At 65.8% G+C, this 57,404-nt stretch carries 47 protein-coding genes (2 of these 47 only partly in view); 21 read left to right on the forward strand and 26 right to left on the reverse strand.

All coding sequences use genetic code 11. From position 1 onward, the window contains the following. The 4 genes from GJV26_RS27790 to GJV26_RS27805 form a co-directional block, all read left to right on the forward strand. Window positions 1-42: the 3' end of an ABC transporter permease gene (locus GJV26_RS27790; RefSeq protein WP_173346296.1), read on the forward strand. Its footprint begins 1,179 nt before the window's first position; the window shows 42 of its 1,221 coding nt (coding positions 1,180-1,221); the start codon falls outside the window, past its left edge; its stop codon occupies window positions 40-42. Between the two features lie 244 nt (window positions 43-286). Further along, window positions 287-4,306 carry a phosphoribosylformylglycinamidine synthase gene (gene purL, locus GJV26_RS27795; RefSeq protein WP_155711814.1) on the forward strand — a complete coding sequence of 1,340 codons (4,020 nt, stop codon included), beginning with the start codon at window positions 287-289 and terminating at the stop codon, window positions 4,304-4,306. Between the two features lie 139 nt (window positions 4,307-4,445). Beyond that, complete coding sequence (gene sodC / locus GJV26_RS27800; RefSeq protein ID WP_155711815.1) at window positions 4,446-5,000, forward strand: superoxide dismutase family protein; 555 nt, start codon at window positions 4,446-4,448, stop codon at window positions 4,998-5,000. Window positions 5,001-5,117: 117 nt separating this feature from the next. Next, window positions 5,118-5,459 (forward strand): alpha/beta fold hydrolase, encoded by a 342-nt coding sequence (locus tag GJV26_RS27805; RefSeq protein ID WP_189442038.1) that lies wholly within the window; start codon window positions 5,118-5,120, stop codon window positions 5,457-5,459. Window positions 5,460-5,537: 78 nt separating this feature from the next. On the opposite strand, the gene GJV26_RS30515 is transcribed toward GJV26_RS27805, so the two are convergent. Beyond that, window positions 5,538-5,663, reverse strand: coding sequence for a hypothetical protein (locus GJV26_RS30515; protein WP_260114813.1), 126 nt, complete (start codon window positions 5,661-5,663; stop codon window positions 5,538-5,540). Between the two features lie 128 nt (window positions 5,664-5,791). On the opposite strand from GJV26_RS30515, the gene GJV26_RS27810 reads away from it, so the two are divergent. After that, window positions 5,792-6,742: a LysR substrate-binding domain-containing protein gene (locus GJV26_RS27810; RefSeq protein WP_155711816.1), complete on the forward strand. Its 951-nt coding sequence runs from the start codon at window positions 5,792-5,794 to the stop codon at window positions 6,740-6,742. A gap of 330 nt (window positions 6,743-7,072) precedes the next feature. Further along, a complete protein-coding gene (locus GJV26_RS27815) occupies window positions 7,073-8,137 on the forward strand; it encodes a threonine ammonia-lyase (RefSeq protein WP_155711817.1) in 1,065 nt (354 codons plus the stop codon). A gap of 85 nt (window positions 8,138-8,222) precedes the next feature. Here the strand turns inward: GJV26_RS27815 and GJV26_RS27820 are convergent, their stop codons facing one another. The 6 genes from GJV26_RS27820 to GJV26_RS27845 all read right to left on the reverse strand — a co-directional run bounded on the left by GJV26_RS27820 (window position 8,223) and on the right by GJV26_RS27845 (window position 12,792). Beyond that, window positions 8,223-9,002 carry a peptidylprolyl isomerase gene (locus GJV26_RS27820; protein ID WP_155712776.1) on the reverse strand — a complete coding sequence of 260 codons (780 nt, stop codon included), beginning with the start codon at window positions 9,000-9,002 and terminating at the stop codon, window positions 8,223-8,225. 95 nt (window positions 9,003-9,097) lie between these two features. Further along, window positions 9,098-9,880 (reverse strand): peptidylprolyl isomerase, encoded by a 783-nt coding sequence (locus tag GJV26_RS27825; protein WP_155711818.1) that lies wholly within the window; start codon window positions 9,878-9,880, stop codon window positions 9,098-9,100. Between the two features lie 90 nt (window positions 9,881-9,970). Further along, window positions 9,971-10,243: a BolA family protein gene (locus GJV26_RS27830; protein ID WP_155711819.1), complete on the reverse strand. Its 273-nt coding sequence runs from the start codon at window positions 10,241-10,243 to the stop codon at window positions 9,971-9,973. Next, complete coding sequence (locus GJV26_RS27835; RefSeq protein ID WP_155712777.1) at window positions 10,240-10,869, reverse strand: septation protein A; 630 nt, start codon at window positions 10,867-10,869, stop codon at window positions 10,240-10,242. The genes GJV26_RS27830 and GJV26_RS27835 overlap by 4 nt, the downstream gene beginning before the upstream one ends. A gap of 8 nt (window positions 10,870-10,877) precedes the next feature. Continuing rightward, window positions 10,878-11,285 carry a peptide-methionine (R)-S-oxide reductase MsrB gene (msrB, locus tag GJV26_RS27840; protein WP_155711820.1) on the reverse strand — a complete coding sequence of 136 codons (408 nt, stop codon included), beginning with the start codon at window positions 11,283-11,285 and terminating at the stop codon, window positions 10,878-10,880. Between the two features lie 19 nt (window positions 11,286-11,304). Next, a complete protein-coding gene (locus GJV26_RS27845; RefSeq protein ID WP_189442047.1) occupies window positions 11,305-12,792 on the reverse strand; it encodes a protein adenylyltransferase SelO in 1,488 nt (495 codons plus the stop codon). Between the two features lie 117 nt (window positions 12,793-12,909). Here GJV26_RS27845 and GJV26_RS27850 point away from each other — a divergent pair, with 117 nt between their 5' ends. Continuing rightward, window positions 12,910-14,994, forward strand: coding sequence for a 3-hydroxyacyl-CoA dehydrogenase NAD-binding domain-containing protein (locus GJV26_RS27850; RefSeq protein ID WP_155711822.1), 2,085 nt, complete (start codon window positions 12,910-12,912; stop codon window positions 14,992-14,994). A 9-nt stretch (window positions 14,995-15,003) separates the two neighbouring features. Here the strand turns inward: GJV26_RS27850 and GJV26_RS27855 are convergent, their stop codons facing one another. Together GJV26_RS27855 and nadB are read right to left on the reverse strand one after the other, a co-directional pair. Then, entirely contained in the window at window positions 15,004-15,540 is a 537-nt protein-coding gene (locus GJV26_RS27855; RefSeq protein WP_155711823.1) for a GNAT family N-acetyltransferase, read from the reverse strand. 19 nt (window positions 15,541-15,559) lie between these two features. Continuing rightward, entirely contained in the window at window positions 15,560-17,173 is a 1,614-nt protein-coding gene (gene nadB, locus GJV26_RS27860) for an L-aspartate oxidase (protein ID WP_155711824.1), read from the reverse strand. Window positions 17,174-17,354: 181 nt separating this feature from the next. On the opposite strand from nadB, the gene GJV26_RS27865 reads away from it, so the two are divergent. From GJV26_RS27865 to prsR, 3 genes are read left to right on the forward strand one after another with little or no spacing between them, the layout of a single operon-like run. Next, window positions 17,355-18,734, forward strand: a complete 1,380-nt coding sequence (locus tag GJV26_RS27865; RefSeq protein ID WP_189442040.1) for a TIGR03013 family XrtA/PEP-CTERM system glycosyltransferase — start codon at window positions 17,355-17,357, stop codon at window positions 18,732-18,734. Then, window positions 18,734-20,809: an XrtA/PEP-CTERM system histidine kinase PrsK gene (gene prsK / locus GJV26_RS27870; RefSeq protein ID WP_155711825.1), complete on the forward strand. Its 2,076-nt coding sequence runs from the start codon at window positions 18,734-18,736 to the stop codon at window positions 20,807-20,809. The genes GJV26_RS27865 and prsK overlap by 1 nt, the downstream gene beginning before the upstream one ends. Before the next feature lie 16 nt (window positions 20,810-20,825). Continuing rightward, entirely contained in the window at window positions 20,826-22,178 is a 1,353-nt protein-coding gene (prsR, locus tag GJV26_RS27875; protein WP_155711826.1) for a PEP-CTERM-box response regulator transcription factor, read from the forward strand. Between the two features lie 30 nt (window positions 22,179-22,208). On the opposite strand, the gene GJV26_RS27880 is transcribed toward prsR, so the two are convergent. From GJV26_RS27880 to GJV26_RS27890, 3 genes are read right to left on the reverse strand one after another with little or no spacing between them, the layout of a single operon-like run. Next, window positions 22,209-22,826, reverse strand: coding sequence for an ABC transporter permease (locus GJV26_RS27880; RefSeq protein WP_155711827.1), 618 nt, complete (start codon window positions 22,824-22,826; stop codon window positions 22,209-22,211). Then, window positions 22,805-23,527 carry a GNAT family N-acetyltransferase gene (locus GJV26_RS27885; protein WP_155711828.1) on the reverse strand — a complete coding sequence of 241 codons (723 nt, stop codon included), beginning with the start codon at window positions 23,525-23,527 and terminating at the stop codon, window positions 22,805-22,807. The genes GJV26_RS27880 and GJV26_RS27885 overlap by 22 nt, the downstream gene beginning before the upstream one ends. Before the next feature lie 4 nt (window positions 23,528-23,531). Continuing rightward, on the reverse strand, window positions 23,532-24,866 hold the full coding sequence (locus GJV26_RS27890) for a putative O-glycosylation ligase, exosortase A system-associated (RefSeq protein WP_155711829.1): 1,335 nt from the start codon (window positions 24,864-24,866) through the stop codon (window positions 23,532-23,534). Between the two features lie 94 nt (window positions 24,867-24,960). On the opposite strand from GJV26_RS27890, the gene GJV26_RS27895 reads away from it, so the two are divergent. The 3 genes from GJV26_RS27895 to GJV26_RS27905 are packed head-to-tail and all read left to right on the forward strand — an operon-like array spanning window position 24,961 to window position 29,638. Further along, window positions 24,961-27,045: a glycosyltransferase gene (locus tag GJV26_RS27895; RefSeq protein ID WP_229419475.1), complete on the forward strand. Its 2,085-nt coding sequence runs from the start codon at window positions 24,961-24,963 to the stop codon at window positions 27,043-27,045. A gap of 1 nt (window position 27,046) precedes the next feature. Then, the gene (locus tag GJV26_RS27900) at window positions 27,047-28,483 is read left to right on the forward strand and encodes an oligosaccharide flippase family protein (RefSeq protein ID WP_155711830.1); all 1,437 of its coding nucleotides are present in this window, start codon (window positions 27,047-27,049) and stop codon (window positions 28,481-28,483) included. Window positions 28,484-28,498: 15 nt separating this feature from the next. Beyond that, window positions 28,499-29,638 (forward strand): glycosyltransferase, encoded by a 1,140-nt coding sequence (locus GJV26_RS27905; RefSeq protein ID WP_155711831.1) that lies wholly within the window; start codon window positions 28,499-28,501, stop codon window positions 29,636-29,638. A 373-nt stretch (window positions 29,639-30,011) separates the two neighbouring features. Here GJV26_RS27905 and GJV26_RS27910 read toward each other — a convergent pair whose 3' ends face one another. The 4 genes from GJV26_RS27910 to GJV26_RS27925 form a co-directional block, all read right to left on the reverse strand. Next, window positions 30,012-30,770, reverse strand: coding sequence for a class I SAM-dependent methyltransferase (locus GJV26_RS27910; protein WP_155711832.1), 759 nt, complete (start codon window positions 30,768-30,770; stop codon window positions 30,012-30,014). A gap of 2 nt (window positions 30,771-30,772) precedes the next feature. Further along, on the reverse strand, window positions 30,773-31,549 hold the full coding sequence (locus GJV26_RS27915) for an XrtA-associated tyrosine autokinase (protein ID WP_155711833.1): 777 nt from the start codon (window positions 31,547-31,549) through the stop codon (window positions 30,773-30,775). 12 nt (window positions 31,550-31,561) lie between these two features. Continuing rightward, window positions 31,562-33,091: an XrtA system polysaccharide chain length determinant gene (locus GJV26_RS27920; protein WP_155711834.1), complete on the reverse strand. Its 1,530-nt coding sequence runs from the start codon at window positions 33,089-33,091 to the stop codon at window positions 31,562-31,564. 173 nt (window positions 33,092-33,264) lie between these two features. Beyond that, window positions 33,265-34,173: an EDSAP-1 family PEP-CTERM protein gene (locus GJV26_RS27925; protein WP_155711835.1), complete on the reverse strand. Its 909-nt coding sequence runs from the start codon at window positions 34,171-34,173 to the stop codon at window positions 33,265-33,267. Between the two features lie 223 nt (window positions 34,174-34,396). On the opposite strand from GJV26_RS27925, the gene GJV26_RS27930 reads away from it, so the two are divergent. Continuing rightward, window positions 34,397-35,140 (forward strand): N-acyl amino acid synthase FeeM domain-containing protein, encoded by a 744-nt coding sequence (locus tag GJV26_RS27930; RefSeq protein WP_189442042.1) that lies wholly within the window; start codon window positions 34,397-34,399, stop codon window positions 35,138-35,140. Beyond that, window positions 35,140-36,768, forward strand: a complete 1,629-nt coding sequence (locus tag GJV26_RS27935; RefSeq protein WP_155711836.1) for an FAD-binding oxidoreductase — start codon at window positions 35,140-35,142, stop codon at window positions 36,766-36,768. Before GJV26_RS27930 ends, GJV26_RS27935 begins: the two co-directional genes overlap by 1 nt. Before the next feature lie 84 nt (window positions 36,769-36,852). Here the strand turns inward: GJV26_RS27935 and prsT are convergent, their stop codons facing one another. The 5 genes from prsT to GJV26_RS27960 form a co-directional block, all read right to left on the reverse strand. Then, the gene (gene prsT, locus GJV26_RS27940; RefSeq protein WP_173346297.1) at window positions 36,853-39,642 is read right to left on the reverse strand and encodes an XrtA/PEP-CTERM system TPR-repeat protein PrsT; all 2,790 of its coding nucleotides are present in this window, start codon (window positions 39,640-39,642) and stop codon (window positions 36,853-36,855) included. A 93-nt stretch (window positions 39,643-39,735) separates the two neighbouring features. After that, on the reverse strand, window positions 39,736-40,398 hold the full coding sequence (locus tag GJV26_RS27945) for a LuxR C-terminal-related transcriptional regulator (protein ID WP_229419476.1): 663 nt from the start codon (window positions 40,396-40,398) through the stop codon (window positions 39,736-39,738). Window positions 40,399-40,685: 287 nt separating this feature from the next. Beyond that, complete coding sequence (locus tag GJV26_RS30015) at window positions 40,686-41,300, reverse strand: SEL1-like repeat protein (RefSeq protein WP_189442044.1); 615 nt, start codon at window positions 41,298-41,300, stop codon at window positions 40,686-40,688. A 346-nt stretch (window positions 41,301-41,646) separates the two neighbouring features. Then, entirely contained in the window at window positions 41,647-42,045 is a 399-nt protein-coding gene (locus GJV26_RS27955; RefSeq protein WP_155711838.1) for an Hpt domain-containing protein, read from the reverse strand. Further along, window positions 42,042-43,346 (reverse strand): alpha/beta hydrolase, encoded by a 1,305-nt coding sequence (locus GJV26_RS27960; RefSeq protein ID WP_173346298.1) that lies wholly within the window; start codon window positions 43,344-43,346, stop codon window positions 42,042-42,044. Before GJV26_RS27960 ends, GJV26_RS27955 begins: the two co-directional genes overlap by 4 nt. 225 nt (window positions 43,347-43,571) lie before the next feature. On the opposite strand from GJV26_RS27960, the gene GJV26_RS27965 reads away from it, so the two are divergent. Together GJV26_RS27965 and GJV26_RS27970 are read left to right on the forward strand one after the other, a co-directional pair. Then, a complete protein-coding gene (locus GJV26_RS27965; RefSeq protein ID WP_155711840.1) occupies window positions 43,572-44,741 on the forward strand; it encodes a PepSY-associated TM helix domain-containing protein in 1,170 nt (389 codons plus the stop codon). Next, on the forward strand, window positions 44,738-44,914 hold the full coding sequence (locus GJV26_RS27970) for a hypothetical protein (RefSeq protein ID WP_155711841.1): 177 nt from the start codon (window positions 44,738-44,740) through the stop codon (window positions 44,912-44,914). The genes GJV26_RS27965 and GJV26_RS27970 overlap by 4 nt, the downstream gene beginning before the upstream one ends. 34 nt (window positions 44,915-44,948) lie before the next feature. On the opposite strand, the gene GJV26_RS27975 is transcribed toward GJV26_RS27970, so the two are convergent. From GJV26_RS27975 to GJV26_RS27985, 3 genes are read right to left on the reverse strand one after another with little or no spacing between them, the layout of a single operon-like run. Further along, entirely contained in the window at window positions 44,949-45,752 is an 804-nt protein-coding gene (locus tag GJV26_RS27975) for a transglutaminase family protein (RefSeq protein WP_155711842.1), read from the reverse strand. Window positions 45,753-45,761: 9 nt separating this feature from the next. Then, complete coding sequence (locus GJV26_RS27980) at window positions 45,762-46,697, reverse strand: alpha-E domain-containing protein (RefSeq protein WP_155711843.1); 936 nt, start codon at window positions 46,695-46,697, stop codon at window positions 45,762-45,764. Window positions 46,698-46,709: 12 nt separating this feature from the next. Next, window positions 46,710-48,098: a circularly permuted type 2 ATP-grasp protein gene (locus GJV26_RS27985; RefSeq protein ID WP_155712782.1), complete on the reverse strand. Its 1,389-nt coding sequence runs from the start codon at window positions 48,096-48,098 to the stop codon at window positions 46,710-46,712. A gap of 179 nt (window positions 48,099-48,277) precedes the next feature. On the opposite strand from GJV26_RS27985, the gene GJV26_RS27990 reads away from it, so the two are divergent. The 3 genes from GJV26_RS27990 (at window position 48,278) to GJV26_RS28000 (ending at window position 51,415) form a co-directional block, all read left to right on the forward strand. Continuing rightward, window positions 48,278-48,793, forward strand: coding sequence for a chemotaxis protein CheD (locus tag GJV26_RS27990; protein WP_155711844.1), 516 nt, complete (start codon window positions 48,278-48,280; stop codon window positions 48,791-48,793). A gap of 72 nt (window positions 48,794-48,865) precedes the next feature. After that, on the forward strand, window positions 48,866-50,638 hold the full coding sequence (locus tag GJV26_RS27995; protein ID WP_155711845.1) for a YbhB/YbcL family Raf kinase inhibitor-like protein: 1,773 nt from the start codon (window positions 48,866-48,868) through the stop codon (window positions 50,636-50,638). Between the two features lie 60 nt (window positions 50,639-50,698). Then, on the forward strand, window positions 50,699-51,415 hold the full coding sequence (locus tag GJV26_RS28000) for an SDR family oxidoreductase (RefSeq protein ID WP_155711846.1): 717 nt from the start codon (window positions 50,699-50,701) through the stop codon (window positions 51,413-51,415). Between the two features lie 15 nt (window positions 51,416-51,430). Here the strand turns inward: GJV26_RS28000 and GJV26_RS28005 are convergent, their stop codons facing one another. Beyond that, window positions 51,431-52,462, reverse strand: a complete 1,032-nt coding sequence (locus tag GJV26_RS28005) for a pentapeptide repeat-containing protein (RefSeq protein WP_155711847.1) — start codon at window positions 52,460-52,462, stop codon at window positions 51,431-51,433. A 157-nt stretch (window positions 52,463-52,619) separates the two neighbouring features. Continuing rightward, a complete protein-coding gene (locus GJV26_RS28010; protein WP_155711848.1) occupies window positions 52,620-54,740 on the reverse strand; it encodes a TonB-dependent receptor in 2,121 nt (706 codons plus the stop codon). Window positions 54,741-55,459: 719 nt separating this feature from the next. On the opposite strand from GJV26_RS28010, the gene GJV26_RS28015 reads away from it, so the two are divergent. Continuing rightward, a protein-coding gene (locus GJV26_RS28015; protein ID WP_229419477.1) for a TonB-dependent receptor crosses the window boundary here: on the forward strand, window positions 55,460-57,404 show its 5' portion. 671 nt of this gene lie beyond the right edge of the window; 1,945 of the gene's 2,616 nt are visible here — the first part of the coding sequence; the start codon lies at window positions 55,460-55,462; its stop codon lies off the right edge, out of view.

Raw genomic sequence — 57,404 nt, forward strand, 5'->3', positions numbered from 1 at the left:
GCCGCGCGGCTCGACCCGATCGAGGCGTTGCGCTACGAGTAAACGGGGGTGCCGGCCAGCGCTGCCGGCGCGTTTCTTGCACTACGGCTACTGCAATGGTCGTCCGTGCCGGCTTTCACCTATAAAGTACCCGTTGAAACAGGTATAATGCCGGCAAATCAACCAGCCCATTCAGCGCTGGTGCAATTCGAGAGGCCCTGGGGTCCATTGCTGTGACTATTACCGCATCATCTTCCGCTCCTTCTTCATTAATCCGCAGCCCTGCTGCACCGACTCGCTCCCAACCATGTTGATACTCCCGGGCTCCAACGCCCTGTCCGCATTCCGTAGTCAGCGTCTTCTCGCCCAGCTGCAAGCCGTGCTTCCCGCCGTGACGGCCGTCCAGGCCCGGTACGTCCACTTCGTCGACACCCCTTCGGACCTGTCCGACGAGGACCGCGTGCGCCTGGACGGCCTGCTGACCTACGGCGAACCGGCCCAGGCGGACGTGAACGACGGCGCCGTGGAAGCGTTCGTGGTGATCCCGCGCTTCGGCACGATCTCGCCATGGGCCTCGAAGGCCACGGACATTGTGCACAACTGCGGCATGACGCACATCCACCGCGTGGAGCGTGGCGTGGCGTATCGCGTGGTGCTCAAGGGCGGCATCCTGGGCACCAGCCTGGGCGCCGCCAAGGGCCTGAATGCGGAGCAGGCGCAGGCCGTGGCCGCGCTGCTGCACGACCGGATGACGGAATCGGTGCTGCGCGACGCCGCCCAGGCCGCCGGCCTGTTCAGCAGCCTGGAAGGCAAGGCGCTCGAATCGGTGGACGTGCTGGGCAACGGCCGTGATGCGCTGGTGCGCGCCAACACCGAGCTGGGCCTGGCGATGTCCGACGACGAGATCGATTACCTGAACGACGCGTTCACGAAGGCGCGGCGCAACCCGACCGACGTGGAACTGATGATGTTCGCGCAGGCGAACTCCGAGCACTGCCGCCACAAGATCTTCAATGCCGACTGGACCATCGACGGCGTGGCACAGGACCGCTCGCTGTTCAAGATGATCAAGAACACGCACGAGAAGCAGCCGAAGGGCACCATCGTCGCGTATTCCGACAATTCGTCGATCATGGAAGGCGCCACGGTCACGCGCTTCCACCCGCGCGGCGAAGGCCATGAATACGGCGCGTCTACCGAGCTGGTCCACACGCTGATGAAGGTGGAAACGCACAACCACCCGACCGCGATTTCGCCCTTCCCGGGCGCCTCGACCGGCGCCGGCGGCGAGATCCGCGACGAGGGCGCGACGGGCCGTGGCGCCAAGCCGAAGGCCGGCCTGGCGGGCTTCACGGTCTCGAACCTGATGCTGCCGGACGCCGTGCGGCCATGGGAAAACGCTTCGAACGTCACGGCGAAGGACAGCGCGACCGAAGCGGCCTACGGCAAGCCGGAACGCATCGCCTCGCCGCTGCAGATCATGATCGACGGCCCGCTGGGCGGCGCCGCGTTCTCGAACGAATTCGGCCGGCCGGTGCTCGGCGGTTACTTCCGTACCTACGAGCAGAACGCGGGCGACGCCGTGTACGGCTACCACAAGCCGATCATGATCGCCGGCGGCATTGGCAACATCTCGGCGCAGCACACGCACAAGAACGATATCCCGGTCGGCAGCCTGCTCGTACAGCTGGGCGGCCCCGGCATGCGCATCGGCATGGGCGGCTCGGCCGCCTCGTCGATGGCCACCGGCACCAACACGGCCGACCTGGACTTCGATTCGGTCCAGCGCGGCAACCCGGAAATGGAACGCCGCGCCCAGGAAGTCATCAACGGCTGCTGGCAGATGGGCGAACACAACCCGATCATCTCGATCCACGACGTGGGCGCGGGCGGGCTGTCCAATGCGTTCCCGGAAATCACCAACGATGCCAAGCGCGGCGCGATCTTCGACCTGCGCAAGGTGCCGCTGGAAGAATCGGGCATGGCGCCGAAGGAAATCTGGTCGAACGAATCCCAGGAACGCTACGTGCTGGCGATCGCGCCGGAAAGTCTCGCCACGTTCCGCGCACTGTGCGAGCGGGAGCGCGCGCCGTTCGCCGTGGTCGGCACGGCGACCGAGGAACGCCAGTTAAAGCTGATCGATCCGGAAAACGGCAACAATCCCGTCGACATGCCGATGGACGTGCTGCTGGGCAAGCCGCCGAAGATGCACCGCGACGTGCAGCACGTGGCGCGCGAGTACCCGGCACTCGACCTGACCGGCGTCGAGCTGGAGGAAGCGGCGCGGCGCGTGCTGCTGCAGCCGACCGTGGGCGACAAGAGCTTCCTGATCACCATCGGCGACCGCACCGTGGGCGGCATGTCGGTGCGCGACCAGATGGTGGGCCCGTGGCAGGTGCCGGTGGGCGATTGCGCCGTGACCACGCTGTCGTACGACGGCTACGTGGGCGAAGCGATGGCGATGGGCGAGCGCACGCCGCTGGCCGTGATCGACGCGCCGGCCTCGGGCCGCATGGCGGTCGGCGAGACGATCACCAACCTGGCCGCCGCGCCGGTCGAGGATATCGCATCGATCAAGCTGTCGGCCAACTGGATGGCGGCCTGCGGCCAGCCCGGCCAGGACGCGGCGCTGTTCGACACCGTGAAGGCGGTGGGCATGGAGCTGTGCCCGGCGCTGGGCATTTCGATCCCGGTGGGCAAAGATTCGCTGTCGATGCGCACCACGTGGTCGGAAAACGGCGAGCAGAAGGCTGTCGTGTCGCCGGTGTCGCTGATCGTGTCCGGTTTCGCGCCGGTGTACGACGTGCGCAAGTCGCTGACGCCGCAGATCCGCATCGACCTGGGCGAAACGGCGATCATCGTGATCGACCTGGGCCGCGGCAAGAACCGGATGGGCGCCTCGATCCTGGCGCAGGTGCTGGGCCAGCTTGGGAATGAAGCGCCGGACGTCGACAGTGCCGACGACCTGAAGGCGTTCTTCGGCGCGATCCAGCAACTGAACCGCGACGGCAAGCTGCTGGCCTACCACGACCGTTCCGACGGCGGCCTGTATGCCACGCTGGCGGAAATGGCGTTCGCCGGCCGCGCCGGCCTGTCGATCAACCTCGACATGCTGACGCTGGAAGGCGAGCACGCGGCCGATTGGGGCGATGCGAAGAACTGGACCAGCCAGGTGGGCGAGCGCCGCAACGAGCTGACCCTGCGCGCGCTGTTTTCCGAGGAACTGGGCGCCGTGATCCAGGTGCGCGCCGACGAGAAATCGGCCGTGATGGACGTGCTGCGTTCGTTCGGCCTGGGCGCCTGCAGCCACATCATCGGCAAGCCGAACGACCGCGGCGTGATCGAATTCACCCGCGATGCCAAGCTGGTGTATTCCAAGCCGCGCGCCGAGCTGCACCGCCTGTGGAGCGACACGAGCTGGCGCATCTCGCGCATGCGCGAGAATCCGGCCACGGCGGACCAGGAATACGACCGCCTGCTCGACGAGCAGGATCCCGGCATGACGCCGAAGGTCACGTTCGACCTGAACGAGAACGTGGCGGCGCCGTTCCTGGCCACGGGCGTGCGGCCTCGCGTCGCCATCCTGCGCGAGCAGGGCGTCAATTCGCATATCGAGACGGCGTGGGTGATGCACCAGGCGGGCTTCGCGGCGATCGACGTGCACATGAGCGACCTGATCGCCGGCCGCGCGAAGCTCGACGACTTCCAGGGCGTCATCGCCGTGGGCGGCTTCTCGTACGGCGACGTGCTGGGCGCGGGCGAGGGCTGGGCCAAGTCGATCCTGTTCAACCCGGCGCTGGCCGAGCAGTTCGCGCGTTTCTTCGGCCGCACCGACACGTTCGGCCTGGGCATCTGCAACGGCTGCCAGATGATGAGCAACCTGAAATCGATCATCCCCGGCGCGCAGGCCTGGCCGAAGTTCACGACCAACAAGTCGGAGAAGTTCGAGGCGCGGTTCGCGCTGGTCGAAGTGCTCGACTCGCCGTCGATCTTCTTCCAGGACATGGCCGGCACGCAGACGCCGATCGCCATCGCGCATGGCGAGGGTTACGCCGACTTCAGCCAGACCGGCAGCCTCGACGAGGCGATCGCCGCGATGCGCTACGTGGACAACCGCGGCAATGCCACCGAAGCCTATCCGTTCAATCCGAACGGCTCGCCGCGCGGCGTGACGTCGGTGACGACGCCGGACGGCCGCTTCACCGTGCTGATGCCGCACGCCGAGCGCGTGTTCCGCACCGTGCAGCATTCGTGGGCGCCGGACGGCTGGGCCGAGGATTCGCCGTGGATGCGGATGTTCCGCAACGCGCGCAAGTTCGTCGGCTGACCGGCCGCTGTACTGACGATAAAGCCGGGCTTGCCCGGCTTTTTTCCGCCTGCGGTGTGTACTGTCGGGTGGCAACAGTGCTAGGATTGCAACGTTCAACTGACCGCAACGGTGCGGCATTCACACACTGGGAGCACACATGAAAACTACGATCCGACAAACCCTCGCCCTGTCGGCGTTCGCCGCTTCGATGGCGCTCGCCGCGCACGCGCAGGCGGCCGATGTCACGGTGCCGGTGCACGCTGTCGACGCGTCAGGCACCGGCAAGGCGCTGGGCAGCGTGACGATCTCGGAAACCCCGGGCGGCCTGACGTTCACGCCGGCGCTGGCCGGCCTGCCGCCGGGCGCGCGCGGCTTCCATGTGCATGCCAAGGGCGACTGCTCGCCGGCCGAAACGGATGGCAAGAAGGTGCCGGCCGGCGCCGCCGGCGGTCACCTGGACCCGCACGACACGAAATCGCACCATGGTCCGGGGAAGGCCGAAAAAGATGGCCACGCCGGCGACCTGCCGCGCCTGGAAGTGGCGGCCGACGGTTCCGCGAAGACGCCGGTGCAGGCGCCGCAACTGAAGACGCTGGCCGACGTGAAGGGCCGCGCGCTAATGATCCACGCCGGCGGCGACAACTATGCCGACCAGCCGGCCCCGCTGGGCGGTGGCGGCGCCCGCATCGCCTGCGGTGTGATCGGCGGCTGATCCACCTCCAGCACCGCGAAAAAGCCGGGCCATCCGGCTTTTTTTACGTCCACCAATATTTCGCACAAGGAGAAACGGTTGGGCCAGGCTTGGCTTTCCATAGTCCAGGGAGTCACCATGCCTCGTCTTGCAGTGCCGCTGGCCACGCTGTTACTTGCCCTTCCCATGGCTGCGTACGCCGCCTGCGCCGATCCCGCGCAGGCGGTTGACGAGGCGGCGTTCGTGCCGGTCAACGGCATCGAGCAATGGGTGACGATCAAGGGGCGGCGCTGCAGCAACCCGGTGGTGCTGTTCGTGCACGGCGGCCCGGGTAATCCGCTGAGCCCGTTCGCCGACAGGCTGTTCGCCGGCTGGGAACGGGACTTCACCCTGGTGCAGTGGGACCAGCGCGGTTCCGGCATGACGTATGGCCGCAAGCCGCCGCCGGAAGAGACGCCGCTAACCCAGCACGGGACATGACCCGAACGAGGCGATGCTGGCCGCGCAGTACCGGTTGCTGAAGGAGACATCCGGCCGGTAACCGCGCCCGGGCAGGGCTCAGCGCAGCCGACACGCCAGCTCCGCGAACAGGCGCAGCAGCGCGCGCAGATAATCGCCGTTCGCGCCCCTGGCGGGTGCCTGGCACTGCGGCATGACGGGCGGGTGCTGGATCGGCTTGGTCATGGTCTTCCCCTTGTTGTTGTGGTATTCCGGGCCGGCCGCGGCGTGGCGGCGGCCGGTGAGGTATATTGTCGGCCTGCCGTGGGGCATGGACAAACGAGTAATTTTGTGGGGAAGGCCAAGGATTCCTTATGCAGGGGGCGACCACCAAGGCGCTGCGCAGCCTTTCCGGGCTGATCGACTTCGACTGCGCGGCGCGCTGGGGCAGCTTCACGCTCGCGGCGCAGGAGCTGCACAAGACGCCGGCGGCGATCAGCCTGCAAGTCAAGCAACTCGAGGAGGCGGTGGGCTTCACGCTGTTCGTGCGCCACCCACGGCATATCGCGCTGACGCCGAAGGGGCAGGAGCTGGCCGTGACGGTGGCCAGGGTGCTGCGCGACCTGCATGCCAAGGTCGACGCGCTGCGCGGCGGCGACGAGGAAAACGTGGTGCGCATCTCGACGACCCATACGTTCGCGATCAAGTTCCTGGCACCGCGGCTGGGCCGTTTCACGCAGCGCCATCCCCACCTGGATATCCGTCTCGATTCGACCGAGCGGCTGGTGGATGTGGAGCACGAGGACATGGACCTGGCGATCCGCCACGGCCGCCTCGTCGACCATCCGGCTGCGCTGTACCACGACCGCCTGGTCGCGGTGTATAGCCCGGCGCTGCTGGCGCCAGGGGAAGCCGAGCTGGTTCTGGCCGACCTGAACCGCTTCCCGCTGCTGTACGACGAAACGACCGACTACTGGATCAAATTGCTGCGCACGCACGGCGTGCCGGAAGGGTGCTTCGATTTCTCGCGCGGGTTCACGAACCTGGCCGTGGCGGCGCAGGCGGCGATCGTGGGGCACGGCATCGCGCTGGTGCCGTACTCGCTGGCCTGCGACGATATCGACCGTGGCGTGCTGCGGCTGATGCGCGGCGCCAGCGTGCCGTATTCGCACGGGTATTACTGGGTGCTGGCGCCGCGCAAGGCCGTGCTGCCGAAGGTGGTCAGTTTCAGGAGCTGGGTCGAAGAGGAGGTGGCGCAGATGGAGCGCACGCTGCGGGCCCGGATCGGCGGCGCCGGCCCGGCCGGGGATGCCGGGCCTCCCTAGGCTTCGCGGGTCGCCGCAGGATCTTGCCATGGCCGCGCATCTCGGGCATGATTAAAACAATGACATCGTCCCAAGCCACCGTCGTGCTGCGTTCGTTCGTGCTGCGTTCGTTCGGTACGGCAGACACCGCAAACACCGCCAGCCACGCCTGCGCCGCCGTGTTTGCCCCTGCACGCGTGTCATTCAACCGTTTTTTCTCCACCTCCATTATTCGAATTAGCACGGGTCGCTGAGCTGCGGCGTCGCCGGTGCTCGGCGCCCCGGAACTGCCGCGACCCCGGCCGCATGCAGTCGTCCGCATGCGCTCATTCGACTACCAGGAGAAAATCGATGCATCACCCATCCCCCCAGACGTACCCGGCATCCAGGCACCCGACATTCGAGTACCCGACACTCCCGCAAATCCGCGCTACCGCGGCTCGCCTGGCCGGCAAGATCCTGCACACGCCCGTGTGGCGCTGGCAGACCGGCGTCATCGACGATGTGTTCGACGGTGCGGGCGAGGTGTGGCTGAAGCTGGAGCTGTTCCAGAAGACCGGCACCTTCAAGCTGCGCGGCGCGTTGAACTGCATCGAAGCGCTGGGAGCGGCTGAGCGAGCGCGCGGCATCGTCGCCGTGAGCGCGGGCAACCATGCCGTGGCAGTGGCGTACACGGCGCGCCTGGCGGGCTGCAGCGCCACGGTGGTGATGCCGCGCCATGCCAGTGCGGCCCGCATCGCTGCCTGCCGCGAGATGGGGGCCACGGTGGTGCTGATGCCGGACGTTCACCAGGCCTTCGCGCGTGGGCAGGCCATCGCGCGCGACGAAGGGCGCAGCATGCTGCACCCGTACGAAGGCCCGCTAACCGCGCTGGGCACCGCGACGATCGGCCTGGAATTGATGGAGCAGGTGGCCGGCCTGGAGGCGGTGGTGGTGCCGATCGGCGGCGGCGGCCTGTGCGCCGGTATCGCCGCGGCCGTCAAGCAGGTCAACCCGGCCTGCGCTGTCTATGGCGTGGAACCGTTCGGCGCGGATGCGATGTACCGCAGTTTTCATTCCGGCAGGACGGAACGCCTCGACACTGTCGACACCGTCGCCGACAGCCTGTGCGCGCCGGAGACGCTGCCCTACAGCCTGGCCGTTTGCCGGCGCTTCGTCGACGAGGTGGTGCGCGTCACGGACGACGAGATCTGCCGGGCGATGCTCGACCTGTTCCGCGATGCGAAGCTGGTGGCCGAACCGGCGGCCGCAGTGGCGACGGCGGCGTTGCTGGGCCCGCTGCGCGGGCAGCTGGCCGGCAGGAAGACGGCGCTGATCGTGTGCGGTTCGAATATCGATGCGACCGGTTTTGCCGCGCTGCTCGCGCGTGGTGCGCACGTGCGCGATGCCGCGCTGGCCGCCGCAACGGTAGTGTAGCCGCGCCGCTTCCGGTTGCCGCCGGCAGCGGCGCAACCATAAAAAAAGCGCTCACGAAGAGCGCTTTTCGAGGAGCCGAAGCGGGTTACTGGACCTTGGCTTTCTTGACCAGTTCGTCGCGGTAGGCAGCGATCTTGCGCTGGGTGAGACCCTGCTCGATCTGGCCCTTCACTTCTTCCATCGACGGGAACTTGGCGGCGCGCGAGCCTTCGAGCTTGATCACGTGGTAGCCGTATTGCGACTGTACCGGCTTGTCCGTGACCTGGCCATCCTTCAGCGCGATCATCGCGTCGGAGAACGGCTTGACGAAGTTGGCCGGGCTCGCCCAGTCCAGGTCGCCGCCATTGGCCGCCGAACCCGTGTCTTTCGATACCTTGGCCAGCTCTTCGAACTTGGCGCCGCCTTTCAGCTTGGCGATGATGTCGGTGGCTTCCTTCTCGGTCGCGACCAGGATGTGACGCGCGTGGTATTCCTTGTCGCCGTTGGCGGCCTTGGCCTTGTCGTACTCGGCCTTGATTTCCGCATCCTTGACCGGGTTCTTCTTCACGTAGTCGGCCAGCATCGCGTTGATGACGATGCTCTGGCGCGTGTTTTCCAGGGCCTGCTTGACGTCGGCCTTGTTGCTGTAGCCTTGCTTGTCCGCTTCCTGCACCATCACTTCACGGGCGATCAGGTCTTTCTTGATCGCTTCGCGCAGCTGTGGGCTGTCCGGCTGCTTGCTCTGTGCGGCGACCTGCTTGACCGTGGCTTCTAGGCGGGAAGCCGGGATCGCCTTGCCGTTCACGGTGGCCACGTTCTGGGCGAACGTTGGCGCGGCGGCTACGGCGATCAGTGCTGTCAACAGGTGGGCTGGCTTCAAAATCATCATCACGTCCTATAAAAAAACTGGAGTTTGCCCCGGTAGAAGAGGCTGTTGCAAACCAATTCCGGCACCTTGCACGGCGCCGGCATCAAAGCAATTTACTGGATCTTGGCCTTCTTGACCAGTTCTTCCTGGTAGGCCTGCAGTTTGCGCTGGGTCAGCGCTTCCTCGATCTGCGGCTTCACTTCGTCCAGGGTCGGCAGCTTGGCCTGGCGGACGTCGTCGACCTTGATCACGTGGAAGCCGTTCGGCGTCTGCACGGGTTTCTCGGTGACCTGGCCTTTTTGCAGCGACACGAACGCCTTCGAGAACACTTCCGGGAACGAGGACGGGGTTGCCCAGTCCAGGTCGCCGCCATTGTTGGCCGAGCCGGTATCCTTCGATTGCTTGGCGAGGTCCTCGAACTTCGCGCCGCCTTTCAGCTTGGCGATGATGTCGTTGGCGGCCGCTTCCGTATCGACCAGGATATGGCGCACGTGGTATTCCTTGTCGCCCGTTTCCTTGACGAAGCGGTCGTATTCGGATTTGACGTCGGCATCCTTGACCGGGTTCTTCTTGACGTAGTCGCCCACCATCGCCTGCACCACCAGTGCCTGGCGGGCATTTTCCATCTGCTGCTTCACGTCGGCGCTTTTCGCGTAACCCTGCTTTTCAGCTTCCTGCATCAGCACTTCGCGGCTGATCAGGTCTTTCTTGATCATCTCGCGCAGCTCGGGCGAATCCTTTTGCTGGCCCTGGGCCACCACCTGCTTGACGATCGCATCGACGCGCGCGGTGGGGATGCCCTTGCCGTTGACCACGGCGATGTTCTGTGCGATTGCCGGAGCCGAGGCAACGGCGATCGATGCAACCAGAATGCGGAACGCTGGCTTGAAAGTCATTATTATTTCCTACGGGGAAAAGTTCTTGTCAATCGCGGGAGGAGAAGGGACTTAAGGCAAAAAGCAATTCATTCCTACCAAACCGCACATTCAAATTTCCGACGGTGCCACTGCAGTAATGGCCAATGCATGAATCTCTTTATGCATCATATCGTGCACGGCATCATACACCAGACGATGACGCGTGACGAGGTTCAGGCCCGCGAATTTCGCTGAGGTGATCCTTAAGCGGTAATGGCCGCCGCCCGAGGCCGCGCCGGCGTGACCGGCGTGCAGCGCGGATTCATCTTCCAGTTCGATCTCGGCCGGGCCCAGGTTGGCCACCAGCCGGTCGCGGATCTTATCGATACGGGGATCAATCATGCTTCATCCTTGATGTGCTTGGACAGGTAAAAACCCTGTGCGACAAAGAAAACCAGCATCAGGCCGGTAACACCGAATGCCTTGAAGCTGACCCAGGCGCCGGTATCGGACTTGAACAGCACGAATGCCACGAACAGGTTCAGCAGGCCCAGCGCGATCCAGAACAGGACCCAGGCCGAATTCAGGCGCTGCCATACTTCATCGGGCAGCGCGATCTGCTTTTCCATCGCCATGCGGATCAGGTTCTTGCCGAAGAAACGGGAAGCCACGACCATTGCGATCGCAAAGCTCCAGTAAATGATCGTGGGTTTCCATTTGATGAAATCATCGTCATGGAAATAAATCGTGAGGCCGCCGAAAAACAGGAACACGACCATCGATACCCATAATGCGCCATCGACCTTGCGGCCGCGCAGCAGCAGGTAGCCGATCTGCAGCGCGGTGGCGACGATGCCGGTAATGGTGGCCAGGATGATCGGCGCCTGGCTGGCGGTGATGGCACCGCCCGAGATGATGCCAGACAGGTTGCCGTTGATCAGTGCCTGCGCCACTTCCTCGTTGCTGCCGGCCCATTTATAACTGCCGAAGAAAACCAGTAACGGGAAGATATCGAATAAAAATTTCATCATGTTGATTACGCTTCCGGAGTAAAACGAAGCGCCGCGGAATTGATACAGTAACGCAGGCCCGTGGGCGGCGGACCGTCCGGAAATACGTGACCCAGGTGCGCATCGCACACGGCGCAAATGATTTCGGTGCGCAGCATACCATGGGAACGGTCGACTTTCTCGATCACATTTGCAGGATCGAGGGCCTCGAAATAACTGGGCCAGCCGCAGCCGGATTCGAATTTCGCATCCGAGCGGAACAATGGCGTATTGCAGCACACGCAGGTATATATGCCGTGTTCGTGGTGATCCCAGTATTTACCGGTGAATGCGCGCTCGGTGGCGGCATGGCGGGTGACCTGGTATTGCATCGGGTCGAGCTGGGTGCGCCATTCGGCATCCGGCTTCACTACTTTCTTGGTTTGATCGCTCATGACTTGTTTGGTTGGTTTCTCAGGATGAACAGCTCACTTCCAGACCGGCAGCCCAGTCGGGCGGCAAGGCGGCATAGCGCTCGTGTTCCGGCTGCTCGTCGAACGGACGTTCCAGCACGGTCAGCAAACGCTGGACTTCGGAGAAATCCTTGTGTTGCGCCTTGTCGATTGCTACCTGGGCCAGGTAATTGCGTAATACATACTTGGGGTTGACGCGATTCATCGCAAGCTGTCGCGTCATGTCATCGCTGTTTTCCGCGCGCAGCCGCTCGCGGTACCTGCCAGCCCACGCGTCGAACGCGGGCCGGTCGATGAACAGGTCGCGCAGGGGCTCGTCTCCGCCGTCGGAATCGGCGCGCAATCCGCCCAGCCTGCGGAAGAACAGTGTGAAATCGGCATGGTTCGCCTGCAGCAGGCTGAACATGTCGTCGAACAGCGCGCGGTCCGGCTCGCGCTGCTCCTTCAGGCCCAGCTTGGCGTGGAGCAGCGTGTCGACGGTGGTGCCGAACACGTCCTGGTAGACGTCGAGCGCTTCCTGGGTTTCCTCGACGGAACCGATCAGTGGCACCAGCGCCTGGGCCAGCGCATAGCAGTTCCAGTGACCGATCTGGGGCTGCATCGCATACGAGTAGCGACCGCCCTGGTCGGTGTGGTTGCAGATGTGCCGGGCATCGAACGCCTCCATGAAGCCGAACGGGCCGTAGTCCAGCGTCTGGCCCAGGATCGACATGTTGTCGGTGTTCATCACGCCATGCATGAAGCCGACCGACTGCCAGTGCGCGATCATGCGCGCGGTGCGGCGCGTGACTTCTTCGAGCAGCGCGGCATAGGGATTGGCCGCGCCGCGCAGGTCCGGGTAGAAGCGGTCGATCACGTAGTCGGCGAGGATGCGCAGCCGCGCTTCGTCGTTGCGATAGAACCAGTGCTCGAAGGAACCGAAGCGCACGAACGTGGGCGCCATGCGGATCACCACCGCGGCCGTTTCGATCGTTTCGCGGATGATGCCCTGGTCGGAGCCGACGACCGACAGCGCCCGCGTGGTGGGAATGCCCAGTGCGTGCATCGCCTCCGAACACAGGAATTCGCGGATCGACGAGCGCAGTACCGCGCGCCCGTCGCCCATCCGCGAGTACGGAGTCAGGCCGGCGCCCTTAAGCTGCAGCTCGACCGGACCCGCATCCGTGGCCACGTCGCCGAGCAGGATCGCGCGGCCATCGCCGAGCTGGCCGGCCCACACGCCGAACTGGTGGCCGGAATAGACGGCGGACAGCGGCTTGGCGCGCTCGGGCACGCGGTTGCCGATCAGCATGTCGAGCGCGTCGGCATCGAGCGCGGCGGGATCCAGGCCGATCAGCCGCGCGGCGCTGCCGCTGATGGCGACGGCATACGGCGCCGGCAGTGGCGTGGGCATCAGCCTGGTATAGAACTCGGGCGGCAGGGACGCGAACGAGTTGTCCAGCGGGAGAGTAAGGGCAGCGATGGCGGTTCCTGACGAACGATGGTGGATATGGGGCGGATTTTACCCCAGCCTGCGATTTTCCAGCGGACGGGGTGCCGCCAAATAGCACGGTCGGTCCTTTGCGGGTATAGTGCCCGGACCCATCCAATAGAAGAGGACCGAGACATGAGTGCGGATTATGCCCTGTATGGCGAGATTGCCGTCATCACCTTCAACAACCCGCCCGTGAACGGGCTGGGCCTGGCGACGCGCACCGCCGCGGTCGACGGCCTGCGGCGCGCGCAGGAAGATCCACGGGTGAAGGCGATCGTGATCACCGGCGCCGGCAAGGCGTTTTCCGGTGGCGCCGACATCCGCGAATTCAATTCGCCGAAGGCGCTGACGGAGCCCACGCTGCACACGCTGATCCGCACGGCGGAGGAATCGGCGAAACCGGTGGTGGCGGCGATCCACAGCGTGTGCATGGGCGGCGGCCTGGAACTGTCGCTGGGCTGCCATTACCGGGTGACACTGCCCGGCGCCCAGGTGGCGCTGCCGGAAGTGAAGCTGGGCCTGCTGCCCGGGGCCGGCGGCACGCAGCGGCTGCCGCGCGCGCTGGGGCTCGAAACGGCGCTGGACATGATCGTGTCGGGCAATCCCGTGCCTTCCGAAAAGCTGCCGGCGCTGTTCGATGAAGTGTTCGGGGCCGATGTGGACCTGGTGCCGGCGGCGGTGGCGTTCGCGGCGAAGATCGCCGACGTGCGGCCGCTGCCCAAGGTGCGCGACCGGCAAGCCGCGCATGCCGATCCGGCGGCGTTCCTGCAGGACGCTCGCGGCCGCGTGGCGGCGGCAGCCGGGCCGTTCCCGGCACCGCTCGAATGCGTGGAGACGGTTGCCGCGGCTGTCACCATGCCGTTCGAGGCTGGCCTGGCATTCGAACGCGAACGCTTCATGCATCTGATCGGCACGCCGGAGTCGAAGGCGTTGCGGCATGCATTCTTTGCCGAGCGCGAGGCCGCGAAGGTACCCGGCGTGCCGGCCGATACGCCGCGGCGCCCGATCGAGCGGGCGGCCGTGGTCGGCGCCGGCACCATGGGCGGCGGTATCGCGATGGCGTTCGCCAATGCCGGCATTCCCGTCACCGTGCTCGAATCGACGCAGGAAGCGCTCGACAGGGGCCTGGCGGCGATCCGTGCCAGTTACGAAGGCACCGTGCGCAAGGGGCGGTTGACGCCGGAACAGCTGGCGCGGCGGATCGCGCTGATCGGCGGCACGCTGCGCTACGAGGAAATCGCCTTGGCCGACATCGTGGTCGAGGCGGTGTTCGAACAGGCGGATGTAAAGGAAGCCGTGTTCCGGCAGCTCGATGCCGTGATGAAGCCGGGCGCGATCCTGGCCACCAATACGTCGACGCTGGACGTCGACCGGATCGCGGCCGTGACGCGCCGGCCGCAGGATGTGGTCGGTACCCATTTCTTCAGCCCCGCGCAGGTGATGAAACTGCTGGAAATCGTGCGCGGCCGCGCGACCGGCAACGACGTGCTGGCCACCGTGCTGGCGCTGGCGAAGAAGCTGAAGAAGACCGGCGTGGTGGCCGGCGTATGCGACGGCTTCATCGGCAACCGCATGATCGAACAATATGTGCGGCAGGCCGGTTTCCTGCTCAATGAAGGCTGCACCCCGGCGCAGGTGGACGGCGCGATCGAACGGTTCGGGTTCGCGATGGGACCGTTCCGGATGAGCGACCTGGCCGGCAACGACATCGGCTGGGCGATCCGCAAGCGCCGCGCCGTGGAGCGGCCGGAGATTACCTATTCCAGGACGGCGGACCTGCTGTGCGAGCTGGGCCGCTTCGGCCAGAAGACCGGCGCCGGCTGGTACGACTACCGGCCGGGCGACCGGACCGCGCACCCGAGTGCCGAGGTCGACGCGATGATCGCCGCGCACGTGCACGGGCTGGGCCACGCGCCGCGCGTGATCGGCGACGCGGAGGTCGTCGAACGGCTGGTGTATGCGCTGGTAAACGAAGGGGCGCGCATTCTCGAGGAAGGGATCGCGCTGCGCGCGTCGGACATCGACATGGTGTACCTGACCGGATACGGCTTCCCGCTGTTCCGCGGGGGACCGATGTTCTACGCCGATACGGTCGGGCTGCCGGCCGTGCTTGCGGCCATCGGCCGCTTCGCTGCCGGACCGCACGGGGAAGCGTGGCAGCCGGCGCCGCTGCTGGCCCGGCTGGCGGCCGAAGGCAGGGGCTTCAACGACCGTTGAGCGCCGCCTTCAGCCGATGTGCTTGCGCATCCGCGCGAGCGGCACCTTGATGCCGCCGGGGAGGTCGAGCTCGATCTCCCCGGTCGTTTCGTAGCCGGCTGACCGGTACAGCGGCACTCCGGGCATGGTGGCCGCCATTTCAAGGGCCGTGAAACCGGCACGCGCCGCTTCCGCCTCGCAGTGGCGGATCAGCATCGTGCCCAGCCCCTGGCGCGGCATGGACGGGTCGACGAAGAAGGCGCGGATCCGGCCCGCCTCGGTGGCCGGATCGAGCAGCGGGTCGGCCGCCGCCTTCATGCGATCGGCGCCGAACAGCGTGGCGCGCTTGCTCCACCCGCCGCAGGCCAGCGGCGTGCCGCCGCGTTCGATGACGAAGTATGTGCCGTCCCTGACCAGCTGCGTATCGACGCCGAACACGTGGCGCGTGATGGCCCGCGCCTGTTCCTCCGTGTAAAAACCCCGGCTGAGGGCGATGCCGGAGCGGGCGATCAGGGCTTCGAGGGCGGGGATGTCGTCCTGGGTGGCGGGGCGCAGTGTCAGGTCCATGTCGGCTGGTCGGGGGCCATCATCGGCTGTTCGGGGTGAGGATCGTCGGCAGCGCCTTCGGCAGGGTTTCCGGGTAATCGCGCGAAAAGTGCAGGCCGCGGCTTTCTCGGCGCTGCAACGCGCTGTTGACGATCAGCGCGGCCACGTCCACCAGGTTGCGCAGTTCGAGCAGGTCGGCCGTGATGCGGAAGTTGCGGTAGTACTCGTCGATCTCCTCCTTCAGCAGGGCGATGCGGTGCTGCGCCCGTTCCAGGCGCTTGGTCGTGCGCACGATGCCCACGTAGTTCCACATCGAGCGGCGCAGCTCGTCCCAGTTGTGGGCGATGACCACTTCCTCGTCGGCGTCGGTGACGCGGCTCTCGTCCCAGTCCGGCAGGTAGGGCGTGCCGTTCTTTTCCTTCGACAGGATGTCCTGCGCGCATGCGCGGCCGATGACGACGCATTCGAGCAGCGAATTGCTCGCCAGGCGGTTGGCGCCGTGCAGGCCGGTGTACGCCGTCTCGCCGACGGCATACAGGCCGGGCAGGTCGGTGCGGCCCAGCATGTCCGTGACGACGCCGCCGCATGTGTAGTGGGCGGCCGGTACGACGGGGATCGGTTCCTTCGTGATGTCGATGCCCAGTTCGAGGCAGCGCGCGTAGATGGTGGGGAAGTGCTCGATCAGGAACTCGGCGCCCTTGTGGCTGATGTCGAGGTGGACATAATCGAGGCCGCGCTTCTTGATCTCGAAGTCGATCGCGCGCGCCACCACGTCGCGGGGGGCCAGTTCGGCGCGCGGATCGTGCGCCAGCATGAAGCGCTGGCCGGCCGCCGCGCCGGCCTCGGGCGGCAGCTTCAGCAGGCCGCCTTCGCCGCGCATCGCTTCCGTGATCAGGAACGATTTCGCGTAAGGGTGATACAGGCAGGTGGGGTGGAACTGGATGAACTCCATGTTGGCGACGCGGCAGCCGGCCCGCCAGGCCATCGCGATGCCGTCGCCGCTGGCGGTGTCCGGGTTGGTCGTGTACAGGTACACCTTGCCGGCACCGCCCGTGCACATCACCGTGTGTTCGGCCGCCACGGTGTGGACTTCGCCATTGCGCACGTCCTGCACATACAGGCCGTGGCACTTCGGTTGCGCGTTGCGGCTCGACGGGCGGGGACCGAGCTTGTCCGACGTGATCAGGTCGATCGCGCAGTGGTGCTCGAACAGGGAGATGTTCGGGTGCGCGCGCACCTTCTCCTCCAGCGTGACCTGTACCGCGTGGCCCGTGGCATCGGCCGCGTGGATGATGCGGCGCTGGCTGTGGCCGCCCTCGCGCGTCAGGTGAAAGCCCAGTTCGGCCGTGGTGTCGCGGGTGAAGGGCACGCCCTGGGCAATCAGCCATTCGATCGCTTCGCGGCCATGTTCGACGATGTAGCGCGTGGCGCCTTCGTCGCACAGGCCGGCGCCGGCAACCAGCGTGTCGTCGATGTGTTCGGCGTGGCTGTCGCCGGAATCGAGGACGGCGGCAATGCCGCCCTGGGCCCAGTTGCTGGCCCCATCGAGCAGTTCGCGCTTGGAAATGATGGCAACCCGGCGCGTCTCGGCCAGGTGCAGGGCGACCGACAGGCCGGCCAGCCCGCTGCCGACAATGGCTACGTCAAATTTCATGGTGAGAAAGGTATTTTTGGCGGTAAAGACTCAAGACTATAGACCATTTGCAAACTTGCGTCATGCCCGGGGCTGTTTTGCGCCGTCTCAACGCCGGCATGGCTGAGGTACGGCATCATGGCTGAGCCATCCATAGCGTGATGGCGGTTGCGCCCACCGGACGGGCGGGGGAGCTTTGACCGTGATCCGGATTTTCAACCACTATGTTTCGCGCACCGGTTTCATTCTGCTGCTGTTCGAAATGCTGATCCTGCATGCCGCCGCCAGCGCGACGGCACTGCTCTGGAGCGGCACGCCCCGCGGCAGTTCGGATGCCTACCTGACAGGCATGCTGTTCGCGCTCGTCAACGTGTTCGCCATGAGCACGCTCGGCCTGTACCAGCAGCTGTTCCGCGAAGATCTGCGCGGTGCTCTGATGCGCATACCGCCCGCGTTCGCGGTGGGCTTCGTGCTGCTGTCGGCGTTGATGGAGGTCACGCCGGCGATCGATCTCGGTCGCGCGACGGGGCTTGCGTTCGTGCTGGGCGGCGCCTGCGTGCTGATGACGCGCGTGCTGCTCTTTACATCGGCGCAATCCGACATCCTCGTGGAGCGCCTGATCCTGATCGGCGCGGGCGCGCTGGCCCGCGAATGCCTCGAGCTGGCCGCCACGCGCGGCGGGCCGCGCCGCTTCGATGTGGTCGGCTGCATCGCGATGCCCAACGAGGAGCGGTGCGTACCTGCCGCCAAGGTCCTGAAGCCCGGCGAATCCCTGCTGACGCTGGCGCGGCGGCATGGCGCGAACGAACTGGTGATCTCCGTGACCGATCGGCGCAATGGCGCCTATCCGGTGCGCGAACTGCTCGATTGCGCGCTCGGCGGCGTGCGCGTGACGGATGCCGCGGCATTCTTCGAACGCGAGGCCAGCCAGATCCGCGTCGATTCGCTGCAACCGAGCTATCTGATTCATGGCGGGGGGTTCGACCAGAGTTTCCTGCGCGCTTTCGTCAAGCGCTCGTTCGACCTGGTTGCGAGTGCCGCGATCTGCGCCGCGACGCTGCCGGTGATGCTGCTGGCGGCGCTGTGCATCGTGGTCGAGGACGGCGGGCCGGTGATTTTCCGGCAGGATCGGGTCGGCAAGAACGGCCGCGTGTTCCAGGTATTGAAATTTCGCAGCATGGGAATGGATGCGGAGAGCGACGGCAAACCCCGCTGGGCCAGTGCCGCCGATCCGCGCGTGACACGCGTGGGACACTGGCTGCGCAAGCTGCGCATCGACGAGTTGCCGCAGATGTTCAACGTGTTTCGCGGCGAGATGAGCTTCGTCGGCCCACGCCCCGAGAGGGCCTATTTCGTCGAGCAGCTGGAGCGCGACATCGCCTATTACGATGTGCGTCACAGCATCAAGCCCGGCATCACCGGCCTTGCGCAGGTGCGATACCAGTACGGTGCGTCGGTCGAAGACGCGGTGCGCAAGCTGCAGTACGACCTGTACTACGTAAAAAACAACAGCCTTTTCCTGGACCTGCTGATCCTGATCGATACGGTGCAGGTCGTCCTGTCGGGCAAAGGCGCCCGGTGATGGCTGGGGAGGCACTGGTGGCTTCGGCCAGCCATGGCATCGGTGCCGCGGCGTTTGCCGCGTTTTCCCTGTTGCTGCTGCTGGGCCGTCGTGCGCACGGCCAGCATCGGCTGCTGCTGGCCGCCTGCCTGCTCACCGCCACCTGGTCGGCAGTTACCGCGCTGCACAATTACACGGTGTTCGGGCTCGACATGGCCCAGGTGGCGCGTGTACTGGAAACCCTGCGCACCACTGCGTGGCTCGTCTTCCTGCTGTTGCTGCTGGCGTCTTCCGGGCTGCTGCCGGCGAAGCGCCTGCTGGCGGTGGTGGCGCTGCTGGGCACGACCCAGCTGGCCACGGGCGAACTGGCGCCGGTGGCGATCGTGCTGGCCGACGTTGCACCGCAGCGGTCCGCCGACCCCGCCCTGATCGGCATGATCGCGTCAAGCCTGCTGCTGGCGGTGGTGGGAATCCTGCTGGTCGAACAGCTGTATCGCGGCACCCCGCCGGGCGAACGGTGGGGCATCAAGTTCGCGTGCCTGGCACTCGGCACGCTGTTCGTCTACGATTTCTACCTGTACAGCGACGCCTTGCTGTTCCGCCGCGTGCAGCCCGATATCTGGGCGGCGCGCGGGCTGGTGGACGCGCTGTGCGTGCCCCTGCTGGCGATCACCGCGGGGCGCAACCCGGGCTGGAAGCTGGGATTGGCCCTGTCGCGCAAGATCGTGCTGCGCTCGGCGGGCCTGGTCGGCTGCGCCGTCTACCTGCTGGCGATGGCGGCCGGCGGCTGGTATCTGCGCAGCGTCGGTGGCGCATGGGGCCCCGTGATGCAGCTGATCTGCCTTTGCGGGGCCGGTTTGCTGCTGGCGGGCGTGCTGTTCTCCGGTGCCGCGCGGGCGCGGCTGCGGGTCTTCATCAGCAAGCATTTCTACCAGGCGCACTTCGATTACCGCGATGAATGGCGCCGCTTTACCCAGGCGCTGTCCGAGGGCGGTCCCACGCCCGGCGAGCGCGCGATCCAGGCCGTCGCGGCGCTGGTCGAAAGTCCGGCCGGCGCACTGTGGCTCCGGCGCGACGGGGCCTTCGAACCCGCGGCGATCTGGAACGTACCGGTCCAGATCGCGACGGAACCGGATGGCAGCGCCTTCTGCCGGCTGCTGCAGGAGCGCCAGTGGATCGTCGAGGCGTCGCACACGCCGCGGCACGCCGAGGGACCGTTGCCGGCCTGGCTGCACGGCATTCCCGGCTTGTGGCTGGTCGTGCCGCTGATGCTGCACGGACAACTGTTCGGCTTTGTCGCATTGACAGGGCCGCGCACGCCGGTCGCGCTGAACTGGGAAGTGTTCGATCTGCTGCGGCTGGCGGGCAGCCAGGCTGCCAGCTGCCTGGCCCACGGCGAACTGGCGGAGCGGCTGGCCGTCGCCCGCCAGTTCGAATCGTTCAACCGGATGACCACGTTCGTCGTCCATGACCTGAAGAACCTCCTCTCGCAGCACTCGTTGCTGCTGGCGAACGCCCAGCGGCACAAGGCCAACCCCGAATTCCAGGAGGACATGCTGGCCACGCTCGCACATTCCGTCCACAAGATGACGGCCATGCTGCAGCGCCTGTCCCGTGGCGATCACGCCACCCACAGCGCGCCGCATGTGCTGGCGGAGGTGTTGCGCCGGGCGATCCGCGGCTACGAAGCAGCGCAGCCGCGCCCGGTTCTCGAGATCGCCGACGAGACGCTGCTTGCCTTGGTAGATGGGCATCGGCTGGAACGCACGGTTGCGCATCTGCTGCAAAACGCGGTCGAGGCCACGCCGCCGGACGGCAGCATCGCCGTGACCCTGCGCCGGCAGGACGAGTGCGCCGTCATCGAAGTGCGCGACACGGGCAGCGGCATGACCGAGGCGTTCATGCGCGAACGGCTGTTCCGTCCCTTTGAGACAACGAAGGCGGCGGGCATGGGAATCGGCGTTTATGAAAGCCGCGAATACCTCCGCGAACTGGGCGGCCGGCTCGACGCGGACAGCCGGCCTGGCGGCGGCAGCACGTTCCGCATCATGCTGCCGCTGCAGGCGGCGCTGGAAAGAGTGCCGGCGACGGCCTGACATGGTGACAAGGGAGATGGAAATGCCAAAGCGGAAGCTACTGGTGGTGGAAGATGATACGGGGCTGCAGAGACAGCTGCGCTGGAGCCTCGACGAGTATGACGTGCTCGCCGCCGGCGACCGTGAAATGGCGTTGACGCTGCTGCGCCGTCACCAGCCGACGGTCGTGACGATGGACCTCGGCCTGCCACCCGACGCCGATGGCGCCAGCGAAGGGTTGGCGCTGCTTCAGCAGATCCTGGCCATCGCACCGGATACGAAGATCGTGGTGCTGTCGGGCAACCGGGATCGCGCCAATGTGTTGAAAGCCATCGCGATGGGTGCCTACGATTTCCACCAGAAACCGCTCGACGCCGATCTGCTGCGGCTGGTGATCGAGCGGGCATTCTTCCTGTACGGCGTCCAGCAGGACAACCGCCGCATGCTGCAGATCGAGACCGACTCCCCGCTGGCGGGCATCATCAGCCGCGATCCGGGCATGCTGAAGGTATGCCGCAGCGTGGAGAAGGTGGCGCCGTCGTCGGCGACGGTACTGTTGCTGGGGGCTTCCGGCAGCGGCAAGGAACTGATCGCGCGCGGCCTGCACCGGATGTCGGCGCGGCATGACAAGCGATTCGTCGCCATCAACTGCGCGGCAATTCCGGAACACCTGCTGGAAAGCGAGTTGTTCGGCTATGAAAAGGGCGCTTTCACGGGCGCGGTCAAGCAGACGCCGGGCAAGATCGAGCTGGCCCAGGGCGGCACGTTCTTCCTCGACGAGATCGGCGACATGGCGATGGCATTGCAGGCCAAGTTGCTGCGCTTCCTGCAGGAACGCGTGATCGAGCGCGTGGGCGGGCGCAGCGAGATTCCCGTCGACGTCCGCATCGTTTGCGCCACCCACCGCAACCTGAAAGGGCTGGTCAACGACGGCACGTTCCGCGAAGACCTGTTCTACCGGCTCAGCGAAATCGTGCTCGTCATTCCTTCGCTGCGCGATCGCGTGGGCGATGCCGTGCTGCTGGCACAGCACTTCAAGAGCCGCTTCTGCGCCAGCGAGGGCCGGGCCACGATGCACTTCAGTCCCGATGCGCTGCTGGCCATCGAAGCCTACGGCTGGCCGGGAAACGTGCGAGAAATGGAGAACTGCATCAAGCGCGCGGTGATCATGGCGGAAGGAACCCAGATTACCGCGGCCGACCTGGGCTTGCCGGAAACCGCCGCGGCCGACGAGACCATCGATCTGCGCACGGCGCGCGATGCCGCCGAATACAAGGTCATGGTGAAGGCACTTGCACGCTCCGGCGGAAACATCGCGAAGGCAGCGGAAATGCTCGGCGTCAGCCGGCCAACGCTCTACGACCTGATGGCCCACCACGGCATCAAGTAAGCTGCCGGCCCGCGAGGGCCGGCAGCGGCTTCAATCCTTCCACTGGCCGGCAGCTTCCAGCTTGTTCTTCAGGCCCGGCATCGGGATGCCCAGTTCGTAGGCCAGCTTCGCCGCCTCGCGCGCCTTGTCGAAATTTTTCCGGCGCAGATGGACCAGGCCGAGGTTGTACTGGTTCGTGGCATTGCCGGGTTCCAGCCTGGCCGCTTCCTCCAGCTGCGCCAGCGCGGCTTCTTCCTGGCCAAGTGCCAGCAAATAGGCGCCGAAGATCGCGCGAACGCGCGCATCGTCCGGCCGGAACCGGATGGCACGGTCGAAATAGCATTCGGTTGAGTATTTCGCCCCTTTCGGCCGCGACGACTTTTCGCGCAGCGTCAGCCGCGCCAGCGATGTGAGCGCGCGATGGTGGTTGGCGAAGTGCTCGAGGGTGTACGCGATGTCGTCGCGAAGATACCCGGACTGGCCACGTTCGAGCCGCTCCACCTGGGGGGTGAAATGGAAGCGCTCGACGACATCGAGCTTTTGCCGATCGCCGGCGTTGGTGTAATCGCCTCCGCTGATCGTGTTGTTGAAGGCAGGGCAATCGGTCGCGGCGTGGGCTGCGGCTTGCCACAGTACGAGCGCGACAATCAGGGTTGGCCTGGATGGCATAGGGACTCCCGCCTTGGCGCGTGTTCCAGCGCATCGGTGTTGAAACGCAGTTGCGGAACCGACTCCGCACTGAACGAAAAATGAACGTACGGCGCCTGGGTGGCAAGCATGCACTGCCAGCGCCCGATCGCCAGGAAGGTTGCACTGCCGAGCCGCACGGTTCCGAGCCGTGCGTGGGAGCGCAGCGAATCGGGGTTGAAGGCGGAGATCCGGCTGCACGTCCAGCGTACGCCGCGGGCATGCAGCCGGAGGTGGGCTTCCTCCCACAGCCTGGAAAAAGTGGGGCCGAGGCGCAGGTGCGGCTGCACGAAAACGTCGTAGTCCCACGCCGAGTGAGGGGAGGCGAGACAGTACCGTACGCGCACTTCGTCTTCGCGATAGGCGCCGAACTGGTACCACAGGAAACCCGCCAGTTCGTTGCCGCGCCAGGCAGCGAGGCTGTGGCCGCCCTGGCGGAAGCGTGCCGCCAGCACATCGCGCGGCCGGGGATAACCCCACGGCACGTCGCCCAGCACCGACAGCGGACGGATCCGGATCGCGCGCCCCCACCCGGCACGGGCCGGATTGGCCGCCACGCGCTGCGCGACGAAGTAGTAGCGATACAGGCGCAACGGGGTTTGCCGCAACGAGCGCGCCACGCCGTACATCAGGGCATTGAACCAGCCCAGTTCCGTGATGGATTTGAGGAAGCGATTGTTCATCGCTTCATTTAACCTCCGGCCCGGTGCCTCTCCCTTGTGGCGGCGCAACGTTGTGACCGACTGGCGCACGAGGATGGCGCAGGCGCGACACAGGCGCCGGCACCATGCCGAGCTGTTGCTGCACCACCGTGCGGGTGACCATGATGGCGACCATCAGGTAGTACGGTACATCCCAATACAGCAGGCTGAGGAACGCGCCGCCGACGGCGAAGCCGATCAGGCTTGCCTGGATCATCGCGGCCAGCGAGGTGGCCCACTGCAGGTCCGCGCGGCCCCGGCTGTGCCGGACGATCCAGGCCGCGTACCGCCACGTCAGCAAGCCAAGAGTCAGGTACAGGGCGAGGCCGACGAAGCCGTGTTCGCCCAACACCTGGAAGTAGATGCTGTGGGCGGCATGCACGCCCGACGGATCGGGCGCATACATCGCGAACGTCACCGGCTCGTACAGCGAGAAGCCGCCGCCGAAGAAACGGTCGCAGGCAAGGTTGAACGCCATGTGCCATGCATTGATGCGCCCCATCGCCGAACCGTCGGACTGGTACTCGGCGATCGTGTCCATCCGGGCGCTCCACTGCTCGGGCATGAACAGCAGCGCGAGCGGAACCAGCATCACCAGCAAGGCGGCGCCGGCCATCTTGTGCCGGCTCTTCTTCCACATGAAGGCCAGCATCGCGACGATGGCCAGGACGCCGCCGCGCGAATAGCTGCCCAGCGCGGCAAGCGCGCACAGCCCCATCGAGAGCAGCATCAGATGGCGCATCCACCGCTTCGGCAGCTCCTGCATCAGGTAGTACATCAGCGGGATCGTCATGATCAGGGCCAGCGCCAGCGCGTTGTTGTCGCCGATGAAGGTGCCGAGCGGCCCCCAGACACGCTGGTTGCCGCCGCTGCGGGCCGTGAAAATGCCGCCCTTGACACCGTAGTAGCCCAGCGAGATCACCAGCACCCAGATCAGCTGGCGGACATGTTCGCGTTTTTTGATCACCATCATCACCACGAAAGTCATCAGCATGATCTTCATTACCTTGTTCCATTGCCCCCATGCCGCGTTGGGAATCAGTGCGAACAGCGTCGTGATGTTCATCCAGATGACGAACATGATCAATGTGACGGTGATCGGCGTCATCGGCAGGGTGTTCTTTTCGCGTGACTTGAGCAGGCTGAGCAGGGTGACGCCGGCGATCAGTTGGGCGAACGGGAAGGTGGTGGCGAAGCCCCAGCCCTGCGTATGCGGATTCATGACGCTGATCCAGACCCACATCAGGCCGCCGATAACGGGGCGTTGCAGGGCAAAGGGAAGGCCACCAAGAACCAGGAGGGTAACGAAGATGTCGCGCATGGCTTCCTTCTTGACGGCGCTCAACGAAGTTAAAAGGCCCGCCAGTACACTGGTTCAGCCCGGCAGTCCATCATACGTCGGAGGAGGAACACCCTTGTTGACCATTCTCATGGCAACCTTCAACGGCGTCGCCACGCTGCCCAAGGTTCTGGAAGCGTACTGCCGGCTGGCCGCGCCGCCCGCCGGCTGGCGCATCGTGATTGCGGACAATGGCAGCAGCGACGGCACGCCCGCGCTGATCGAGCAGTATGCGGACCGCTTGCCGTTGCGGTATCTATGCGAGCCCCGGCGCGGCAAGAATGTGGCGCTGAACGCGGCCCTTGCGCTGGCCCTCGACGGCCGCGACCCCGATGGCCTGTTCGTCTTTACCGACGACGATGCAACGCCGGAGCCCGACTGGCTGCAGCGGCTGGCGGAAGCCGCCGGGGCACAGCCGGACTTCGACATTTTCGCCGGCGCCATCACGGCCGACTGGGCGGTGCCGGTACCGGCGTGGATCGAACGGCTGGTGCCGCTCGGCCTGACCTTCGGCATCACGCCGCCGGAGACACCGGAAGGCCCGGTTTTCCCCGGCCTCGTGTGGGGCGCCAACATGGCCATCCGGCGCCGCCTGTTCGAGAACGGCCTGCGCTTCGATGAATCGATCGGCCCTGCCGCCGGCGCCTATGCGATGGGCAGCGAGACGCAGCTGACGCGCCGGCTCGGCGACGCGGGACACCGCGCGTGGTTCTGCCGCGGCGCACGCGTGGCGCATTACATTCGCCCGAACCAGATGACGCGCGCGTGGGTGCTCGAGCGGGCCCGCCGCTTCGGCCGCGGCAAGTTTCGCCAGGAATGCCCGGGCCGGTTTGCCGAATGGTTCGGCGTACCGCGATGGATGTTCAGCCGTTATGCGGCGGAGTTGCTGGGCCTCGCGGCGGCATGGATGCGCCGCGATGCCGACGGTTCCTTCCTTCGCCGGTGGGAGCTCGCCTACCTGCGCGGCTATGTGCACGAAGCGTGGCGCGGCGCGCCGCCGCCGAGCCGGGGCCGGGTCCTCATTACCAGCTATTCGGGCGAACTGGGGGGCATGGAGTTGCGCATGGCCCAGGAAGCACAGTTCCTGCGGGCGGATGGCTTCGACGGCGTGCTGGGGATCCGGCCGTTTCCACGCAGCCGCGCCTGGGCGGACGACCTGCGTGAACGGCGCCTGCCGGTGATGCGCTTCGCCCCCCCGCCGGTGCTCGAGCAATGGCGCTGGCGGCGCCTGAACAAGATCCGCGCGCTGTTCGGGAGCGTGCGCGCGTTGCGCCGGTTCCGGGCGGACCTGGTACACGTGGCGTTCTGCTGGAATACCTACGGCGCCACCGCATTGTGGCTTGCAGGCCGCTGCGGGCTGCCGGCGGTCATCAGCGTCCATAATACGTTTCCGCCGTGCGAGTTCGGGCGCTGGCACCACCCGCTGCTGCGTGAAGCGTTCGCGGCGGTGCGCGGCATCTACGGTGCCACGGAGTCGGCGTTGCAGCACTTCCTAGTCCTGTACCGGCCGTACCTGCGGCAGGATATCCGCCTTGCCGTGATCCCGAACTGTGTCGACACCACGCGTTTCCGTCCGTCCGCCGCGCTGCGCGCAGCGGCCCGCCAGCAGTGGGGAATACCGGCCGGTGCACTGGTGATTGGCGCCGTTGCGCGTCTGTCGCCGCAAAAACGTCCGGAGGCGCTGGTGGCGCTGCTACACGACCTGCGCGCCGATTTTCCGGCACTGTACCTGGTGCTGGCCGGCACCGGTCCCCTGGAAGAGGAAGTGCGCAGACTGGCCGTGACGCTCGGCGTGGAGCGGTTCGTGATCTTTACCGGTTACCAGGAACGCGTCGAGGAGATCATGCCGGCCCTGGACATCCACCTGCTTCTCAGCCGGCGGGAAGGCTTCGGCATTGCCACCATCGAGGCACTGGCATGCGGCGTCCCGGCTGTGGCCAGCGCCGTGCCGGGCAATACCGATGTCCTTTCCGGCTGCGCCGGCGGCGTGCTCGTGCCGCTCGACGACGCTGCTGCGGTATCGCGGACGGTCGCCGGCCTGCTTGCCGATCCGGACCGGCGTGCGCGCATGGGCGAAGAAGGCAGGGCGGATGCGGTCCGCCGTTTCAGTACGATAAAAGTCCAGGCGCTGGTGCACGAATTCTATGACGGGCTGCTCTAGCATGGTCTCTGCGCGACGCTCGCTGCTCGTGTCTTTTGGCGAACGCTATACCCTGCTGCTGATCGGTGTCGCCGGCACGATGGTCATCGCGCGGATGCTGCCGCCCGCCGAGATCGGCATCTTCTCGGTCGGGGCCGTGCTGGTCGGGCTGGCGCAGGTATTGCGCGATTTCGGTGTCGGCCAATATGTTGTCGCCTTGAAGTCGCTGACGCCCGAGCAGTTGCGCGCCGCGCTCGGCGTGGCGGTGGCTTCCGCATGGACGCTCGCGGTGCTGGTCGCGTTGCTCAGCGGCGTGATGGCTGACTTCTACGATCAGCCGCGCCTGCGGGATGTCATGCGCCTGCTTGCCATTAACTTCCTGCTGGTGCCGTTCACCGCGCTGACCCTGTCCTATCTGCGCCGGCAGCTGCGGGTGTCGGCGATTTACACGATCAACACGACACACAGCATCGTCCAGCTGGTCAGCACCATCTGGCTGGCCGCGCAGGGCTACGGCTGCCTCAGCCTCGCCTGGGGCACCGTCGCCGCGGCCGTCGCGGCGCTGCTGGTCAGCCTGCCATTACGCCCGGCCGAGTTGCCGTGGCTGCCGCGCCTGCGCGGCGCGCGCGCAGTGCTCAGCTTCGGGTTCTACGCCACCGGCGGCAATATCGTCGACGAAGCCGGCGTTGCCGCCCCCGACCTGATCATCGGCAAACTGCTCGATGCCGAAGCGGTCGCGACGTTCGGAAAGGCGCAGGCCTTGCTGAACCTGTTCAGCCAGGCCGTTACCAGCGCCGTGTCGCCGGTCATCCTGCCCATGTTTGCCGGACAGGCCCGCGACGGACGCGACCTCCGTGCCAGTTACCTGTTGACGGTCAGCTGCATGACCGCCGTCGCCTGGCCGTTCTTCGCACTGCTGGGCACATTGGCACTGCCCGTCGTCAACTTTGTGTATGGCGAGCAATGGGACGCTGCCGCGCCGTTGATCAGGATCATGTGTTGCTCGTCCGCGCTGTATAGCATGTTCATCATGGCTCGGTATTTGTTCATCGCAACAGGGCAGGTACGCGAGCAGGCCCGGCTCGACACATTTACCGTCATGTTCCGGGTCCTGCTGTTGTTACCCGCAGCCCTGGTCGGGCTCCAATGGGTCGCTATGGCAGTGGTGGGTGGTGCGCTGTTCCGTTGCTGGCTGACGTGGCGTTACCTGTCTAGGCTTGCGGCGATCGATGCCAGGGGGCTCCTTCGCGCCGTAAGCCGGAGCGCCGCACTGACCGCGCTGACGGCGCTGGCACCGGCCGGTGCGCTGGTAATGATGCAATCCGGCCTGGCGCAACTGGTGGTGGCATCCGTGTGTGCCATACCTCTGTGGTTCGCGGGCGTGATGGTGTTCCAGCATCCGCTTGCCGAAGAACTGGAACTGGTGTGGCGCAAGGTCCGGCGTCGTGATGCAGTCTGAAAAGGAGTGGTATACATGCGCGTAGGCATATTGTCATACCCGATGCTGTTCCAGCGTGACGGCGGTCTGCAAGTCCAGGTGCGTGAAACCATTGCAGCCTTGAACCGGCTTGGTGCCGACACATCGCATCCGCTGCAGGCACAACTCGTCGATCCGAACCGTGAGCGCCTCGATGCATTCGACCTGATTCATGTTTTTTCTGCCATCAACGGCAATTTCCGGCTGGTGGAGGCTGCCAGCGAGATGGGTGTCCCCGTCGTGCTGTCGCCGCTGCTTTCGCCAGGCTGGGACCGGGCATCCGGTTTCCGGGCCCGCGTGGCGGACCGCCTGACCGGCAGGCTGACGGGCTGGCATGTGCAGACCAGTTATGCGCAGACAAAGCGCGCGTTGCAGCTGGCCAAGCTCGTCATTGCTCTCGGCGAAGCGGAACGCGCAGCGATCATCTCGGGCTTTCTCGTGAATCCGGCAAAAATCCGCGTATTCCCGAACGGCATAAACCAGCAATTCTTCACGGCACGACCTGAGCTGTTTCGACAAAGTACCGGTATCACCGGGCCGTTCGTGCTGATGGTCGGCTCGATCAACCCGTACAAGAACCAGCTCGGCCTTGTGCAGGCTCTCGCCGACATGAACCTCCCGGTTGTGCTGATCGGGCGCGTGGCCCGGCAGGACCAGGTCTACCTCGATACGGTGCTGCGCTCGCCGTGGGTGCGGTGGCTGGGTGCGCTGGATCATGGCGATCCGCTCCTTGCCAGCGCATACAGCGCGGCATCGGTCGTGGCGCTGCCGAGCCATGGTGAAGTGTTCCCCCTGGCGGTGCTTGAATCCCTGGCGGCGGGAACCCCGGTGGTTATGACGGATGAGAATGCGCTCGACCTGCAGGAAAGCGCGTTCGCGCTGCGCAAGGCGCGCTGGCATGACGCCACCGCTCAGCGCGCGGCGATCCGCGATTTCATCGACAGGCCGCCGGCACGCGACGCGGTGCGGGGGCTGGTCGAACAGTACACATGGCAGCGCGTTGCAGCCGAAATCGCCAACTGCTATGTCGAGCTCGCAGCCGGCCGGCCGGCCGATGAGAAATGCGGCACGGCATCGAGAGATGAGGACGTTATTTCCGCGTCCCCGGCCGCGGAGCCCGAGCGTAGCCTGTCCTGATGGCGGTATCGCGCCACATGTTGCGCAGCGTTCATCGGGTCCAGGTTGAATCCGATGAACGGAACATTCTGCCATCGCTCTCGGACCAACCGCGACATTCGAACGCAGCAGCGTCCCCGGCAGTCGTCTACCGCGGTCGTCCACCGCGGTCGTACACGGCAGTCATCCACGACACTCAGGCCTGTGAGAGCTGCTCGGCTCCGTTGGCAGTGCACGGCGCAGTGAAGCCGCGCCTTCGGTCGCACTGCCCATGTCTTGCAATGCGTGCTGTACGGAGTGCAACGAATGCGTACGCGCGCTGCGGGCAATGATGGAGGAGAGTCGAAATTGGCATGACCGGAATGCTTCGCCGCAGCGCAAGCAGTGCTGCAGCTCAGGCGCGCGGTCGGTAGCGCAGGACGGCGCAGCCTTTTTCGCACGGCAGCAGGCGCTGCTCGATTTCAGGATATTCGTCCGCCCAGCGGCGCAGTATTTGCTGCTCGTCCGGCCGGTACGCGTCGTCGAGGAACACCGCCGCGCCAGGAGAAAGACAGCCGAACAATGCGGGGCCGGCGGGGTAACGGGCGAGCGAACGTGTCGCCTGGGGTGGCCCGTCGATGACCAGCATGTCGATCTCGGCGTCGCGCGGCAGGCGGTTCGTTGCATACCAGGGCCAGATGGCGCCGCCGAACTCCTGGGCGGTCAGCGGCGCGTCGATGACTTCGGCCCACGCAGACAAACCATGCCTGTCCAGCTGCCGGCGTGTTTCGCGCGCATAGGCCGCATCGTGCGCCAGACTATATACCTTGCCGCCGCCATTGATTTGCATGCAGCGTGCCAGCACCAGCGTGGAGGTGCCGCTGCTGCACTCGACCACGACGCCGGGCCTGTCGGCCAGCGCATGCCGCGTCAGTTCCAGCAGGAAGTCCGGCGATGCGGCCCAGCCACGCGTATCGGGCAGGCTGCGCGACAGTCCCAGATCCGTGTACAGCCCCTGCAACGCTTCCAGTTGACGGAACAGGCCGGCGCTCTCGCGGTGCGACTGGTCGCGCACATCGTGGAGCATCAGGTGGATCAGGCGCACCTTGTGCAGCGTATAGGCACAGAGCAGCAACGTTGCGGCGATGAAAAGCAGAGAGGTCAATGGGAACATGTTCAGCCCTGGTCGTAATAGCCATACGGGTCGTTGCCGGAAAACGGCTGGGTCTTGTTGTAGATGAGATTGACATTGCGGCAGGCTTCGATTTGTCGAAGCGCTTCGCGCACCGAGCTGTGGGTGGTGCGTTCGGCCTCCACCACCATGACGACCTGTCCCATCTGCGCGGCCAGAACGCCCGCCTCCGATGTGAGCAGCAACGGCGGCGAGTCGAAAATCACGATGCGGTCGGGATAGCGGTTGGCGATGTCGTCCAGCAGCCGCGACATGCTGCGGCTGGCCAGCAGCTCGGTCGCATGCTTGTTGCGCCGGCCGGCCGGGAGCAGGCTGAGCGCTGGCACGTTGGTTCTCAGGATGACGTCCGAAAGATCGAGTTCTTCATCCAGCAGCACGTCCATCAGACCGGGACGCGCTTCGAGACCCAGCACGTTGAGCAGCGCCGGCCGCGCGACATCGGCATCGACCAGCAGCACCGTCGTGTCGCGCTCCATTGCCATGCTCATCGCGAGGTTGATGGCGCAAAATGTCTTGCCTTCCCCGGGCAGCGCGCTCGTGACGATGATCAGGTTGCCATGGTGGATCGGTGCCTCGATGCCACGCGCGCTGCGCAGCAACGGGCGCTTGATGATGCGGAAGTCCTCTGCGACGCCGCTGCGGCCGCCATCGTGCGTGATCATGCCCAGCTGCTGCAGGCGCGGCAGATTGATGTCCGCGAACCGGGCATCGGGATTGACGAGGAGCGGTTCCAGGCGCGGGCCAGTGGTATCGGGGATCATCGTCGTCTCCTGCTAGGACTGAAGTATTGAAAGGGCCATCACGCCGCCGTAGGATACGAACAGGCATGCAACGCCGGCGCCGAATCCCATGTGGGCCCGGCGCCGTTTCTTGCGTTCCGGGTCCGTCCAGTTCATCGCGACGGCACCCAGCACGCGCAGGCCCGTTGCCTCGCGCAATTCGGCGGGGCTCAGGTAGGTGGGACGTACCTGACTGATCAGCAACGCCACGGCGGCGCCGGCAAGCACGGCCACACCGAACACGACGCTATACAGCAGTTTTCTGTTCGGCCCGGTGGGACGCAATGGCACCGTGGGCGGGTCGATGATCTTGAAGCTCAACATGTCGGTGGTAGTGCTGAGGTCGCCAGACAGCTTGGCCGCTTCGCGCCGCTCGATCAGCTTCTCGTAATTGTCCTTGTTGATCAGGTAGTCCCGGTTCAACTGCGCCAGTTGCGATTCCACTTCCGGCACGGCCTTGCTTTGCTCGACCAGCGTTTCATGCCGCTGTTCCATCTCTGCCACCCGGGCGCGGATCGATGCCACGCGCGCATCCGCTTCGGCAAGTGCGACCTTCAGTTGCTGCAGCATCGGACTGTAACCCTTGCCTGGGTCCGACGGCGCGGCGCGTGTCTTGGCCTCCTGCACCTTTTTTTCTTCAAGCAGCGCGATCAGGCGCCGCGTGGAAATGATGTCGGGGTGGGCCTCGGTATACTGCAGCAGCAGTGCGTCGAGCGACTTGGTCAAGGCCGAGATGCGGCCGTCGATCTCGGGATTGTCGATCGATGCAGGGGCGAGCTCGGCGCCGAGGATCGGTTCGTCGCCCTGGATCTGCCCGTTGATGGCGTTGCGGGCCTGTTCCGCTTCGACGAGTTCGAGCTTCGCGTTGTTCAGCGCGTCCGTCGACATCAGCAATTGCGATCCATAATCGAGTCCTTGCCGGGGCAACAGGGTATTGTTCTTCAGCTTGAATTCCTTGACCGAGTTTTCCGCGGCCAGCAATTTGTCTTCGTAGGCACGGATCTGGTCGTCGATGAATTGCACGGCCTTGTCCGATTCGCCCTTCTTGCCCTTGAAGCCCCCTTCGACGAAGATCGTGAGCAGCGATTGCACCACATCGCGCACCAGGCGCGGATCGCTGTTGCTGTAGCTGATCGTGTAGATGTCGTAGGTGCTGGTGCCGCCGATGCGGATCTTCTGCATGAGATCATCGACCTGCTTTTCATGCTCGCGCGGCGTGGTGGCCTTGACATCCAGGTCCACCATGCGCATGACGCGTTCGACGTTTGGCCGGCTGAGAAGGGTGCGGCTCATGATCGCCACCTGCTGTGTGACATTCGGCATCGACGTCATGCCCGACAGCAGTGGCTTCAGGATGCTCTGCGTATCGACGAATACGCGGGCGGTCGTCTGGTAATCGTCCGGCAGCAGGTACACCTTGATCCAGCCGCCAGTCGCCACGAGCCAGGCGACGAGTATTGCGCACCAGCGATACTTCCAGATTCCCTTCAACCCGGATTGCAGCTGGGCGATGATTTCTTCCATATTCGGTTTCTCCGCGTGAACCTGGTCCGATCGATTGACCTTGTCCGATCGAGTATATGGCTGGGGCAGGGCTTGTCGGACCGAAACTGATGAGCACTTGCGTGCTGTCAAAAAAAAGGCGTACCGTCACAGCAACCGACGGTACGCCCGGTGGGTCGAAGGATCAGATCAGGTCAGGATTTGCGACGGCGGCTGACCAGCGACATGCTGAGCAGGCCGGCTGCGAGGATGGCCAGCGTTGCCGGTTCCGGCACTTCTTCCTGCAGCGCGTCGGCAAACGATGCATGGGAGATCGTCAGCTGGTAGATCGTGCCGGCTTCCAGCAGGTCGCTGGTTGCCGTCAGGAAGCCTGCGAAGTTGTAGGGATCCTCACCTGGCAGGACATGGGTACGGCTGCGCAGCGAATCGCCGTTGATCTCGTCCGGCGAATACGACAGGACGTTTTCGCCGGTTTCCAGATCGATAATGTTGATGCTCCAGGACAGGCGGGCGGAGGCTACCGAATCGGCCCCGGCGGTGAGCGGCACGTGCGCGATGGTGTATGCCTCGGCATCGAATTCGACGGTGATCGAATCTGCCGAGCCCAGGGAGAACTCGAACGACGTCACCGTGCCCGTGTTGGCGGTACCCGATGCGGTATTCGGGCTCGTGCCGACCGAGGCGGTAGCCCGGGTTGCAGCGTTCGCGCCCCCTGGTTCCAGCGCCGAGCCGAGCAGTTCGGTGTCGCCGTAACCGAATGTCGTCAGGACGGCGGGCGGCGACACTGCCAGCGGATCGAAGCGCGGCGTCAGGGGGGTATTCGGTGCCGGGAGCGGGCAGGTGCCGACGCAGATCGCGCCGGCCGTGTTGCTCTGCAGGGGCGGCAGGCTGGAGACAAATGCCGTTGCCAGGCGCGAGTTGTTGATTTCCAGCGTGGAGAAATCGGCCGGCGTGTACTGCGTGCCCCCGGAATTCAGGAAGCGCAGGTTGTTAATCTCCAGAATCGCATCCGCAAAAGCATGTGCCTGGGCGCTGCCGGCGGCGCCGAACGCGAGCGTTACGGCGGTGGCCGTGATCAGAAAACCTTTCCTGATGATGTTCATGGCTTGCTACTCCTCGATAAGTGGTTACGGCCAGGGGGTCTGTGCCGACAAGCCACTACTCAGCAGCATTCGTGCCACTTGCCATTAGATACGCAGAATCAAGACCTTACAAAAACGCGGCGCGGAGCATTTCCCGAATTGCAAAAAAGTCCGACGCTTTGTGGAACTCGCTGCCCCTACAGCAGTCTGATGTGCATAGATCTTCAAGACCACAGGAGCAGACGTGCAATACGACGACACCATCATATCCTTCGAAGCCGCCGCAAAACTGCGTGACCTCGTCATCCGGGAGCAGGAAGCCGGCAAGGCTCACACCCATCCGATCGACATGCAGCTTTTCCATATCCGGATGGCCAGCACCGCTGGCCGGCGTGAGGCGGCAAATTTGCTGTTGCGCAAGATGTATGGCTGGCGGGGCTACGATGTCGACGCGGAGACCGAACATGCGCCGAACCGGATCACGCTGTATGCGGAAACGGCCGGCGTCACGGTCGGCACGATGTCGCTGTGTCTGGACGACCCTGAAATCGGCCTGCCCGCCGACGAGAATTTTCGCGACAAGCTCGACGAACTGCGCACCGCCGGGCGCCTGCTGTGCGAACCATCCCGGCTCGCCATCGACAAGGACGTGACGAAACGCGTGTTCGCATCGCTGATCCATATCTCGTATATTTACGCCCACAATATCCACCACTACTCCGACTATGTGATCGAGGTCAATCCGCGCCATGTGATGTTCTACAAGCGGATGCTGGGCTTCCGCGACTTTGGCGGCGAGCGGCAGTGCACCCGCGTCGGTGCCCCGGCCGTGTTGCTGCGCCTCGAACTCGAATACATGGGAGAACAGATCCGCACGTTCGCGGGCCAGATGGAGCAGGCGCCGGGCGAGCGGTCCTTTTACCCGTATTTCTTCCCGCTGGAAGACGAGCCCGGCATCACGACACGCCTGAAGCAGGGGCGCGACTGATGGCCGCTGCCGGAGAAGCGCTGGCGGCATGGCGCCGCCTGCTGGGCGAGGATCGCGTGCTGGTCGATGCCCCCACGCTGGACCGCTATGCCGCCAGCACGTCGTCCTGGAGCACGCGGCCGCTCGCGATCCTGCGGCCGGTCAGCACCGACGAAGTGGCGCAGGTGGTGCGAACGGCCACCGAGCACCGGGTCCCGCTGTATCCGATCAGTGCCGGCCGCAACTGGGGGTATGGCGACGCCTGCGCGCTCGCCGACGGCCATGCGATCGTCGACCTGTCGCGGATGAATCGCATCCTGGAGGTCGATGCCACCCTTGCGTACGTGGTGATCGAGCCCGGCGTGACGCAGCAGCAGCTGTCCCGTTACCTGCTGGAGCACGACCTGCCGCTGTGGATGGACTGCACCGGCGCCGGACCGGACACGAGCCTGATGGGCAACATCCTGGAGCGCGGCTTCGGCCACTCGCCCTATGGCAACCGCTTCCAGAACGTGGCCGGCATGGAGCTGGTGCTGGCCGACGGCGATGTCGTGCACACCGGCTTCGGTCACTATCCTTCCTCGGTCAACCGCCGCGTCTATCCCTACGGCGTGGGACCCTACGTCGACGGGCTGTTCACCCAGTCGAACATGGGCATCGTCACGAGCCTGGGCCTGTGGCTGATGCCGAAGACCGAAGCACTGAACCATTTCCTGTGCATGGTCCAGGAACATCAGGACATTGCCCCCATCATCGACGCGCTGCGTCCGCTGCGGCTCGACGGCACCTTGCGCAGCATCCTCCACATCGGCAACGACCTGCGCGTGATCTCCGGCGGCACGACGTTTCCGCGCGAGCTGGCCGGTGGCCAGGTGCCGCTGCCGGAGGCGGTGCGCCAGCAATTGCGGGCCGCCGCGGGCGTGGGCGCGTGGACGGTTTCCGGCGCCCTGTACGGCAGCAACGACCAGGTCGCGGCCGCCCGGCGCGCGGTGCGCCGGGCGCTGGCGCCGACCCGGGCCAGGGTCCAGTTCCTCGACGAGCGCAAGCTCAACCTGGCGGACACCGCGGCGCGCCTGCTGAAGGGTACCGGCATGGGCAGGCGCCTGGCGGCCAAGGTGGCGCTGGGGCGTTCCCTGTTCGAGATGAACCGCGGCATTCCGAACGGCCGCTTCCTGGCCGGCGCCTACTGGCGCAGGCGCGGCGGCCTGCCGGCGGATTTTCCCGCCAATGCCAACCCGGCGCTGGACCGCTGCGGCATGTTGTGGGTATCGCCGGTGCTGCCGATGCGCGGCGAAGACCTGCTGCGCGTGCATGCGTTGGCGGCGCCGATCTTCAGCACGCATGGCTTCGATCTGTTCGTCACCTTCAGCATGATCAACGAGCGGGCGCTGGGCGGCGTCCTGACGGTGGCTTACGACGCGGAGGACCCGGCCGAAGTGGCGCGGGCGCGCCTGTGCTACCGGCAGGTCTTTGAAACGATGATGGCGGCGGGGTACATTCCCTACCGAGTGGGCCTGCAGTCGATGGCCGACCTGGACAACGGCGACGACGCCTACTGGCGCATGGTCGGCCGTATCAAGGCGGCGCTCGATCCGGCCAACATCATTGCGCCGGGGCGCTATTCGGCACGCGGGCGGCCGCCTGGTTGAACACCGCGCCGCACAGGCACGGCGGCCCTGGTTCGCCCGTCTGCGCGCCGGCGGGCGGGCGTACGGGCGGCGGTGCGGCATGGATCACAGTTTTGCCATCAGCGCCCGCACCTCGGGATGGCGCTTGAAGTCGCGCACCGCCAGCAACCGTTCGCACTGTGCCCTGGCCCCCTTGCGGTCGCCGGTCATGAACAGCACCTGCGCGAAACGCAGCCGGATGTCGTTCTCCGCCGGCGCCTGTTCGGTGGCCGTTTTCAACAGCGGCAGGGCGCGGGCCGTGTTGCCCTTGTCGATCAAGATCGCCGCCAGCGTATCGGCTATGGCCGCGCTTTTCGGCGCCAGCCTGTAAGCTTTTTCGGCAATGTCCAACGCGCGGTCGTCCTTCATTTGGAGCAGCGCCCATGCGTATTCGTTCAGCGTCACGGGATCTTCCGGCGCGTTGCGCAAGGCCTGCTCGTATTGCTGGCTCGCGGTCCTGTAATCGCCTGTCGCTGCCAGCGTGCTGGCGTAATAGATGCGCGTCCCGGTGTCGGCCGGCTGTTTTTCCAGCCATTGCCGCATCTGCGCCGTCGCCTCCTGCCGCTTGCCTGCCCCGAGCAGGGCACGGTGCAACGCGATCACGATCTGCGCGGACGGGGCGACCTGGATAGCACGCTGGTAGCGTTGCGCGGCGTCGGCCGGCTTGTGCTGGACCATCAGCACATCGCCTTCCAGCTTGAATCCGAGCGGCCAGTCGGCGTGGCGCGCCTGCAGCGCCTGGGCGGCCGCGAGTGCCTCGCTCAGCGCCTTTCTGTCGATCAGCAGCGCATGCTGGAGCATCAGCCCGTCCACACTGTCGGGATCGGCCTTCAGCGCCCTGCGCGCTGCCTGCAATGCATCGTCGGGACGCTTTGCCGCCAGGTGGAGGGCGGCGATCCGGATTTGCACGGCGGACGATTTGGGCTGCATCGCCGCAAGGCGCTCGTAGCTTTCCAGGGCGGCCTCGTCCTGCCGGTTGAGCTCCTGCGCCCGGGCGAGCAGGGCCAGCGCGCCGGCATCGTCCGTATCGGTGGCTTGCAGTTTCTGCGCCAGGGTCAGGGCCTTCTGCTTGTCGCCCGTGCGCAGGTAAAAGTCCGCCAGTTGCTGGGCCGATGCCTTGTCGTCCGGGTTTTCCCTGGCCGCCTGTTCCAGCCAGCGGACGGCCTCGGCCGGCTTGCCCAGCCGCGCCTCGAGCCTGGCCAGAGACGTCATCAGCGCAGCGTTCTTCTTGTCCCCCGCCAGTGCGGTCTGGTAGCGCTTGCGCGCATCGTCCGGTTTCTTCTCCATGACGTCGAGATTGGCCAGGTTGTCGAGGGCGGCCAGGTGGCCCGCTTCGAGCGCGAGCGCCTTGTTGAAGCCGGCGCGTGCGCCGTCGAGGTCGCTGCGTGCCAGCAGCACGCCGGCGCGCAGGTTCTGCAGCAGCGCGCTGTCGCCCTTGCCGATCATCGCATCGACCGTCGCGAGCGCCTTGTCGAACTGCTTGTCGCGCAGGTGGCTCATCACGAGCAGCGTGCCGGCACGCTCGGCGCCGCTGCCGCCCTCGGCCGCACGTTCCAGCTCGGCGATGGCCTTCGAATTGTCCCCCAGCTTCAGCCGGCTGAGGCCGTGGCCAAGCCGCAGGTCCGAGCGTTCCGGGCTCAGGGCGCTGGCCTTTTCGAAGTAGGCGGCCGACTGGGTGAAATTGCGCGCCTGCATCTCCGCCTCGCCCGCCAGCGCCAGCAGATCGGCATCGTTCGGGGCGTCCTTCAACGCGCTGCGCATCATCTTCAGTGCATCGTCTCGTTTGCCGCTGCGCAATGCCACCGTTGCCAGCAACTTCGTCGCATACGCATGGTTGGGATTGGCCTGCAGGAACTGGTTCAAGTACTGCTCGGCCCGGGTATCTGATCCCGTCAGCACCGATACCGCGCCGGCCAGCAGCACGCTCGGCATATGGTCCGGCGCCGCGCGCAGTACCTGCTGGACCTGTTCCAGCGCTGCCTTGTAGCGCTTTTCGCGGAAGTCCAGCAATGCCTGCGAGTAGGAGATCATCAGGTTCTTCGGCTGGGCCTTGCGGGCCAGCTTGATCTGCTGGCGCGCGTCGTCCAGGCGATCTTCCTGGATCGCCAGGTTGGCCAGGTCGATGTGGGCCTGCACGTTGTTCGGCTTGACTTCGAGGATACGCTCGTAGGTCTTGCGCGCGGCAGCGGCATCATTGCCGGCGCGCTGCAGGTCGCCCTTCAGGCGCAGCGACTCCACGTTGTCGGGATTCTGCACGATCGCCTGCTCCACCAGTTCCCTGGCCTTGTCGGACTTGTCACCGATGAGCGCCAGCTTCGCCAGGCCGAGCGTGGCGTCCGCAAGTCCGGGCTTCACTTGCAGGGCGCGCTCGAACCGGGAGCGTGCCTCGTCGGGCCGGTTCAGGCCCAGCAGCGCTTGCCCGCGCAGCGCCAGTATCTGGGCGTTGCCCTCGTCGTCGGCAAACTCGTCCAGCAGGCGCTGGAACTGGCCCTGCGACAGCAGCGACCTGCCGAGTGCCGGCAGCACGAGGTCGGCTTGCGCGCCGAGGTCGCGGGCCCGCCGCAGCTCCTTCTCCGCAGATGCCATGTCGCCGGTATCCAGGTAAGTCTGTCCCAGCATCAGGCGCGCGAGCGCATGTTCGGGTTGTTGCTGGACGACGTTCTTCAGCTGGATGATGGCGGCCTTCGCATCACCCTGGTCGCGGTAGCGGCGGGCGTCGGCGATCAGGTCATCGGCGGGAAGCGGGCGGCTGCATGCGCCCAGCGCCAGCAGAAGGGGCAGGGCACCGAGCGCGGTGCGTACAGGCTGGGGAATAGACGTGTTACGGAAGCTGGTGCTGGGGAAGCGATTCGGCATGACGGTCTCCATTGCAGGCTGAACTGCCAGCGTAGGAAATCGCCGGGCAGGCTCGTTGATCGTCCTCAACGATACCTGCCATCGTGGACATGCTTATTGCATGGCGGCCACGCCGCGCGGATGACGGCCGGGCAATGGCGCCGGCAGGCGCGTGCCGCTGCCGATCAGGCCGCGCTGTGCGGCCACCACCACCGCATGGGTGCGCGCGGTCGCATCGAGCTTGCTCATCAGGCCCTTGACATGGGTCTTGACGGTGCCGACGCCGATGCCGAGCTCCCGTGCGATCGACTTGTTGCAGCAGCCCCGGGCCAGCAGCAGCAGGACATCCGTCTCCCGCCCGGTCAGCGATTCCCGGCTCAGGCTGTCCGCCACGCAGCGTGTGACCGCCTCGGCCAGGTAGCGCATGCCCTGGCTCAGTTGCTGCACGGCCCGTACCAGCTCGTCCGCCGGACAGCCCTGCAGCAGGTAGCCATGCACGCCGCTGTCCATTGCCGTGCGTACCTGCCATTCCTTGTCGAGCTGCGTCACGATCAGCACGCGCGGCGCAGCGCCGTAACGGTCGGGCGATAATTGCCGCGCCAGCGTGATACCGCTATCGTAATCGGCAATGATAACGCGGGCGTGCGCCTGGCCCTGGGGCTGCCGATCCTGCAGCGTCAGGTGGAACCCGCCGCAGTCGGCGAGCAGGGCATGGATGCCGGCCGTCATGACGGCATCGGCATGCATGATATGGACGGAAGGCTGGTTGGCTTGCATGGTCTCTCCTGTTCCGCAACAGCAAATGGCTGTTGCTTCTCATGCATGCATAATGAAACTGCAATACGGAGAAGGCAAGTTAAGTGATGTTAAAGGCGTTTGTTAACGGTGCCGTCCACCGTGTGCACTGCAAGGTTCTGCGCAGGCGGGGCGTGTCGTCGGGGGCTGGCTGGACCGGCAGGAAGGCTGCCGGCGGACACCGCAAATCGCGGACGGCATGGCGACAAATGGCATCGCCGCAAAACCGCATGCGGCCGTCAGGTACCGCATGATAGACTGCGAACCGATTACTTCACAAGGCCGGCCGCGGCAAGCCAGCGGGCAGCCTCTTCGCTGCCGTCTTTCGCCAGCGAAGCCAGGCGCAAGGCCGCCTTTGGATGGCGATGCTCGGCCGCCTGCGCATACAGGGGCCAGGCCTTGTCGGGCTGGCGGCCGCTGTTTTCGGCCGCACGATGATACATTTCAGCAAGCTGGAATGCCGACTCCGCGTCGCCGGCACGTGCGGCTTCCTCGAACAGGCGCATTGCTTCGCCGCGGCGCGGCGTCTTGTTCTGGTAGAGCATGCCCAACTCCCGCTTGGCCACGATCGAGCCCTGGTCGGCCCATTCGCGCAGCCGCCGTTCCGCTGCTGCGCCGCCATGCGCGCTCAGGCGCTGTGCCGCCGCCTCGATGACGGGCGCGGGCGGAACAGCGCCTTCCTTGGCCTGGCAGGCTATCAGGGCGCCCACCATCACGAACACCGATGAAATCATCGCGCCGGACTTGTTGAATAATTCCATGTTCTTCTTCTTGCCTTGTTCAGGTCTGCACAGCGAAATCCGTACTGCCGGTGTGCTTTGATGATCCGCATCCAGGCCGGCACTTCCACGCCTGGCGATTCCCACGGCGGTGCCGCACTGCATGCTTCACGAAGCTACGCTGCGTATCGGCACCCATGGTCAAAGCAGGCCAAAACCGGCCGAAGCATGCGGAGGATACCGATTGCTGTTGAGCCATGGTGCACGAACGGATGCCTGGTGGCAGGCGCACCTGCCGTCAGCCGGCCAGATGCGCTTGACCGGGCCGAAACGCTATCGATCTTAGCATGTTGACTATGGGGAAAGGTACAGGAACGCCGGCACGGCGGATAACAATTGTAACGAGACGTTAGTACGGTTCAGGCCGCATTATAGCCGCCTGCCGCCGGTGGCGCCCACCGGGGCGCGCGGCAGCCCTCCGTGCTTGCGTTCGCGCGGCGTAGCAAAGGCCTTACCCGCGCTCGGCTGCGCGGCCCGCGTGCTGGTCGAGCCATGTGCCGGCGTGGTCCATCACCAGCCGCAGTTCGGCCTCGGCCGCCGTGAAGAGCAGCGGAATTTCGATGACCCTGCCTTCGGTCAGGGCCAGCTCCAGTGCCAGGCAGGCGGCAACGAACCGGCTGGCACCGAGTTCGCTGACATCGTGGCGCAGGTTGTGCAGGATGTGCCGTGCTTCCATGAAGCGGGCCTGCTGCACCGCTTCGCCTGCCAGGTTCAGCGGCTCGACACCGTTGCCGATGCAGTCGCGCACGCGGCGCACTGCCTTGGCCACGGCGCGCGCGTCGCCGCCCATGCGGCCGACGAGATCGTCGACGCAGAAAATGGTGTCCGGGGCGCTTGCATATGCCGTCATGGGATCTCCTGTTCGTTGAATGTCCAGTAGCGCCCGGCCGGAATGTCGACGGCCTGAAGGCCGGCGCGTTGCGATGGCGGCAAATGCCGGGAAATGAGCAGGCGCATGTCCGCCAGCGCCGAGCGCTGCGCCGTGTCGGGGGCGGCGCGGATAAGACTGGTGTCGACAATGCTGGCGTCGATCGTCTGCACCCCGGGCGCCACGACCAGCGCATCGCCGCTGTCGCCGGCCCGCGGATAGGGGCGCGTGCGCTGCGCTACCTGCAGCGCGTCGTCGCCGGATGACGCGTACAGCGTCACCCGGCCGCCGGCCGCCGTGAGTGCCGGGGCGATGTCGCGCCGAAACGCCTCCGCCTCGACATCCGGCGCCGCCAGGATGAGTTCGCGCATGCGTGGCGCCAGATCGGGACGGGCCGCGGTCACGTCGGCCACTGCGCGCGCCAGGGCGCGGCTGCCCATGCCATGCCCCAGCAGGTAGACATGGGCAACCTGCGTTCGTTCGAGCAGCCCGATCAGGAACGATGTCAGGCGCGGCAATGTCCATTCCACATTCGTTTCGTCGACCGCATACCCGGACAGACGCCCCTGCGACGGCCAGCTGTAGAATATCGGCACGCCGGCAAAGCGCAGGTCGCTGGCAATCTGGGCGGTACGGCGGGCGGCATCCTCGAAACTGACACGGAAACCATGTACGAACAGCAAGGCGCTGTTGGCTGGGCAGTGGGCAATGGTGTCGGCCAACTTGGAGAAATAGGCGGCCTGCAGCTCGATGTCCGAGCGCAGCAATACCGCGTGCCCGTCCGGGTCGTGGCGCGACTGCGGGCGCAGCAGCGTTGGCAAGGCGGGTTCCTCGCTCCCGGCGCTGCGCCGGATGGCGACCTCGCAAGTCCCGTAGCTGATCTCGCCACGGGCGGCGCCGAATTGGCGCGCCGGGTGCCGGTCGCCGGTCGGCTGGCGGTCGGTGGTGAAAAAAACCTGCAGCACTCCGCCGGGCAGGTCCGTAACCGGGCGCAATGTGCGGCGCCGGTCCACCTCCTCGACCAGGTTGCGTGCCGCGGCACGCAGGTAGCGGTCGCCTGCCAGGCCGGCGGCGGCCAGTGCGTCGGAAACGGCGAACTGGCGCGACAGCGACCCGGGATCCTGTTCGAGATCGCTGATTGCTTCATCCACGCGGGGCGACTTGCCTGTCAGGCGCGATTTGAGCATCGTGTACGCCGCGCCGGTGCCTGCATCGGCGATCGCGGCGGTCAGTGCGGTGGTGATCACATCCATGCGGTCGGGCTCCGGGGCTGCGGTTAGCACGTATCTCACCACAGCCCGCATTGCAAGTCCAGTCGGAAGTCAAGCGTGCCGGGCGCCGCCCGTCAGGCGCGGCGCCCGACTCGCGGCAAGGCGGCCGCCAGGCGCGGCGCCCGACTCGCGGCAAGGCGGCCGCCAGGGCAGCGGGTTTTCCCGGGAATGCATGGTAAATGAGAACGGTTTCCATTATCATTCCCATCTTCATCGTCTTGTCCCGTTCTTCTACCCATGACACCTGTCGCCATCCGCCGCTGGGCGTGGATTCACAAGTGGAGCAGCCTCGTCTGCACCGTTTTCATGCTGCTGCTCTGCATCACCGGGCTGCCGCTGATTTATCACCACGAGATCGGCCACCTGCTCGGCACGGAGGTGGAGGCGAAAGCCATGCCGGCCGACACGCCGAAGGCGGACATGGATGCCATCGTGGCGGCCGGCATGGCCGCCTTTCCCGGCAAGAAGATGCTGTATGCGTTCCAGGAGGCGGACGAGCCGAACCTGTGGCACCTGACGCTGGGCGACCATGGCACCGATGAGAACTACAAGGCCACCGCGGTCGATGCGCGCACCGCGCAGGTACTGCCAACGCCGCAGTTCGAGGGCAGCTTCATGTCGGTCATGTTCCACCTGCACGTGGACCTGTACGCGGGCCTGTGGGGCAAGCTGTTCCTGGGCCTGATGGGGCTGTTGCTGCTGGTGGCCATCGTCTCGGGTGTCGTGCTGTACGCGCCGTTCATGCGCAAGCTCGACTTCGGTACCGTGCGCCGCGCGCGCACCAGCCGCACCAAATGGCTCGACCTGCACAACCTGCTGGGCATCGTCACGCTGACGTGGCTGTTCGTCGTCGGCGCCACCGGCATGATCAATACGTGGGCCGACCCGATGTACAAGTACTGGCAATCGACGGAAATGGCGGACATGGTGGCGCCGTACCGGAACGCCGCGCCGATCAGCAAGTTCGGCTCGGTGGAAGCGTCGGTGAAACAGGCGCAGGCCTGGGAGCCCGGCATGAAGGTGGGTTTCATCGCATTTCCTGGCACGCCCTACACCAGCGAGCACCATTACGGCGTCTTCATGCACGGCGACGCGCCGCTGACGTCGCGGCTGTACAAACCCGTGCTGATCGATGCCCAGACCACGCAGGTGACGGACAGCCGCGACCTGCCGTGGTACCTGACGGCGCTGCTGGTGTCGCAGCCGCTCCACTTCGGCGACTACGGCGGCCCGGTCCTGCAGTTCCTGTGGGCGCTGCTGGACGTGCTGACGATCGTCGTGCTCGGCAGCGGCCTGTACCTGTGGCTCAAGCGCGGCGTGCCGGTGCCGGCGCGTGCCGCCGACGAGCATGGCGCGGTGGCGACAGCGGCCGGCGTGCCCGCGCTGGCACGGGGAGATGCCCGGTGAGCCCGGCATTCCTGCGCTTGTGGGGCGTGCCGGTGCTGCTTGGCATCCTGACGACGATCGGCCTGGTTGCCGCGCTGCTGGGCGACGGCATCTGGGATATGGTGTCCGGCGTGGCACTGGGAGTGCCCGTGCTGCTGGGCATCTGGCACAGCCTGCGCAAGCAGGATCGCTGACGGCGGCGGTGGCCGGCCGCGCCGCACTACCGCCTTACTGATGCACGATCCGGACATCGACGTCGAGCACCTCTTCGCCGCCGCCGTGGCGCATGCCGCGCACCGGGGCGGCGGCCTCGTAATCGCGTCCCACGGCGATGCGGCAATAGGCGTCCGACATCAGCCGCGCATGGGTCACGTCGATGCTGATCCAGCCTTCGTAGTCGGGATCGCTCACCCAGGCATCGACCCAGGCGTGGCTGGCGGCGTGCCCGGTATCTTCCGGATCGATGTAGCCGGAGACGTAGCGCGCCGGGATGCCGCGCGCGTGGCAGCAGGCGAGAAAGATGTGCGCATGGTCCTGGCACACCCCCTCGCCGAGCTGCAGCGCTTCGCTGGCCGGCGTCGCCACCCCGGTCGCACCGCTTTGATACCGTACCGCACCAACAATGTGCTCAGCCAGCTTCATCAGGTGACGGGTGCGGGCGCGGCCGTTCTGCAGTGACGCCGCGGCGAGCGCGACGATGCTCTGGGTGGATGCCGTCAGCCGCGTGGCCATCGTGTAGATCAGCGGCGACAGCGAATCGTTGGCCGCGATCCGGCCCTGCCACGGCACGCTGGTCTCGACCACGCCCTGGGCCACGATCGCCAGCGTGCCGTGGGCCTGGTCGAGCGTGAGCATGTGCGACAGGTTGCCGTAGGCGTCCATGTAGGCATTCAGGTGGCCGGGCGCCAGCAGCTTCCAGTGCACCGCGTGCTGCTGCGGTTCGATGCGCGGCGTCAGGTGCAGCTGCTGGATCGTGTACGCCAGCGGTTCGGAATACGTGTAACGGGTTTGATGGCGGATCGACAGTTGCATGATGTTTCCTCAGGCGGCCAGTGGGACGAGGAAGTCGCGGCTGACGCGATTCCCCAGTTCATAGATGCGTTGCAGGAAGCCGGTCAGCGTGTCGTGCAGGCCGGCTTCCAGGATATCTTCGATGCGGGCGAAGCGCAGTTCGGCATGCAGCTGGCCGGCCAGCCGCTCGGTCTCGCCGGACGTTGCATTGCGCACCTCGCGCAGGTTGCTGACCAGCGCTTCCATGCAGGCCAGCAGCGAGCGCGGCATGTCGGCGCGCAGCATCAGCATCTCGGCCACGCGCTCGGGCGTGATCACGTCGCGGTACATCTTCCGGTAGATCTCGAAGCCGGAGACGGAACGCAGCAGCGCCGCCCAGTAGTAGAAGTCGCGCCGGCCGCGGTCGTCGCCGCCGCCGTGGTACTTGACGTCCAGGATGCGCGCCGTATTGTCGGCCCGTTCCAGGAACGTGCCGAGGCGGATGAAATGCACGGCTTCATCCTGCAGCATGGTGCCGATCGTCACGCCGCGCGACAGGTGGGAGCGGTACTTGACCCATTCGAAGAACTGACCCGGGTCGCGCTCGTGCAGCCGGTCGCGCAGCTTGAACTGCAGGTCCAGCCAGGTCTGGTTCTGCACTTCCCACACTTCGGTGGTCAGCGTGCCGCGTACCGCGCGGGCGTTTTCGCGCGCGCCATTCAGGCAGGCGGCGATCGACGACGGGTTTTCCGGGTCGTGCACCATGAAATCGATCACGTCGCGCGGCACCAGCGCGGCATGGCGGCGGTCGTAGGTTTGCTGCAGCTCGGAAATGCCGAGCAGGGCGCGCCAGTCGTGCTGCACGTCGGCGTCCGACTTGGGCAGCAGCGCGGTCTGCAGGTTTACGTCCAGCATGCGGGCGGTGTTCTCGGCGCGCTCGGTGTAGCGCGCCATCCAGTACAAATGGTCGGCGGTGCGGCTCAGCATGGTGTTCTCCTTTTAGTTTTCCAGCACCCAGGTATCTTTCGTGCCGCCGCCCTGCGAGGAATTGACGACCAGCGAGCCTTCCTTCAGCGCGACGCGGGTCAGTCCGCCCGGCACGATCGAGGTCGTCTTGCCCGACAGGACGAACGGGCGCAGGTCGATGTGGCGCGGCGCCACGCCGGCGTCCACGAACGTGGGACAGTTCGACAGCGCCAGCGTCGGCTGGGCGATATAGCCTTCCGGCCTGGCCAGCAGCCGGGCGCGGAAATCTTCGATCTGCGCCTTCGTCGACGCCGGGCCGACCAGCATGCCGTAACCGCCGGCGCCGTGCACTTCCTTCACCACCAGTTCGGCCAGGTTCGCCAGCGTGTACGCAAGGTCTTCCTTCTTCCTGCACTGGTACGTGGGCACGTTGTTCAGCACCGGTTCCTCGGACAGGTAGAACCGGATCATGTCCGGCACGTAGGGATAGATCGACTTGTCATCGGCCACGCCGGTGCCGATCGCATTGGCCAGCGTCACGCGGCCGGCGCGGTATACCGACAGCAATCCCGGCACGCCCAGTGCCGAATCGGCGCGGAACGCCAGCGGATCGAGGAAATCGTCGTCGATGCGGCGGTAGATCACGTCCACCTTGCGCGGGCCGCGCGTGGTGCGCATGTACACGGCGTTGTCGCTGACGAACAGGTCCTTTCCTTCGACCAGTTCCACGCCCATCTGCTGCGCCAGGAAAGCGTGCTCGAAATAGGCCGAGTTGTGCATCCCCGGCGTCATCACCACCACCGTCGGGTCGGTCGCGCCGACCGGTGCGACCGAGCGCAGGTTGTCCAGCAGCAGGTCGGGGTAGTGCTCGACCGGCGCCACGCGGTGGCGCGCGAACAGCTCGGGGAACAGCCGCATCATCATCTTGCGGTCTTCCAGCATGTACGACACGCCCGAGGGCACCCGCAGATTGTCCTCGAGTACATAAAACTCGCCTTCGCCGGCGCGCACGATGTCCACGCCGGCGATGTGGGCATAAATATCGGAAGCCACGCTGATGCCTTGCATTTCGGGCCGGTATTGCGCGTTCCGGTAAATCTGTTCGGCCGGCACCACGCCGGCGCGGATGATGGCCTGGTCGTGATAGATATCGTGGATGAACATGTTCAGCGCCTTCACGCGCTGGATCAGGCCGCGCTGCAGTTGCGCCCATTCCGCGGCGGGAATGATGCGCGGGATCGCATCGAACGGAATCAGCCGCTCGGTGCCGGCATCGTCGCCGTATACGGCGAAAGTGATGCCGACCCGGCGGAACGTCAGGTCCGCCTCGATGCGCTTGCGCTGCAGCGCTTCCGGGCTCTGCTGGCGTAGCCAGGCATCGAATTCCCGGTAATGTGGCCGGACGCCGTCCGACCCTGTCATTTCGTTATAAAAGTACACTATGCTTTTCCTCCCGCGAATATGGGAGTTTATGCAATCGGCATGCCAACCTACTGCACGATTGAAATATCTTTACAGATGAGTTTCTCCGGTGCATCATTGCGTGCCGACCCAATCAATGTCCGGCTGCCTTGTTCTTTCCTTTTTCAGATTGGGTCCGCATGTCCAACACCTCCCCGCAACTGGCGCTGCCGCGCGCCGCGCCGCATATACCACAGGCCGAAGTCCGGCACGTGTGGGCCGGCGCGTTCGCGGTCGGCACAGGCGACACGGTGCTGACGGCGCTACTGGGGTCCTGCGTGGGGATCGGCATCATCTGGCGCCGCAAGAAGCGCTGTGCGCTGGCGCATTGCCTGCTTGCCGAAGCTCCCGCGGGTGACGCCGGCAGCGACGTGCGCTATGTGAGCAACGCCGTGCCGGCCATGCTGCGGGGTCTGGGTGCGCGGCCGGAAGACTATCCCGAACTGGAGGTGGTGGCCGCCGGCGGCGCCAGCCTGTTCGAGCGCATGCGTTCGCCCTTGCGGGTCGGCGAGCGCAATATCGCGGCCTTCGAGCATGCCATGCAGACGCTGGGTCTGCGTGTCGTCCACCAGTTCCTCGGCGGCAGCCACGGTTCGCGCATCACGCTGCACTGCGCGTCGTTCGCGTACGACACGAAACGGCTCGGCTCCGGCTGAGTGTGCGTGCGCACGGAGCGGCCCCTGCGCCCGTGGCACCCTGCAGGTCCACGAACCTCTTTTGGACCTGCCATGAACAACAAGGTATTGCTTGCGTTGCTGGCGCTCGCCACCGGTGCCGCCGCACAACAGGGCGACGGCACCCGCGTGGCCATTGCCACCGCAGTCTGGAAACCCGCGAAAGTCGACGCCACGCCGGAACGCATCGCCGCGGTGAAGGCGCCGTCCGGCTTTGCCGTCACGGCATTCGCCACCGGGCTGAAAAACAGCCGCATCCTCGCGGTGGCGCCGAATGGCGACATCTATGTCAGCCGGCGCGACCAGGGCGATGTGCTGCTGTTGCGGGACAAGGATGGCGACGGGCGCGCCGACGGTGCGCCGGTGACGGTTGCCAGCCGCGCGGGCGCGCACGGCCTGGCGATCCGCGGCAACCAGCTCTACCTGGCCACGGTGAAGGAAGTCTTCGTGGCCGATATCCAGGCCGACGGCCGCCTCGGCGCCTTGAAACTGATCATCGGCGACCTGCCGGATTCGGGGCAGCATCCGAACCGCACGCTGGCATTCGGTCCGGACGGCATGCTGTACATCACGGTCGGCTCCACATGCAATGCCTGCAATGAAAGCAATCCGGAGAACGCCACGGTGCTGCGTGCCTCGCCCGATGGCAAGCAGCGCACCATCTTCGCCAGCGGCCTGCGCAACACGATCGGCATCGACTGGCATCCCGTGACGGGCGAACTGTGGGGTCTCGATCACGGTATCGACTTCCTTGGCGACGATGACCAGAAGGAAGAACTGAACAAGCTGGAACTGGGCAAGCAGTACGGCTGGCCGCACGTGTACGGCAGCGGCAGCATCTACCCGCAAAGCACGCCGCAGGGCGAGATCACGAAGGAGCAGTGGAAGGAGCGCAGCGTGCCGATGACGCTGGGCTACACGGCGCACGCGGCACCGATGCAGATGGTGTTCTACCGCCACGGCGCATTCCCGGCCGAATACAACGGCGACGCCTTCGCGACGATGCGCGGCTCGTGGAACCGCAGCACCGCGTCCGGCTATGAAATCGTGCGCGTGCGCTTTGCCGACGGGCAGCCGAAGTCGATCGAGCCGTTCGTCACCGGCTTCCTGACCGACAACGGCCGCACGCACATCGCGCGCCCGGTGGGCCTGGCGGTGGCGAAGGATGGCGCATTGCTGATGGCCGACGATGCCAACGGCGTCATCTACCGCATCGCGTACCAGGGCGATGCGAAGGCCACACCAGCGGCCGGCGCACCGGCTTCCGTGATGCAGCAGCAGGCGGACAAGGGCAATGGCGTGCCGCTGGCGAAGGACCGCCCGGAAACGCAGGCGGCCGGCAAGCTTGCCGTCGCCTCCGATGCCTTCCGCGACGGCGGCATGCTGGACATGCGATTTTCCGAATACGCGGACGGCGTGTCGCCGCCGCTGTCGTGGGGCGGCGTGCCGGGTGCGAAATCGTATGCGGTCATCGCCGAGGATCCCGATGCCAGCCCCGTGAAACCGTTCGTGCACTGGCTTGCCTGGAATATTCCGGCCGATGTCACGAAACTGCCGGAAGGCTTGCAGGAGCAGCCGCGGCTGACGGAGCCCGAAGGCGTGCTGCAGGGGCGCAATACGCGCGGTTCGACCGGCTATTACGGACCCCGGCCGCCGGCCGGCGAGCCGGCACACCGCTACCACTTCCAGGTATTCGCCCTCGATGCGATGCTGGCGGTGCCATTCGGCGCCGACCGCGACCAATTGCTGGCGGCGATGCGGGGGCATGTGCTGGCGAAGGGCGTCGTGACCGGCCGCTATGCGCAGAAAGTGAAGCCACCGAAGTAAGGCGGGTGCCGACGTCGCCGCGCCGACGTGGCTACAATGGCATTTTTACAGGGAGGCACCATGAAGGCCATCGTCACGGGACACAGCCGAGGACTCGGCGAAGGGATTGCCCGCGCCCTGGCGGCGCGGGGCGTGGAAGTGCTCGGTATCGCGCGCCATGGCAATCCGGGGTTGCCCGGCGTGCGCGAGGTGGCGCTGGACCTGGCCGATCCGGCCGCGCTGCAGGCCTGGCTGGCAAGCGGCGAGATGACGGCGTTCCTGGCGGGCGCGCAACGCGCGCTGCTGGTCAATAACGCCGGCGTGGTGCAGCCGGTCGGCGCGCCTGGCGGGCAGGGTGCCGACCGGCTGGCAACGGCGGTGGCGGTGAATGTCACGGCCGCACTGGTACTGACGGACGCCTTCGTGGCGGCCACCGCCGGCTGCAGCGACCGGCGCGTGGTGCACGTGTCGAGCGGCGCGGGCAGGGCGCCCTACGGTGGCTGGAGCATCTATTGTGCGACGAAGGCCGCGCTGGACATGCATGCGCGCGCCGTCGCGCTCGACGGGTTGCCGGGGCTGGCGATCGCCAGCATCGCGCCGGGCGTCATCGACACGGCGATGCAGGCGGAAATCCGTACGACGGCCGAGCATGATTTTCCGTCGATCGGGCGCTTCATCGCGCTCAAGCGCGATGGCGCGCTGGCCGACCCCGCCGCGGCGGGCGTGCAATTGGTCGATTACGCGCTGGGGCCACGCTTCGGCAGTGCGGTGCTGGCGGACCTGCGCGATCAGGGCTAGCCTTGTCGCCGGGGTTCACTGCACGCCGGCAAGCCGGCTCACCAGGGCCAGGTCGGCGCCGCCGATGCCGGGCCAGGCGAAGCGGGCGGCCTGGACCGCCGCGCCGGTAAAATCGCCGCGCCGGCACACGCTGCGCGCAAAGTCGGCGCCATGTGCGCTGGCGCGCTGCAGGCGCACGCCGATCAGGCTGCAGAAGGGGAAATGCGCATTGTCGAGGGTGGCGCCGGTAAGGTCGCAGGTGCCGAAGTCGGTGCGCACGAAGCGGCCCGCCGACAGGTCCGCGCCGGCCAGCCGGGCGCCATGCAGGCTGCAGTCGACGGTGCGCGTGCCGCGCAGCATGGCGCCCTGCCAGTCGGTGCCCGCAGCCGCCTGCAGGCCTTCGAGTTCGGCGTGTTGCCACATGCTGCCCGTCAGGTCGGCGCCGCTGAGGGCGCAGTCGCGCAGGCGGGTCTGGCGGAAGTCCGCGCGCGCCAGGTGGGCGCGCAACGCCAGCACCTTGTCCCAGCGCGCGCCGCGCCAGCGGCTGCCCTCGGCGCGCGCATCCAGCAATACGGTCGACGTGGCGCGGCAGCGATCCAGTACCGCATGCGAAAGATTGATGCCCACGGCCACGAATTCATCGAGCTGGGCGTCGCTCAGGTCGGCGCCAGGCCAACTGGCGTCGTTGGCGCGCACGCCGCGCAGCGACGCGCCACAGAGCCGCGCGTGTTCGGCGCGACTGCGGTCGAAGCAGGCGCCATCGAACCGGGCTCCGGCGCAGTCGGCGTCATCGAGCAGCACCCCGGTGAGCAGCGCATGGCGCAGCAGCGTGCCACGCAGGCTGGCGCCGCGCAGGTCGGCACGTTCCAGCACCGCGCCGGACAGGTCCGCGCCATCGAGCACGATGCCTCGCAGGTCGGCGCCGGACAGGTCGCGGCCCGCCATCGGCGCGCCGGCGCGCAGCAACGCGAGCAATTCTCCGGCGGCGGGGGCGGGGGCGCCCCGCGCCGGGCTGCCGGTAGCGGGGCGGAGCAACCTGCTCCACAGCGCTGACGATAAAATCTTCATGACCAGCCTCCATCGTCGGGCACGGTGCCGCACCCTCGTGGCCGATTATGGACCCGTCGAGCGCATCCATTGAGTTCCTGGCCCAAGCTTATGCAAGACTTTTGACTAAGCGCAAACCGAACGCAAACGATTTTGGGAACTTTGCAGCACCCGCGGGTCAGAAGCTGCGCGTATAGCTCGCCGTGAACGTGCGACCCCGACCGGCGAAGTAAGACAGCGGATCGCGCAGGTTGATCGATTGCGGGAAGTAGCCGATGTACTGGCGGTCCGCCACGTTTTCGATACCGAGGCCGAACCGTCCCAGCCGCGTATCCCAGGTGCCGGCGATGTCGGCCAGCGTGTAGCCGCGGAAGTGTTCTTCGAGGTTGATCGGCCCGGCGCTGCGGCCGATATTGATGTCGCGGTCGGCCAGGCGCGTGGCCTGCAGGCGCAACCGGGCCCGTGCCACGGGTTGCCAGTCCGCTCCGAGCACGAGCTTGTCCGGCCCCTGCGAGCGGGCGCCCAGCGCAAGGTCCATCGGCGCGCCGGGCGATGCTGCGGTCTTGCCCATCGTTCTGGCGTAGGTGCCGAACAGTGAATACCCTGGCGCCGGGCGCCATTCCCCCGCGACTTCCCAACCGCGCACGGTGGTCGGCACGCGGTCCATCACGCCGAACCCTTCGGCGTTGATGCGCATCACGGTGCCCAGCTTCGAACGCGAGTCGTAGAACGATGCGCCGGCACTGCCATGGGCGCCGCGCCAGTTGACGCCGATTTCCTGGTTGCGCGTGATCACCGGCTGCAGCTCGAACAGGTCATCCACCGACTGGGCGGGCCGGTTCACGCCGCGCAGCACCAGGCCCACGTCCGGCAAGCCGAAGCCCTCCGAGGACGAGAGGAACGCCGACCAGCCCGGTGCGAAACGCCATACCGCGCCGATGTTCTTCACGGCCTTGTCGAACGAGCGCTCGCCGCCGCCGACCTGGAACCCGCCGTAGGCCCACAGCGTGGTATAGGTATCGACCCGCAGCCGGGCCGACTCGCGGCGCACGCCGCCGCGCACGGTGACCGGTCCCGCGTCGTATTCGAGCTGCAGGAACGGCGCGGTGGAGGTGAAATCGAGGGTCGGCACCCAGGTGCGGTTCGTCAGCGCCATGCGCTGGCCGCTGCGGTCGCGCAGGTGGTCGAGGCCGAGCGTCCACTCGAGGCCGCGCAGCAGCAGGTCGGGCCGTACCCACGTGACCTTGGCACCGTACTTGTCGGCGTTGATTTCCGACTGGTCGAACAGGCGTCCCGGCGGGGCCAGCCGCGGGTCCTGGAAGGTGATCGTGTTGCTGCCGCCATACAGCGCGGTGAAATCCTGGCTGAACACCTGCGTACTGAAGCTGCCGCCCAGCAGCGCGCCGTGGCGGTAGTCGAGGCTGACGGTGCGCACGTCATTGCGCGCCGGGTTGCCGGGCGGCCGCCCAGGCACGGACGAGGTCGGTGTACCTTGCGCAAAATCGGCGTTGACGGTGCGGTAATCCAGGTCGCCCCGGAAATTGAAGCGGTTCACCGTCAACTGCAGCCGCTGGTCGCCGAAGTTGCGCCCCAGCTTGAGGAAAACATCGTGTCCGCCGGCGTCCAGCGTGTCCCCCTGCAGCGCATCGATGCCGATCATCCGCCCATCGCCGTCGTATGCCATGCCGCGCCGCTGCACGCTGGCGTAGCCGAACAGGTCGAACTCGCCGGACTTGTGCGAAACCGAAAAACCCGTCTTCCAGTCCAGGTTGTCATGCCGGAAGCCGGTGGCCAGGCGGGCATGGACGGCATAGGTGGTGCCTTCCAGCCGCGGCGTCTTCGTGATGTAGTTGACGATCCCGCCGGTGGCGCCCATGCCCTGGATCGCGGATGCACCGTTGATGACCTCGATCCGTTCGATGATCGCCGTATCGGCGAAGTATCCCTCGCGCATTCCGGCGCGCAGCGGATTCGATTGCGGCACGCCGTCCAGCAGGATCAGCGGGAGCCGCCCGCGCAGCGTTTCGCCGGTCGACGAGATCTTTTGCCGGCTCGGCGAGTAGCCCGGGATATACGTGGCCAGCGCGGACGACGGGTCGTCCGCCAACAGGTATTGCGTTTCCAGCTCGCGCTGCGACACCACCGTCACCGCGCCGGGAATCCTGTCCACCGACTTCGCATTGCGCGTCGCGGTCACGACCACCTCGGCCACCGGCGCCTCCTGCGCCCGCGCGGGCACCTGGGCCAGCGCCATGCATGCCAGCGCCACGGCATGCGGAAGAGGAAGCGGTCCGGCCATGTGGCGGCTCCTGTTAATTTATGTAAAGAAAGCCATGGATGATAGCCGTTCTGTAAAGCAACAGCAAATGGGGCGGTTTATCATTAATGTAACAAATGATCACTTTTTCTGCTTTCCTGAACATAAGTATTTTTTGATCGACGCACAATCCCCCGTATGCACGGGCAGACCCGCAGTCGCACCACAATGGAGCGTCGCACCTGGGCGCCATGGCTATACGCCCGATCGCAATTCCCGGCGTTGCGGATGTGTTGTGGAAAAAGTTTTTCTAGTGCACGTATTGAGTAAGCCCACACGTGGTGGATCTGCAACATGGTGCGACCGCTACCACGCAGCGGGGTGATATGTGCTTCCGCCCAGGTCACTGCTTTGGGACGCAGTTTTGCGCAGAATTCTGATCATTCGGGATGCTGCTCGCGCACTGGTTGAGCGAAAAATTGCCTTTTAAATCAATAGCAACGACAAGCAATGGGGTAGTGCGGAAACAGTTTTGCAATCCGCATTGCCAACAAGTATTTGCACAACCGTTCGCCTGCCATATCAATTCTGGCATCGCACAGGCGAAAAAAGTCATTGGAATGAACTCACTCCGCTCCCTACTATTGGCGCGCAGCATCAAAGTGACAGTGGTAGCACACGTCTTTCACAAAAACTATAACGAGATCAGGAGATATTCGATGACATCGTTCGGTCACACTCCCCCATCGCAACAAATGAAAATGAAACTGTCGGTCGCCGTCCTGGCCGGGGCCGGCATCCTCAGCAGTGCATCGGTATGGGCCCAGAACGCCCAGGCAGTGGCGGAAGCCCAGGCCACGGCCGAGCCGGTCGCCGTTGTCGTCACCGGCGTGCGCCGCGCCGCGCAAAGTGCGCAAACGATCAAGCGCAATTCCGACGAGGTGATCGATTCGATCGTCGCGGAAGAGGCCGGCAAGTTCCCGGACAAGAACGTGGCCGAGATCCTCGGGCGCGTTACCGGCGTGCAGGTGCGCCGCCAGGGCGGCGAAGCCAGCGACGTGATCATCCGCGGCCTGCCGGGCCTGACCACGCTGCTGAACGGCCGCGAAGTCTACACATCGACCAACCGCAACCTGAACCTGACCGATATCCCGACCAGCATGCTGCAGCGCGTCGACGTCTACAAGTCGCAGGGCGCGGAAATGGTCGAAGGCGGTACCGCCGGCGTGATCGACGTGCGTACCGCGCGCCCGTTCGATTTCAAGGGTTTTTCGGCCAGCCTGACCGGCCGCGCGGAAAACCGTGACAAGGCCGACAGCAATGACCCGCAAGTGTCGGGCATGATGTCGAACCGCTGGAAGAACGACCTGGGCGAATTCGGCGCGCTGTTTGGCGTGTCGTACCAAAAAGGGCATTACTTCGACGAAGTGACCTGGAATTCGCCGCCGGACAGCACCGTCACCAATGGCACCAACAAGCCCAACGCGGCCGTCACCGGACCGCTCGATCTGGGGCATAGCAACACCACCGGCATGCGCGAACGCTACTCGGCCAACTGGGCATTCCAGTACAAGCCGGTGCGCGACGTCGAACTGTACGCGGAAGGCTGGTCGACCCGCATCGACCATGACCGCGAGACCCAATTCTTTATCGGCAACCTGGGCTGGGGCCCGACCACGCAGTACACGCTGATCCCGGGTACCAATCAGGTTGATACAGTCACGTCCTCGGGCAATCCGTCGGCGCTGAGCTCGAATCAGGCCCCGCGCGACGATTCCGAAACGCACCAGGGCGCGATCGGCGCAAAGTGGAATGTCAGCCCGGACCTGCGCGTGTCGACCGAGTTCGTGCGCACCACCAGCCGCTGGAAGCAGGACATGCCGATCATGGAAATGTTTGCGCATCCGACCACGGTCACGGGCCAGACGTATGTCAACGGCGGCGCAAGGTTCGACTACCCCGGCTATAACATGCTGGACCCGAACAACTACACGCTGGGCAATTTCATCGACAACTGGCAGGCATCGGGCGGCCAGTCGAAGGACTGGCGCGCGGATGCGACGTACAACAACGGCGAAGACAACTTCTTCCGCGAGTTCAGCGTCGGCGTACGGGTAGCCAAGCGCAGCTCGCGCTACGAGCACGAAAGCGGAAACTTCCTGGGCGCGGACCCCAAGCTCAACCTGCCTGCCGTCAGCTCGCTGGCTGGCCTGACCTGCCCGTCGGCACCGATGGACAACAATTACGGCATGGCCCAGTGGCTGGTCATCTGCGGCAACTACCAGCATGCCAATATCGACGCTTGGCGCAAGTTGTATGGCCGCAACGGCAAGACAGCGCCGGATCCGTATTCGCTGTACACCAACAACGAGGATACAAGCGCGCTGTACGGCAAGACCCGCTTCGGCTTCAACGCCGGTTCCGTGCCGGTCGAGGGTACGCTGGGCGTGCGCGTGGTGAAAACCAAACTGGACGTCAACGGCTTCTCCAGGGTCACTATCAATAACGAGGACGTTGCGGTACCGGTAAACAAGAAGTCGTCGGACACCGATGTGCTGCCCAACCTGACGTTGAAGGCCAACCTGACCGACACGCTGATCGGCCGCTTCAACGCGGGCAAAACTATCCAGCGTCCCGCATTCGGGGACTTCAACCCGGGCATCTCGCTGGGCGCGACGATTGGCGGAGACGGTGTCTACGGCGGCA

It is taken from the genome of Pseudoduganella dura (assembly GCF_009727155.1).
Classification (GTDB): Bacteria; Pseudomonadota; Gammaproteobacteria; order Burkholderiales; family Burkholderiaceae_D; genus Rugamonas; species Rugamonas dura.

Excerpts from the sequence above, each read along its gene's own strand:
- GJV26_RS27915 (WP_155711833.1), bottom strand. The coding sequence starts at position 31,549 with ATGATCCCCGATACCACTGGCCCGCGCCTGGAACCGCTCCTCGTCAAT.
- GJV26_RS27990 (WP_155711844.1), top strand. The coding sequence starts at position 48,278 with ATGTCCAACACCTCCCCGCAACTGGCGCTGCCGCGCGCCGCGCCGCAT.
- GJV26_RS27830 (WP_155711819.1), bottom strand. The coding sequence starts at position 10,243 with ATGATTGATCCCCGTATCGATAAGATCCGCGACCGGCTGGTGGCCAAC.
- GJV26_RS27820 (WP_155712776.1), bottom strand. The coding sequence starts at position 9,002 with ATGATTTTGAAGCCAGCCCACCTGTTGACAGCACTGATCGCCGTAGCC.
- GJV26_RS27965 (WP_155711840.1), top strand. The coding sequence starts at position 43,572 with ATGACACCTGTCGCCATCCGCCGCTGGGCGTGGATTCACAAGTGGAGC.
- GJV26_RS27825 (WP_155711818.1), bottom strand. The coding sequence starts at position 9,880 with ATGACTTTCAAGCCAGCGTTCCGCATTCTGGTTGCATCGATCGCCGTT.
- GJV26_RS30015 (WP_189442044.1), bottom strand. The coding sequence starts at position 41,300 with ATGCAGTGCGGCACCGCCGTGGGAATCGCCAGGCGTGGAAGTGCCGGC.
- GJV26_RS27920 (WP_155711834.1), bottom strand. The coding sequence starts at position 33,091 with ATGGAAGAAATCATCGCCCAGCTGCAATCCGGGTTGAAGGGAATCTGG.
- sodC (WP_155711815.1), top strand. The coding sequence starts at position 4,446 with ATGAAAACTACGATCCGACAAACCCTCGCCCTGTCGGCGTTCGCCGCT.
- GJV26_RS27855 (WP_155711823.1), bottom strand. The coding sequence starts at position 15,540 with ATGGACCTGACACTGCGCCCCGCCACCCAGGACGACATCCCCGCCCTC.
- GJV26_RS27925 (WP_155711835.1), bottom strand. The coding sequence starts at position 34,173 with ATGAACATCATCAGGAAAGGTTTTCTGATCACGGCCACCGCCGTAACG.
- prsR (WP_155711826.1), top strand. The coding sequence starts at position 20,826 with ATGGAAATGCCAAAGCGGAAGCTACTGGTGGTGGAAGATGATACGGGG.
- GJV26_RS27835 (WP_155712777.1), bottom strand. The coding sequence starts at position 10,869 with ATGAAATTTTTATTCGATATCTTCCCGTTACTGGTTTTCTTCGGCAGT.
- GJV26_RS28005 (WP_155711847.1), bottom strand. The coding sequence starts at position 52,462 with ATGAAGATTTTATCGTCAGCGCTGTGGAGCAGGTTGCTCCGCCCCGCT.
- GJV26_RS27815 (WP_155711817.1), top strand. The coding sequence starts at position 7,073 with ATGCATCACCCATCCCCCCAGACGTACCCGGCATCCAGGCACCCGACA.
- GJV26_RS28000 (WP_155711846.1), top strand. The coding sequence starts at position 50,699 with ATGAAGGCCATCGTCACGGGACACAGCCGAGGACTCGGCGAAGGGATT.
- msrB (WP_155711820.1), bottom strand. The coding sequence starts at position 11,285 with ATGAGCGATCAAACCAAGAAAGTAGTGAAGCCGGATGCCGAATGGCGC.
- GJV26_RS27880 (WP_155711827.1), bottom strand. The coding sequence starts at position 22,826 with ATGCCATCCAGGCCAACCCTGATTGTCGCGCTCGTACTGTGGCAAGCC.
- nadB (WP_155711824.1), bottom strand. The coding sequence starts at position 17,173 with ATGAAATTTGACGTAGCCATTGTCGGCAGCGGGCTGGCCGGCCTGTCG.
- GJV26_RS27850 (WP_155711822.1), top strand. The coding sequence starts at position 12,910 with ATGAGTGCGGATTATGCCCTGTATGGCGAGATTGCCGTCATCACCTTC.
- GJV26_RS30515 (WP_260114813.1), bottom strand. The coding sequence starts at position 5,663 with ATGACCAAGCCGATCCAGCACCCGCCCGTCATGCCGCAGTGCCAGGCA.
- GJV26_RS27985 (WP_155712782.1), bottom strand. The coding sequence starts at position 48,098 with ATGACAGGGTCGGACGGCGTCCGGCCACATTACCGGGAATTCGATGCC.
- GJV26_RS27935 (WP_155711836.1), top strand. The coding sequence starts at position 35,140 with ATGGCCGCTGCCGGAGAAGCGCTGGCGGCATGGCGCCGCCTGCTGGGC.
- GJV26_RS27980 (WP_155711843.1), bottom strand. The coding sequence starts at position 46,697 with ATGCTGAGCCGCACCGCCGACCATTTGTACTGGATGGCGCGCTACACC.
- GJV26_RS27810 (WP_155711816.1), top strand. The coding sequence starts at position 5,792 with ATGCAGGGGGCGACCACCAAGGCGCTGCGCAGCCTTTCCGGGCTGATC.
- GJV26_RS27905 (WP_155711831.1), top strand. The coding sequence starts at position 28,499 with ATGCGCGTAGGCATATTGTCATACCCGATGCTGTTCCAGCGTGACGGC.
- GJV26_RS27975 (WP_155711842.1), bottom strand. The coding sequence starts at position 45,752 with ATGCAACTGTCGATCCGCCATCAAACCCGTTACACGTATTCCGAACCG.
- GJV26_RS27900 (WP_155711830.1), top strand. The coding sequence starts at position 27,047 with ATGGTCTCTGCGCGACGCTCGCTGCTCGTGTCTTTTGGCGAACGCTAT.
- GJV26_RS27945 (WP_229419476.1), bottom strand. The coding sequence starts at position 40,398 with ATGCAAGCCAACCAGCCTTCCGTCCATATCATGCATGCCGATGCCGTC.
- GJV26_RS27910 (WP_155711832.1), bottom strand. The coding sequence starts at position 30,770 with ATGTTCCCATTGACCTCTCTGCTTTTCATCGCCGCAACGTTGCTGCTC.
- GJV26_RS27805 (WP_189442038.1), top strand. The coding sequence starts at position 5,118 with ATGCCTCGTCTTGCAGTGCCGCTGGCCACGCTGTTACTTGCCCTTCCC.
- prsT (WP_173346297.1), bottom strand. The coding sequence starts at position 39,642 with ATGCCGAATCGCTTCCCCAGCACCAGCTTCCGTAACACGTCTATTCCC.
- purL (WP_155711814.1), top strand. The coding sequence starts at position 287 with ATGTTGATACTCCCGGGCTCCAACGCCCTGTCCGCATTCCGTAGTCAG.
- prsK (WP_155711825.1), top strand. The coding sequence starts at position 18,734 with ATGGCTGGGGAGGCACTGGTGGCTTCGGCCAGCCATGGCATCGGTGCC.
- GJV26_RS27890 (WP_155711829.1), bottom strand. The coding sequence starts at position 24,866 with ATGCGCGACATCTTCGTTACCCTCCTGGTTCTTGGTGGCCTTCCCTTT.
- GJV26_RS27955 (WP_155711838.1), bottom strand. The coding sequence starts at position 42,045 with ATGACGGCATATGCAAGCGCCCCGGACACCATTTTCTGCGTCGACGAT.
- GJV26_RS28010 (WP_155711848.1), bottom strand. The coding sequence starts at position 54,740 with ATGGCCGGACCGCTTCCTCTTCCGCATGCCGTGGCGCTGGCATGCATG.
- GJV26_RS27885 (WP_155711828.1), bottom strand. The coding sequence starts at position 23,527 with ATGAACAATCGCTTCCTCAAATCCATCACGGAACTGGGCTGGTTCAAT.
- GJV26_RS27995 (WP_155711845.1), top strand. The coding sequence starts at position 48,866 with ATGAACAACAAGGTATTGCTTGCGTTGCTGGCGCTCGCCACCGGTGCC.